The sequence below is a fragment of the Rhizobium leguminosarum genome (assembly GCF_019798305.1).
Classification (GTDB): Bacteria; Pseudomonadota; Alphaproteobacteria; order Rhizobiales; family Rhizobiaceae; genus Rhizobium; species Rhizobium leguminosarum_U.
In genome coordinates, this window is sequence record NZ_JAAXDD010000017.1 from 1 (window position 1) to 55,542 (window position 55,542).

55 protein-coding genes and 1 tRNA gene (1 of these 56 only partly in view) are annotated in these 55,542 nt (G+C 60.7%); 29 read left to right on the forward strand and 27 right to left on the reverse strand.

Going from position 1 to position 55,542, the window contains the following annotated elements:
* Window positions 1–363 precede the first annotated feature (363 nt).
* From HFO99_RS26820 to HFO99_RS26830, 3 genes are all read right to left on the reverse strand, one after another.
* Window positions 364–1,893, reverse strand: coding sequence for an aldehyde dehydrogenase (NADP(+)) (locus HFO99_RS26820; RefSeq protein WP_222364674.1), 1,530 nt, complete (start codon window positions 1,891–1,893; stop codon window positions 364–366).
* Window positions 1,894–2,717: 824 nt separating this feature from the next.
* Window positions 2,718–3,275, reverse strand: coding sequence for an LLM class flavin-dependent oxidoreductase (locus HFO99_RS26825; RefSeq protein ID WP_222364675.1), 558 nt, complete (start codon window positions 3,273–3,275; stop codon window positions 2,718–2,720).
* A 262-nt stretch (window positions 3,276–3,537) separates the two neighbouring features.
* Entirely contained in the window at window positions 3,538–4,287 is a 750-nt protein-coding gene (locus HFO99_RS26830; protein WP_222252951.1) for a cytochrome c biogenesis CcdA family protein, read from the reverse strand.
* Between the two features lie 230 nt (window positions 4,288–4,517).
* On the opposite strand from HFO99_RS26830, the gene HFO99_RS26835 reads away from it, so the two are divergent.
* A tRNA-Lys gene (locus HFO99_RS26835) sits at window positions 4,518–4,593 on the forward strand.
* 30 nt (window positions 4,594–4,623) lie between these two features.
* Here the strand turns inward: HFO99_RS26835 and HFO99_RS26840 are convergent.
* Window positions 4,624–4,824 carry a hypothetical protein gene (locus HFO99_RS26840; RefSeq protein ID WP_222253015.1) on the reverse strand — a complete coding sequence of 67 codons (201 nt, stop codon included), beginning with the start codon at window positions 4,822–4,824 and terminating at the stop codon, window positions 4,624–4,626.
* 91 nt (window positions 4,825–4,915) lie between these two features.
* Window positions 4,916–5,146, reverse strand: a complete 231-nt coding sequence (locus HFO99_RS33835; RefSeq protein ID WP_315857377.1) for a hypothetical protein — start codon at window positions 5,144–5,146, stop codon at window positions 4,916–4,918.
* Between the two features lie 269 nt (window positions 5,147–5,415).
* Here HFO99_RS33835 and HFO99_RS26845 point away from each other — a divergent pair, with 269 nt between their 5' ends.
* Window positions 5,416–5,643 carry a hypothetical protein gene (locus HFO99_RS26845; protein WP_222252950.1) on the forward strand — a complete coding sequence of 76 codons (228 nt, stop codon included), beginning with the start codon at window positions 5,416–5,418 and terminating at the stop codon, window positions 5,641–5,643.
* Between the two features lie 415 nt (window positions 5,644–6,058).
* On the opposite strand, the gene HFO99_RS26850 is transcribed toward HFO99_RS26845, so the two are convergent.
* Window positions 6,059–6,277: a hypothetical protein gene (locus HFO99_RS26850; RefSeq protein ID WP_017960338.1), complete on the reverse strand. Its 219-nt coding sequence runs from the start codon at window positions 6,275–6,277 to the stop codon at window positions 6,059–6,061.
* A 24-nt stretch (window positions 6,278–6,301) separates the two neighbouring features.
* Window positions 6,302–8,233 (reverse strand): hypothetical protein, encoded by a 1,932-nt coding sequence (locus HFO99_RS26855; RefSeq protein WP_222364833.1) that lies wholly within the window; start codon window positions 8,231–8,233, stop codon window positions 6,302–6,304.
* Window positions 8,234–8,878: 645 nt separating this feature from the next.
* Between HFO99_RS26855 and HFO99_RS26860 the strand changes: the two genes are divergently transcribed.
* Complete coding sequence (locus HFO99_RS26860; protein WP_026154138.1) at window positions 8,879–9,082, forward strand: CsbD family protein; 204 nt, start codon at window positions 8,879–8,881, stop codon at window positions 9,080–9,082.
* 74 nt (window positions 9,083–9,156) lie between these two features.
* Here HFO99_RS26860 and HFO99_RS26865 read toward each other — a convergent pair whose 3' ends face one another.
* On the reverse strand, window positions 9,157–9,384 hold the full coding sequence (locus HFO99_RS26865; protein WP_222252949.1) for a hypothetical protein: 228 nt from the start codon (window positions 9,382–9,384) through the stop codon (window positions 9,157–9,159).
* A 148-nt stretch (window positions 9,385–9,532) separates the two neighbouring features.
* On the opposite strand from HFO99_RS26865, the gene HFO99_RS26870 reads away from it, so the two are divergent.
* Together HFO99_RS26870 and HFO99_RS26875 are read left to right on the forward strand one after the other, a co-directional pair.
* Window positions 9,533–9,703 (forward strand): hypothetical protein, encoded by a 171-nt coding sequence (locus HFO99_RS26870; protein WP_222252948.1) that lies wholly within the window; start codon window positions 9,533–9,535, stop codon window positions 9,701–9,703.
* A 338-nt stretch (window positions 9,704–10,041) separates the two neighbouring features.
* Window positions 10,042–11,535 carry an FAD-dependent monooxygenase gene (locus tag HFO99_RS26875; RefSeq protein WP_222335300.1) on the forward strand — a complete coding sequence of 498 codons (1,494 nt, stop codon included), beginning with the start codon at window positions 10,042–10,044 and terminating at the stop codon, window positions 11,533–11,535.
* An 18-nt stretch (window positions 11,536–11,553) separates the two neighbouring features.
* Here HFO99_RS26875 and HFO99_RS26880 read toward each other — a convergent pair whose 3' ends face one another.
* Window positions 11,554–12,291, reverse strand: coding sequence for a hypothetical protein (locus tag HFO99_RS26880; protein ID WP_222364677.1), 738 nt, complete (start codon window positions 12,289–12,291; stop codon window positions 11,554–11,556).
* Between the two features lie 272 nt (window positions 12,292–12,563).
* Here HFO99_RS26880 and HFO99_RS26885 point away from each other — a divergent pair, with 272 nt between their 5' ends.
* Window positions 12,564–13,043 carry a hypothetical protein gene (locus HFO99_RS26885; protein ID WP_222335432.1) on the forward strand — a complete coding sequence of 160 codons (480 nt, stop codon included), beginning with the start codon at window positions 12,564–12,566 and terminating at the stop codon, window positions 13,041–13,043.
* Window positions 13,044–13,887: 844 nt separating this feature from the next.
* The gene (locus tag HFO99_RS26890; protein ID WP_222335298.1) at window positions 13,888–14,178 is read left to right on the forward strand and encodes a DUF982 domain-containing protein; all 291 of its coding nucleotides are present in this window, start codon (window positions 13,888–13,890) and stop codon (window positions 14,176–14,178) included.
* Window positions 14,179–14,361: 183 nt separating this feature from the next.
* Here HFO99_RS26890 and HFO99_RS26895 read toward each other — a convergent pair whose 3' ends face one another.
* Window positions 14,362–15,189, reverse strand: a complete 828-nt coding sequence (locus HFO99_RS26895) for a nickel-binding protein (protein ID WP_222364679.1) — start codon at window positions 15,187–15,189, stop codon at window positions 14,362–14,364.
* A 441-nt stretch (window positions 15,190–15,630) separates the two neighbouring features.
* On the opposite strand from HFO99_RS26895, the gene HFO99_RS26900 reads away from it, so the two are divergent.
* The 3 genes from HFO99_RS26900 to HFO99_RS26910 all read left to right on the forward strand — a co-directional run bounded on the left by HFO99_RS26900 (window position 15,631) and on the right by HFO99_RS26910 (window position 16,467).
* Window positions 15,631–15,888, forward strand: coding sequence for a DUF982 domain-containing protein (locus HFO99_RS26900; protein ID WP_011651896.1), 258 nt, complete (start codon window positions 15,631–15,633; stop codon window positions 15,886–15,888).
* Between the two features lie 127 nt (window positions 15,889–16,015).
* Complete coding sequence (locus tag HFO99_RS26905) at window positions 16,016–16,186, forward strand: hypothetical protein (RefSeq protein WP_162039352.1); 171 nt, start codon at window positions 16,016–16,018, stop codon at window positions 16,184–16,186.
* Window positions 16,186–16,467, forward strand: coding sequence for a hypothetical protein (locus HFO99_RS26910; RefSeq protein ID WP_222364681.1), 282 nt, complete (start codon window positions 16,186–16,188; stop codon window positions 16,465–16,467). The genes HFO99_RS26905 and HFO99_RS26910 overlap by 1 nt, the downstream gene beginning before the upstream one ends.
* A gap of 310 nt (window positions 16,468–16,777) precedes the next feature.
* Here the strand turns inward: HFO99_RS26910 and HFO99_RS26915 are convergent, their stop codons facing one another.
* Window positions 16,778–18,274 (reverse strand): FAD-dependent oxidoreductase, encoded by a 1,497-nt coding sequence (locus HFO99_RS26915; protein WP_222335293.1) that lies wholly within the window; start codon window positions 18,272–18,274, stop codon window positions 16,778–16,780.
* Window positions 18,275–18,318: 44 nt separating this feature from the next.
* On the opposite strand from HFO99_RS26915, the gene HFO99_RS26920 reads away from it, so the two are divergent.
* Both HFO99_RS26920 and HFO99_RS26925 read left to right on the forward strand, forming a co-directional pair.
* Window positions 18,319–18,843, forward strand: a complete 525-nt coding sequence (locus tag HFO99_RS26920; protein WP_222364683.1) for a MarR family winged helix-turn-helix transcriptional regulator — start codon at window positions 18,319–18,321, stop codon at window positions 18,841–18,843.
* 111 nt (window positions 18,844–18,954) lie between these two features.
* Window positions 18,955–19,431, forward strand: a complete 477-nt coding sequence (locus tag HFO99_RS26925; protein ID WP_222364685.1) for a DUF2938 domain-containing protein — start codon at window positions 18,955–18,957, stop codon at window positions 19,429–19,431.
* Window positions 19,432–19,615: 184 nt separating this feature from the next.
* On the opposite strand, the gene HFO99_RS26930 is transcribed toward HFO99_RS26925, so the two are convergent.
* From HFO99_RS26930 to HFO99_RS26940, 3 genes are read right to left on the reverse strand one after another with little or no spacing between them, the layout of a single operon-like run.
* Window positions 19,616–20,257, reverse strand: coding sequence for a ThuA domain-containing protein (locus tag HFO99_RS26930; RefSeq protein ID WP_222364687.1), 642 nt, complete (start codon window positions 20,255–20,257; stop codon window positions 19,616–19,618).
* Between the two features lie 18 nt (window positions 20,258–20,275).
* Window positions 20,276–21,376 carry a Gfo/Idh/MocA family protein gene (locus HFO99_RS26935; RefSeq protein WP_222364693.1) on the reverse strand — a complete coding sequence of 367 codons (1,101 nt, stop codon included), beginning with the start codon at window positions 21,374–21,376 and terminating at the stop codon, window positions 20,276–20,278.
* 45 nt (window positions 21,377–21,421) lie between these two features.
* Window positions 21,422–22,621: an ROK family transcriptional regulator gene (locus HFO99_RS26940; RefSeq protein ID WP_017994023.1), complete on the reverse strand. Its 1,200-nt coding sequence runs from the start codon at window positions 22,619–22,621 to the stop codon at window positions 21,422–21,424.
* A gap of 202 nt (window positions 22,622–22,823) precedes the next feature.
* On the opposite strand from HFO99_RS26940, the gene HFO99_RS26945 reads away from it, so the two are divergent.
* The 4 genes from HFO99_RS26945 (at window position 22,824) to HFO99_RS26960 (ending at window position 27,088) form a co-directional block, all read left to right on the forward strand.
* A complete protein-coding gene (locus tag HFO99_RS26945; protein ID WP_222364695.1) occupies window positions 22,824–24,128 on the forward strand; it encodes an ABC transporter substrate-binding protein in 1,305 nt (434 codons plus the stop codon).
* 84 nt (window positions 24,129–24,212) lie between these two features.
* Window positions 24,213–25,151, forward strand: a complete 939-nt coding sequence (locus HFO99_RS26950; protein WP_018069623.1) for a carbohydrate ABC transporter permease — start codon at window positions 24,213–24,215, stop codon at window positions 25,149–25,151.
* Window positions 25,144–25,992 carry a carbohydrate ABC transporter permease gene (locus tag HFO99_RS26955; RefSeq protein WP_003539503.1) on the forward strand — a complete coding sequence of 283 codons (849 nt, stop codon included), beginning with the start codon at window positions 25,144–25,146 and terminating at the stop codon, window positions 25,990–25,992. Before HFO99_RS26950 ends, HFO99_RS26955 begins: the two co-directional genes overlap by 8 nt.
* A 22-nt stretch (window positions 25,993–26,014) precedes the next feature.
* A complete protein-coding gene (locus HFO99_RS26960) occupies window positions 26,015–27,088 on the forward strand; it encodes an ABC transporter ATP-binding protein (protein ID WP_222364696.1) in 1,074 nt (357 codons plus the stop codon).
* 178 nt (window positions 27,089–27,266) lie between these two features.
* Here the strand turns inward: HFO99_RS26960 and kdgD are convergent, their stop codons facing one another.
* From kdgD to HFO99_RS26975, 3 genes are all read right to left on the reverse strand, one after another.
* A complete protein-coding gene (kdgD, locus tag HFO99_RS26965) occupies window positions 27,267–28,193 on the reverse strand; it encodes a 5-dehydro-4-deoxyglucarate dehydratase (protein ID WP_222364698.1) in 927 nt (308 codons plus the stop codon).
* A 32-nt stretch (window positions 28,194–28,225) separates the two neighbouring features.
* A complete protein-coding gene (locus HFO99_RS26970) occupies window positions 28,226–29,200 on the reverse strand; it encodes a mannonate dehydratase (RefSeq protein WP_222252935.1) in 975 nt (324 codons plus the stop codon).
* A gap of 65 nt (window positions 29,201–29,265) precedes the next feature.
* Window positions 29,266–29,976 (reverse strand): FadR/GntR family transcriptional regulator, encoded by a 711-nt coding sequence (locus tag HFO99_RS26975; protein WP_018069616.1) that lies wholly within the window; start codon window positions 29,974–29,976, stop codon window positions 29,266–29,268.
* Between the two features lie 134 nt (window positions 29,977–30,110).
* On the opposite strand from HFO99_RS26975, the gene HFO99_RS26980 reads away from it, so the two are divergent.
* The 5 genes from HFO99_RS26980 to HFO99_RS27000 are packed head-to-tail and all read left to right on the forward strand — an operon-like array spanning window position 30,111 to window position 35,226.
* A complete protein-coding gene (locus HFO99_RS26980; RefSeq protein WP_222364700.1) occupies window positions 30,111–31,706 on the forward strand; it encodes an ABC transporter substrate-binding protein in 1,596 nt (531 codons plus the stop codon).
* A gap of 20 nt (window positions 31,707–31,726) precedes the next feature.
* Window positions 31,727–32,755, forward strand: coding sequence for an ABC transporter permease (locus HFO99_RS26985; protein WP_222364702.1), 1,029 nt, complete (start codon window positions 31,727–31,729; stop codon window positions 32,753–32,755).
* A complete protein-coding gene (locus tag HFO99_RS26990) occupies window positions 32,752–33,654 on the forward strand; it encodes an ABC transporter permease (protein ID WP_222364703.1) in 903 nt (300 codons plus the stop codon). The genes HFO99_RS26985 and HFO99_RS26990 overlap by 4 nt, the downstream gene beginning before the upstream one ends.
* Window positions 33,641–34,486, forward strand: a complete 846-nt coding sequence (locus HFO99_RS26995) for an ABC transporter ATP-binding protein (RefSeq protein ID WP_033182597.1) — start codon at window positions 33,641–33,643, stop codon at window positions 34,484–34,486. The genes HFO99_RS26990 and HFO99_RS26995 overlap by 14 nt, the downstream gene beginning before the upstream one ends.
* Window positions 34,483–35,226: an ABC transporter ATP-binding protein gene (locus HFO99_RS27000; protein ID WP_222364704.1), complete on the forward strand. Its 744-nt coding sequence runs from the start codon at window positions 34,483–34,485 to the stop codon at window positions 35,224–35,226. Before HFO99_RS26995 ends, HFO99_RS27000 begins: the two co-directional genes overlap by 4 nt.
* Here the strand turns inward: HFO99_RS27000 and HFO99_RS27005 are convergent.
* Window positions 35,213–36,298, reverse strand: coding sequence for a LacI family DNA-binding transcriptional regulator (locus tag HFO99_RS27005; RefSeq protein WP_222364705.1), 1,086 nt, complete (start codon window positions 36,296–36,298; stop codon window positions 35,213–35,215). The genes HFO99_RS27000 and HFO99_RS27005 overlap by 14 nt on opposite strands.
* Window positions 36,299–36,546: 248 nt before the next feature.
* Between HFO99_RS27005 and HFO99_RS27010 the strand changes: the two genes are divergently transcribed.
* The 5 genes from HFO99_RS27010 to HFO99_RS27030 all read left to right on the forward strand — a co-directional run bounded on the left by HFO99_RS27010 (window position 36,547) and on the right by HFO99_RS27030 (window position 43,599).
* Complete coding sequence (locus tag HFO99_RS27010) at window positions 36,547–39,069, forward strand: hypothetical protein (RefSeq protein WP_222364706.1); 2,523 nt, start codon at window positions 36,547–36,549, stop codon at window positions 39,067–39,069.
* Between the two features lie 64 nt (window positions 39,070–39,133).
* Window positions 39,134–40,393, forward strand: a complete 1,260-nt coding sequence (locus HFO99_RS27015; RefSeq protein WP_222364707.1) for an ABC transporter substrate-binding protein — start codon at window positions 39,134–39,136, stop codon at window positions 40,391–40,393.
* Between the two features lie 11 nt (window positions 40,394–40,404).
* Window positions 40,405–41,442 carry a carbohydrate ABC transporter permease gene (locus tag HFO99_RS27020; protein ID WP_221989833.1) on the forward strand — a complete coding sequence of 346 codons (1,038 nt, stop codon included), beginning with the start codon at window positions 40,405–40,407 and terminating at the stop codon, window positions 41,440–41,442.
* Window positions 41,439–42,488, forward strand: coding sequence for a carbohydrate ABC transporter permease (locus tag HFO99_RS27025; protein ID WP_222364708.1), 1,050 nt, complete (start codon window positions 41,439–41,441; stop codon window positions 42,486–42,488). Before HFO99_RS27020 ends, HFO99_RS27025 begins: the two co-directional genes overlap by 4 nt.
* A gap of 31 nt (window positions 42,489–42,519) precedes the next feature.
* Entirely contained in the window at window positions 42,520–43,599 is a 1,080-nt protein-coding gene (locus HFO99_RS27030; RefSeq protein ID WP_222364711.1) for an ABC transporter ATP-binding protein, read from the forward strand.
* A gap of 36 nt (window positions 43,600–43,635) precedes the next feature.
* Here the strand turns inward: HFO99_RS27030 and paoC are convergent, their stop codons facing one another.
* From paoC to HFO99_RS27050, 4 genes are all read right to left on the reverse strand, one after another.
* Complete coding sequence (gene paoC / locus HFO99_RS27035) at window positions 43,636–45,846, reverse strand: aldehyde oxidoreductase molybdenum-binding subunit PaoC (protein WP_222364714.1); 2,211 nt, start codon at window positions 45,844–45,846, stop codon at window positions 43,636–43,638.
* A 254-nt stretch (window positions 45,847–46,100) separates the two neighbouring features.
* Window positions 46,101–47,093 carry an amidohydrolase family protein gene (locus tag HFO99_RS27040; protein WP_222364716.1) on the reverse strand — a complete coding sequence of 331 codons (993 nt, stop codon included), beginning with the start codon at window positions 47,091–47,093 and terminating at the stop codon, window positions 46,101–46,103.
* A 15-nt stretch (window positions 47,094–47,108) separates the two neighbouring features.
* Window positions 47,109–47,798 (reverse strand): type 1 glutamine amidotransferase domain-containing protein, encoded by a 690-nt coding sequence (locus HFO99_RS27045; protein ID WP_222252924.1) that lies wholly within the window; start codon window positions 47,796–47,798, stop codon window positions 47,109–47,111.
* Window positions 47,799–47,946: 148 nt separating this feature from the next.
* Window positions 47,947–48,246, reverse strand: a complete 300-nt coding sequence (locus HFO99_RS27050) for a superoxide dismutase (protein ID WP_105005946.1) — start codon at window positions 48,244–48,246, stop codon at window positions 47,947–47,949.
* A 322-nt stretch (window positions 48,247–48,568) separates the two neighbouring features.
* Here HFO99_RS27050 and HFO99_RS27055 point away from each other — a divergent pair, with 322 nt between their 5' ends.
* Entirely contained in the window at window positions 48,569–49,474 is a 906-nt protein-coding gene (locus HFO99_RS27055; protein ID WP_222252923.1) for a LysR family transcriptional regulator, read from the forward strand.
* 82 nt (window positions 49,475–49,556) lie between these two features.
* Here HFO99_RS27055 and HFO99_RS27060 read toward each other — a convergent pair whose 3' ends face one another.
* The 5 genes from HFO99_RS27060 to HFO99_RS27080 form a co-directional block, all read right to left on the reverse strand.
* A complete protein-coding gene (locus HFO99_RS27060; RefSeq protein WP_222364717.1) occupies window positions 49,557–50,450 on the reverse strand; it encodes a LysR family transcriptional regulator in 894 nt (297 codons plus the stop codon).
* Between the two features lie 143 nt (window positions 50,451–50,593).
* A complete protein-coding gene (locus HFO99_RS27065) occupies window positions 50,594–51,373 on the reverse strand; it encodes a carboxymuconolactone decarboxylase family protein (RefSeq protein WP_222364719.1) in 780 nt (259 codons plus the stop codon).
* A gap of 53 nt (window positions 51,374–51,426) precedes the next feature.
* Entirely contained in the window at window positions 51,427–51,894 is a 468-nt protein-coding gene (locus HFO99_RS27070; protein ID WP_409994947.1) for a cupin domain-containing protein, read from the reverse strand.
* Between the two features lie 102 nt (window positions 51,895–51,996).
* Complete coding sequence (locus HFO99_RS27075; RefSeq protein ID WP_222364721.1) at window positions 51,997–52,980, reverse strand: aldo/keto reductase; 984 nt, start codon at window positions 52,978–52,980, stop codon at window positions 51,997–51,999.
* A gap of 65 nt (window positions 52,981–53,045) precedes the next feature.
* On the reverse strand, window positions 53,046–53,426 hold the full coding sequence (locus HFO99_RS27080; protein ID WP_222364723.1) for a DUF2255 family protein: 381 nt from the start codon (window positions 53,424–53,426) through the stop codon (window positions 53,046–53,048).
* A gap of 502 nt (window positions 53,427–53,928) precedes the next feature.
* On the opposite strand from HFO99_RS27080, the gene HFO99_RS27085 reads away from it, so the two are divergent.
* Together HFO99_RS27085 and HFO99_RS27090 are read left to right on the forward strand one after the other, a co-directional pair.
* Window positions 53,929–54,645 (forward strand): SDR family oxidoreductase, encoded by a 717-nt coding sequence (locus HFO99_RS27085; RefSeq protein ID WP_261323341.1) that lies wholly within the window; start codon window positions 53,929–53,931, stop codon window positions 54,643–54,645.
* A 339-nt stretch (window positions 54,646–54,984) separates the two neighbouring features.
* Window positions 54,985–55,542, forward strand: the 5' portion of a protein-coding gene (locus HFO99_RS27090) for an NAD(P)-dependent alcohol dehydrogenase (protein ID WP_222364835.1). The gene runs 375 nt beyond the window's last position; 558 of the gene's 933 nt are visible here — the first part of the coding sequence; the start codon lies at window positions 54,985–54,987; the stop codon falls past the right edge of the window.

A 55,542-nucleotide genomic window follows, 5' to 3' on the forward strand; every position in this document is an offset into this window, starting at 1 on the left:
CCCGAAGATCATCCGAAAAAGGTTTCGCCATCCAGACCAGCCTCCTGCACCGGCCAGAATGGTGAATCTGATTTGCACCACAAAGGGAATCCCTGTTCCGATTCCGACTAAAACAATCCCGCTCTAGAACCGAAGTAGCTCTCGCCGGATTTAGTCGAAGTCGCCGATCCGGCCCGTCTGGAAGACAGTGATCGCACCTTCTTCACTACGGCGGGCTTTTTTGACGCTTCACAACGAGACGCCAGCCAACCATCGCGGGTGGTGGTGCAAAAGCTACGATGGCCGCCAGAGCGGGTAGTCTGATCTGCGTCGTGGATGCGTCAATCGCCTCCACGACGTTCTGTTGCTCGAGGCTAGACACGCTTAGAAGTGTTTGAGCGGCTCGGGAAGCAGATCTATCGGAAAGTCCTGATAGGAAACCGGGCGCAGGAAGCGATAGATCGCCAAGGTTCCGACTGAGGTCGATCGTCCGTCCGATGTGGCTGGATAGGGTCCGCCATGGACCATCGCCGGGGAGACCTCGACCCCCGTTCCGAAGCCGTTGACGAGAAGTCGGCCGGCCAGAAGCTCCAACTGCGAGATCATCGGCGAGGCGGCCTCGATGTCACCGGCATCCACGTGCAGGGCGATGGTCAACTGACCTTCCAGGGATCCCATGACCCTTCGCAACTCCTCTTCGTCACGGCAGCGGACGATCAGTCCCGACGCGCCGAAGATCTCTTCCTGAAGTTCCGGGTTCGCGAGGAACGCAGCCGCGGTCGTCTCGAAGAGCGCCGCCGCGGCCTGATGGGCCGTTCCGTCTTTTCCCGCGGCCACTTGCGAGACGGAAGACGATGACGACAGCCTTGCGACGCCATTGCGATATGCATCACAGATGCCACCAGTCAGCATTGTTTGAGCCTGCGATTCCGAAAGCGCTGCGGCGGCACTCCCGATGAAGGCATCGAGGCCCGCACCCTCGACGGCGATGATCAGGCCAGGATTAGTGCAGAACTGACCAGCACCGAGGATCAGAGAGGATGCGAACGATTTTCCGATCTCCGCTCCTCTGCTGCGAAGTGCGTCGGGATAGAGGATGACAGGGTTGATGCTGCTCATTTCGGCGTAGACAGGTATCGGCTGCTTCCGCTCCGACGCGATCTTCATCAGCGCGGTGCCGCCGCGGCGCGAGCCCGTGAAGCCGACGGCGCGTATGCGGTGGTCGGCGACCAGGGTCTGACCGACCTCGAATCCCGCGTCGAACAAAAGCCCAAACGTCCCCCGCGGAAGGCCGCATGCTGCGACCGCGTCCGCGACGGCTCTGCCGACCAGCTCGGACGTGCCGGGATGGGCGGAATGCGCCTTGACGATAACCGGGCAGCCGGCGGCGAGGGCGGAGGCGGTGTCACCACCAGCGACAGAGAAGGCGAGGGGAAAGTTCGATGCCCCGAACACCGCGACAGGGCCGAGGGCAACGTTTCGCAGCCGAAGGTCCGGCTTTGCAACCGGCCTGCGCTGCGTATCGGCCGGATCGAAGCGAAGCTCCTGAAACCTGCCGTCGCGAACCTCCTTGGCGAACAGGCGAAGCTGTCCGACGGTCCTGGCGCGCTCTCCCTCGATGCGGCCGCGTGGCAGGCCAGTCTCGTCAATCGCTCGCAGGACGAGATCGTCGCCGAGTGCGAGGATGCCTTCGGCGATTGCTTCCAGGAACCGAGCCCGATCATCGAGCGACGTCTCCTTGTAAATCGGGAACGCGTCCCAAGCCAAACTCGTGGCCTCTTCCACCTGCTCCTTCGTCGCGCCCGCGAAGCTCGGTTCCATCGGGCTGCCGTTGGCGGGATTGATGGCGGAGAATGCCGCGGCCGCGCCGCGCACGTTTGCGCCGCCGATAATCAGGTCGCCGGAGAGTGTCATCGTGGATCCTTTCAAAATGAGAAGCCATGGCCGCCCCCGCCATGCTGAATGGAGGCTTTGCGTAACCGTCGGATGGCTGTCGAACTCACATAGGCATCCACGGCGGGTATGCCAACCCTTCGCTCATCAAAAGTATTACTTTTCAAGCCATGCTAAATTCGGCGCGCGTTGCGACCGCCGGATACTGATGGTCCCAGACCAGTCCAGCTCCGATTCCCTGCCGATCCCCGGTGATGACCACGGTTTTGAGCACGCTCATGCCTGCCTCCGTTTAGGCGACGGCGGTAGCCTTTCGTTCGCATTGCGGCGCGATGCGCTGACCGGTTGTGTGCCGGAGGCAGGCGGACACGGTTTGCGTCGTCCTCCGCTCTGCCGGGACAATCGCGCCGAAAACCGTGCCACGATATTGTCCGAAGGTATCTCCGATATTTTCGGATCGGGTGCCGCCTTGGGCACACCAAGTACAATAGATGTGGAGGACGGCCGGAGGTATCACCCGAGCAGCACCACGAATGATTGGAGTTCGTGTGACCCGCTGGCCGGATCGCCGCATCCTCGATCTGTTCGGGATCGAGCTTCCTGGCCGGAGGCACGCATTCCGGACGTCCACGCTGAGGCGCTGGCCGCCTCGAGAGAAGATCTGACCCGGCACCCTGGTATAATAACGTGTAGCACATCACACGCAGTGGTTGGTGCGCAGGAACTGGTCCTGAGGACAGCTTCACCATCACAGGTTGGTCGAGCATCGGAAGGTGCTGGCCGATTACCGGAGTCTGATCTTTGGGGAGGAGCGGCGCCGATCAATGTTGGCGCCCTCAATGGCTTCAGCCGAGACGGTGTCCGCGAATAATCGGTGTGACATCGGTGCCAAGGAGTTCGATCGAACGGCGCATTGCTTCGGTTTCCAGGGCGGCGGTGCTCATCTGGAAGGTGAGGCGAGAAACTCCACCCAATGTCCTGTTAACATGCTTAATCTTTGCCGCAACTGTCTGCGGGCTGCCAACCAGAAACGCCCCGTCCGGGCCGCACATGAAGTCGAATTGCGCCTGCGTTGGCGGTGGCCAGCCCCGTTCCCGTCCAGCGTCCGTGAACATCTGGAGCCAGCCAGGAAAGAAAGCTTCCCTGGCTGCTTTGTCAGTCTCTCCGACAAAGCCGAGAGCGTGCACGCCGACCCTCTGTTCCTCGCTCGGGTGGCCCGCGGCGAGCCATGCGCGTCGATAGAGTTCGACCAGCGGCACGCCCATGCCAAAGACGTCGAGGCCGACTTGATCGGCCAGCTCGACCTCTGCAAGTACGCTCTCCATGCGATCGACGGCTGACTGCAGTCGTCCCGTAGCGGGGTCGTTCAGCAGCATCGCAAAACTATCGATACCGATTTCCAACGAAGAATCCTTTCGAGGCACTGTTGCCACCCAACCGCGGTGGTCGCTGAGTTTCGGCGCTTCCAGCTTCTGAATGACTCGCCTTGGCGCCGCGATGGAGCGGACAGGACGCCGCCGTTTATCTGGCAGAAAGCGCCTCCCGCTTCATCACACGATGACAGGCGTCCCACTACCCGTCATTTTCTGATGGATACTATCCAAATATCCGATAGGTGAGTTCGTTCGTACCTATTGTCATGCGCCCCGCAGTTGGGCGCGGAATCTAGCCGATCTGCATCAGGATCGGAAAGGTCTGCTGGAACCAGATCGCCACATTGCTGACCCATCCGAACAGGAAGGCTAGGCCGGTCAGCACGAGGAAGAGACCCATCACCTTTTCCACCGTGCCGAGATGGCGGCGGAAGCGCGAGAGGAAGCGCATGAAGGCGCCGGAAAAGCCGGCGGCGATCCAGAAGGGGATGGCAAGGCCGAGCGAATAGATGGCGAGCAGCCCGGCGCCGGAGCCGACCGTCTCGCGCGAGGCGGCAACGCCGAGGATGGCCCCGAGCACGGGACCGATGCAGGGCGTCCAGCCAAAGGCGAAGGCAAGCCCCATGACATAAGCGCCCGTCAGTGTTCCGGGCTTGCCGCCATCCTGGAAGCGCGCTTCGCGGGTCAGCAGTCCGATTCGGAAGAGGCCGAGGAAATTCAGCCCCATGACGATGATGATCAGTCCGCCGATCTTCGACAGGAGGTCGAGATGCTGGCGAAGCGCCATGCCGATGCTGGAAGCACCGGCGCCGAGCGCCACAAAGACGGTGGCAAAGCCCAGCGTGAAGAAGAGGGCAGAGAAGAAGACGCCGCGCCTGACACCGGACGCGACCGCAACCGCACCGCCGCCGCGGAACTGCTCGACTGAGATGCCGGCCATATAGCAGAGATAGGGCGGGACGAGGGGAAGCACGCAGGGCGACAGAAACGAAAGCGCCCCGGCTATCAACGCGCTCCACAGGGAAATATCGGCAATCGACACGCATTCTCTCCGGCTGCAATCTGCGTGATGTTCCTAGCTTTGCAGGCCAGGGATTGCCAATCACCTTTTTGCGCACGCAAGACATCTGTTTTACACGCAAGACATTTGTCTCGGCGCTCGCAAGAAATGTGCCGAACCTTTGCAAAAGGCAAAATTTTCAGTTGACCGACATGGGTCGCCTGCCTATGTTCCGCCCACTTCCAGCCGGGGTGGTCACACCCGCGGAGAGGGAGAGCGTAGCTCAGCTGGTAGAGCAACTGACTTTTAATCAGTAGGTCTCGGGTTCGAACCCCGACGCTCTCACCATTTATACTGTTCAAGATAGCTGCCGCGCTCTTAGATCAGCAGACGCACTAACGCGCCCTCATCCTTCACCCCATGCTGGTACGAGTGGATCACCCGCCGGGCCAGATCTTCGCGCTCGGTGTCTGTTGTGATTTGTCGTACCGAACTGATGTGGTCAAAGACTCTCTGGCAGAGGGCAACTTCTTCGTCGCTCAACACGGTTTGTGCGTCGGCTATCTGGGATCGAATCATGATCGCCCTCATTTCCTTCGGACCGATGGGAGGATGGAACATCTCCTTTTTCAGCGCGTGAAGGGAGACACAAGGTCGTGAGGTCCCATCCCTATGCTCCGGATAGGTTTTTGTTCCCATCTGACAACCAGCGTTCGTTTGGTCCGCTCCACACATATGCGGACGCCGGCTTTCTCCGCGCATTCCAGATCACTTCGTACCCGATCTTCTCAAGCGATAGTAACGCTCCAAGCCTTTCTTCATCTGACAGGCTCCGCAGAGAAACGTTAAGTGCGTCCAGGCCGCCTAAATTGTAGAGGTTAACGAATATATTGAGCGACATTGTCCATCTCCCATTGGAGCAGTATAACACGGAAAGAAGTATTTGCTTCAGTCCAAGCTAAATATTTTCAACGTCTATTATCGTTTCAAAAATTGTTTTCGAGTGTCTTGGTGGGAGTGTGGGTTTAATTTGACGCCGGCAGTGCCTTGCATCTTTGCCACAGGAATTGAGCTTCGTTCTGTACTATACCGCACATTGAAATCTCCGGAAGTTGGCATAAAATCAGTGCGTTGTGGTTACGTGTCACGTCAGCATCTGGGAGGATTGCGATGTTTCAAGGTATGCACGGCTCCAAGTCGGCACTGGGTCCAGAAGACCTCACAATGATTAAAGACGTCTATGACGAATGGTGCGCCGCACGCTGCTGCCCCAAGGATAGCCCAAGTGCGATCAAAGCAGCTCAAGAGTTGATCTCCATGTTCGAACATGGAGTGCGATCAAAAGATGATCTCCGCATTATGGTCGGCACCATAGGTGCCCATTTGCTCAAACACTGAAGTGGAAGAGGCTGAATGGCATCTCAGGGGAAGACCAGTGAAGGATCGATGATCAGCCACACCAGTCGTCCCGCTGCTTCGGAAGGCTCTCGGAAGAGATTGAAGCCGCTGGCGATCAGCTGCTGGCGAGCATGGCCTGGGATGTCCTTTACGTGCGTCGGTGCAGGATAACGCGACGCTTGATCAAGTCGGCCCAGACACAGGAACCAATTTCCACTTGGTAATGCCTGAACAAAAACCCGGTGAAAGCCGGGTTTTTGCTGTCGAAGAAACTAAGGCGCTTCCACCCACCTCGGGTGCTCCTGGTACGGCCAAGCGCTGTCGGATGCCATGAATATCGACCACTTGAAGCCTTGGCGGCGTAGTTCCAGCGTGCTGCCGCCTTCCAGCCTCATGCCGCTAAGGTTATAGGCGTTCAGCCATCATAATGGCCCGAAAGTGCTGCCTCCGCGGATTTGACAACCACGGCTATATTCACGCCCTTCGTCAAGGTTGTCCCGGTCGCGCGAAGATCGGTCACCACTTTCAGGCCGCCTGATTTGGGCTCCGGAAGCGGCACGACGGTGCCGTTGTCCAGATCAGCGATCCAGAGTTCGTCTCGGCCGTCAACACTAATAACAACAACTGTAGCCATGTTATTCCCTCCAACGATTGATGTTTAAAATCCAGCTTTCTTCAGGCCTTCACGATAAAGATCTTTATGCCACTGCTCTTTACTTGGAACTGCCGACAACCACTTGTCCACATCGAAGCCCGGGTTGCCTTCGCGAAACCTCCTGACGAAGACCCGCGCCTTGTCCTGACGGCCCAGCATCGCCCAGCTTGCGGCAGATAGCCGGTCCGCGAGACTCGGATCGGCCATCTGCCCAATGTAATCCAGGGACTCTTCAAAAGCTCCGAGGGCGTAGTTCGCTCCCGCGGCGGTCCAAAAATAGGTATCGGGAGCAAGCGGGTTCAACTCGATTGCCCGCTCGATCTTTCGCAGGGCCATCGCGGGGAGCGAACAATGAACCAAGGTGTCTGCATAGTCGGCAATCACGTCGGCGTAGTGTGGAGCAAGACTCTCGGCCACTTCCATTGCCTCGGCGCTTTCATCAAATGCCCCTTGTAACAGTTTGGCGACCCCGAACTCGCGATACCCATCGGCGAAGTCCGGACGCGTCTCGGTGGCCTGCTTTGCCAAAGTCTCCGCCGATTGCAAAAGATCGGCATCACCCCTGGCCGTCAACAACCATTCCTTCGAGTAGGTCCGCGCCATCGAACTCAGCGCCGGCGCGAAATCGGGGCTGACGCTGAGTGCGGCTTTCATTTCCTTGCGCGCACGCCGCAGATTCGGAAGCGTCAGCCGCGTCAAGTGTCGCCTGCCGACAAGATATCGATGGTATGCGATCGGGTTCAGATCTTCGCGCAACGTCTCATGGCGCTCGATTTCACTGGAAACGGAGAGCGCGATCCGTCGGGCGACAGTTCTCCGATCTTTGACGAGATCCATCTGATCAAGGCTGAATCTTTCCGCCCAAACAATTTGATTTTGGTCGAAAAAGATCAGTTGGGCGAACAGGGTGACGTCATCGTCCGTATTGCTGATCCGGGTATCGAGAATATAATTGACGCGATGCCGTTCAAAGAAGGCCTTCTGCGTCTCCACGTGGTGGCCGATTTGAACCGCCGAATAGGGGGCTATGACCTCCAGGCTGTTGAAGGCGCAAAATCCGATTGTGATATCTTCCACCAAAGATGCGGCTAAAAAACCGGCTTGGGGTCGCGCGGACTGGTTCTTGGGCGGAAGCAGCACCAGGCGGGGAATTGCAATCCGGATATCTTGGGGCTCAAGGGGAAGAGCGGCCTCGAGTTTCGGCTTTGCAGGCGCTGATGTCGGACGGAGGGATTTTGCGTCATCGTCATCGGATCTGGCGCGCGCGGCGATTCCTCGCAAAATCGAATTCCGCCGCTGTTCAAAATGGTTCCGAAGGGACGCAACCTCCTCTTCCGCCTGGAATATCTGTATGAGCATCTGCAGCGTATCGGGATCCTTCGGCTCCGTCCGAAAGAGGATAACTGCAGCCTTCCTCAGGAGTTCGGATTCCTTCTGCGACTGCGGCAGTCGGGACGCCATTCTCAATGTATTTCCGAGAAGCTCGATATGGCAAATTTCTCGCTCGGCGAGCCACCGTTGAAACTGACGGCTATGGCTGTGAACCGGCCCCAGAAAAGGCTGGTTCATGAGCTTCACGAGATGCTTAAGCCGGGAGAACGGTTCAACCTCTTCCTCTGTCCCGGATAGCAGAATGTCGGAAGACAGAGACTCCCGGTCGATGGTGACCATGTTGCCCTGGGATGAAAAGATATTTATCCCGAGTTCAATTTGACGGGCCTTCATTCTCGAAATCAACTTACGCAAAGTCGCAAGCGTATCGTCCCTGTCGGCGTCGCCCCACAGAAAGCTCACCAATGTTGTTCGATCCGCCGAACCTTGGTCGGTCGTGAGCAAATAGGCGAGAAGCAGCAGGCCTTTCTCGGGAAACGCGACCCCATTTCCACCCTCGTCAATGAGCTGCAACCTACCGAAGGTCTTCAGAACAAGCGCCATTTTGCCCTTTATCACACGTCTCTGCGTCTGCATGAAAGTGCCGTGTGCGTATTGCACCAGCAGAAGTCGCAAATTGTATCCTCGCGGCGGCACTTTGTCCCAATGTGCTATGAAATTCAACAGTACGTGGGAAACGTTATGCTATGTTTTCTAGGTTAACGGCAGAAATGAATTTCGCAATCGACTTATCCAAATTATCTTTAGAAGAGAATTCCATATAAGATGATGATTATAGATGCCGACACTGCCACCGCTATGGCCGGAAAACGTGAATCTGAGGGCTCCTGCGCTGAGCCCCTGGATTGCCTAATTCTGGCGGGCCAAAGCGCATAGCCTGAGCCGAGGGACTTTCTTGCCTGCTAGGTCCAATTTGCTCAAACACCGAAATGCAACAGGCTAAGAGGCGTCGCAGGGCGGCGGCAAGTGAAGGATCGATAATCAGTCAGTCAGTCGTCCCGCTGCTTCGGGAGGCTCTCGGAATAGATTGAGGCCGATGGCGATCAACTGTTGGCAAGCATGGCCTTGGATGTTGTTTAGGTGCGTAGATGCAGGATAACGCCACGGCTAATGAAATCAGCTAAGACGCAGGAACCAACTTCGGCTGCGATCCGTTTTCTCTTCATCAACAGACAGGAGAAATCGATCATGGATTGGAATCGTGTCGAAGGAAACTGGAAGCAGGCGAAGGGCAAGATCAAGGAGCAGTGGGGCAAACTCACTGACGATGATCTCGACCAGATCGCCGGCAAGCGCGAGCAACTGGAAGGCAAGATCCAGGAGCGGTATGGCCTCCAAAAGGATCGTGTCAGACGCGACATCGATGACTGGACCAGTCGCCAGACTTGGTAGTGCCTGAACAAAAACCCGGTGAAAGCCGGGTTTTTGCTGCCGAAGGAGCTAAGGCGCCCAAGGACTGTCGGGGCTCATGAATATCCACCAAAAACCAAGAGAAGTGCGCCGATCGCGATTATGGCCAGCGCTGGCCAGTTTTGCGATACGCCGAGGAATCTGAGGCCCTGGCGTCGTGGTTCCAGCGTGGTGCCGCCTTGCGGCATTTGATGCGGATTACTCGGTTTTCGACCAAGCGCCGACGTAAAGAGAAAAAGAAGTCCGCCGATGATGAGCGCGGCTCCGATCAGGATTGCCCACATGATGGCCTCCGCTAGCGATGAGGGATATCGGTTAAACCAGATCCGGACCTGATCGTTCCGTGAGTGGCCATTCACGTGAACAACCGCCACCTCGGAACCAACAGCGCCCGGATTGAATTTGACCGTTGAGTAATCTTGGAGATCCCCAATGGACGAGACACCGAAGACGGCAATCCGCAGCATGATGTTGTACGTAGCCGCGCTCCTCCTTTTGGGTGTGCTGGCGGGGGCCGTGTACACAATGTATGGCCATCCCGCCGATCCGTCTGAGCGACCAGCGGCCGATACGATTCCGCAAAAAGCTCCGGCTCCGCAGTGAGATACGTCGTTCCGCAATTGATTGATCCCCTTCGAGAGGAATGACCCCGGGTGGGCGCCTGCCAGATCCGGCGCCCACCCGGTCAGGTCGTATTGAAAAGCCTGGGCTCCCCAGCAAGAAACCCGCAAGTGGCAGCGAACAGGGCTTTGGAGAGCAAGCTGGACATCCTGTCGCAAGTCCTTCCAACCAGTATGGAGCTTACATTTATAGGGAGAACAACCTGCGACAGAGAGGATCGGCATCTGCGCAGGACCGATCGGGTCGGAAAGAAGCATGGGGACAGCTCTGTCTTGGACCTGAGAGATCGCATTGGAACAGCTGGAACAGGGAGTTTGCGGATGAGGGAACATGCAGTCGTGGTATCAGGGGCAGGGCCGACGGGCTTGATGCTGGCAGGCGAGCTGGCCTTGGCAGGCGTCGACGTCGCGATTGTCGAGCGCCGACCCAACCAGGAGCTTGCCGGTACGCGTGCCGGCGGTCTGAGTGCGCGCACGCTCGAGGTTCTCGATCAGCGTGGCATCGTCGACCGGTTCCTCGCGGAAGGGCAGATAGCCCAGGTCACGGGTTTCGCGGTCACGCGTCTGGACATCAGCGATTTTCCGACCCGGCACAATTACGGGCTGGCGCTGCGTCAGAAGCATATCGAGCGCATTCTTGCTGGCTGGGTCGGGGAGCTGGCGGTGCCGATCTATCGCGGTCTCGAGGTAACCGGTTTCGCCCAGGACGACAGCGGCGTCACTATCGAATTCTCCGATGGCGCGTTGCTCAGGGCGCGCTATCTCGTCGGCTGCGATGGCGGCCGCAGTGTGGTTCGCAAGGCTGCCGGCATTGCGTTTGAAGGATGGGATCCGACGACCAGCAACATTCTGGCCGAAGTGGAGATGGAAGAGGAACCGCCATTGGGCATCCACCGAACCGCCCTTGGTATCTATGCCTTCGGCAGGGAAGAGTATGAAATCCATGACGGCAAGATCGTCTTTGCGAAGGAAGGTCCGATCGGCGTGATGGTGCCGGAGAAGAATGTCGGCGCCACGACCGAGCCGACGGTCGGGGATCTCAGGGACGCGCTCATCGCCGCCTTCGGAACAGATTACGGACTCCATCGCGTCAACTGGATTTCCAGGTTCACCGACATGTCGAGGCAAGCAACGGCCTACCGCAAGGGCAGGGTACTCCTGGCCGGCGATGCCGCCCATGTGCATTCTCCGGTCGGCGGGCAAGGCCTGAATACCGGTGTGCAGGATGCCGTCAATCTCGGCTGGAAGCTGGCCCAGGTGGTGAAGGGTAAGTCGCCTGAAGCCTTGCTCGACAGCTATCACGCCGAGCGGCATCCGGTTGCGGCCCGCGTGTTGCGCTCGACGATGGCGCAGGTCGCATTGCAGCGGACCGACGATCGCACCGAAGCCTTGCGAGACATCATAACGGAGCTGCTTGGCATGGAGGAGCCGCGCAAACGGATCGCGGCCGAGATGTCCGGACTTGGTATCCATTATGACCTCGGCGAGGGGCATCCGCTGCTCGGCCGCCGCATGCCTGACCTTGACCTCACCACACCTGATGGTCCTGTGCGTCTCTTTACGCTGCTCCAAGATGCGCGGCCCGTGTTCTTGAACCTCGACGCGCCCGGCAGCTTCGACATCGCGCCGTGGTCCGGCCGCATCACGCTGGTCGACACCGGATATGACGGCGCATGGGAGCTGCCTGCGCTGGGTGTGGTCTCCGCGCCCACCGCAGTGTTGATCCGGCCCGATGGATATGTGGCGTGGGTGGGTAACGGGACGCAGGATGGCCTGCGAGAGGCTGTGAATAGCTGGTTCGGACCACCCGGCTAAAGGCCGAGAAGCTCCGACCTAAGCGGCAAGCGAGATCGAACCGCAATCCGATATCGTCTCCGGATCCGGCATTGGTTTGCCGCGGCGTTCCCACGTCCGGCGGCTGATGCCGAAAGCCTCCCAGGGGCGCGCTGCACTCAAAGAATGGGCGAGATAGTCGGCTCTGGAAGGCGCGCCGGCGGCACGGCGTTGCTCCTCTTTTCGCGCTCGGTCCCGCTGCCGCCGCTTTTCCTTTTGAAGTTTTGCTCTTTTCCGCTTCGGCACGTCGAACGCACCGATGGTGCGGATATCGAGGGCGCTCCGTTCCGCGTAGCTTAAGTGCAGAGCGCGACCGAGAGCGTCGGCGGACAACGGGGAAAAGCGCACCTTTGTCCGATCGTAGATGACTTCCTCTATGTCGGCTTTCCCAGCCCATGGCAGCCATCGCGCCGCCCAGCCGAGCACCACGTCGACGAATTCTTCCTTGAATTCGACAAGCGCGAGGCCGGCGATCACCTCGACGTAAATAAATGCGTCATCGGCCTCGGGCACGATGTCTCCGTGACGGTGCCGGATCAATTTTTCGATCTCGCACATCCGGCCGCGGAAATGGTTCCAACGGCTGGCCCGCATGCGGCGCTGGACGGCCTTGTAACCCAGCAGACAGTCGCCGATCTTGATGACCGCAACATCCCGCGCCAAGCCGTCCGGCTGGTCCGCTTTGGCAGCCCGCTTCTTCGATTGCGTCGCTTCATCTGCGCTAACAAGGCGATCCATCGATTTTCCTTCACGATCTGCCTTGGGAGGCCGAAACTAATTATAAAGGAAGGCCGAGGGGGTGATCATCTACTTTTGGCGCTGCTTAAACGTCATTCTGTGGATTTTGGAAATGGCGGTTCGTCGCGGGTGGCGCTGGCCGTGTCGATCAATTTGCCAAGGGTGTCGGGTGTGTCGCGGCGACCGGCATTGCTTTGCCGACAGCCTGTTCCACGCTTATGATGCGGGGCGTCCGCGGGCTGCTCATCGGACTATACGGAACGGAGAAAGAGATGCGTAATTGGCTGGGCCTGCTTGCGGTAGGTGCTCTTGTCTTGCAACCGCTCACCGTCTCACAGGCGCAAGCAGCGAATGCGCTGGAACGGGCCATCGCAGACGCACAACCTTGCAGGTCGCTCAAGGCGAAGGTATCGAGTTTTGGGATTACCGTGCAGGTCGGCGTCGACAAGCTCGATTCCGTGAAGATCGAAAACCTCCAGGTATCGGTAAATGGCGACGCCGCGCAGGCCAGTGCCCGAGGCACGTTGGCCTGCAAGACATCGGACGAAGCTCTCGTCAAAGGCGGGTTCTCGGCGACCGCGGAAGTCCATCTGCAGGTCGACCTTGCGACATGCAAGACCACCGAAAGTTCGATCGAGATCGTGCAGACTGGGGGTCGCTTCGGCGATGTTGTCAAAGGACTGCAGGCCGAGATTTCCGACGCGCTGCGCCGAAGTCTCGAGAAGAACATCGCGAAGATCTGCGAGAGGTAATCGACGACTTTGACGCCGCTCAAGCCTTCCGCGGTTTGAGGCGCTCCCACTCCCTGTCGATCATCGGCGCGGAGGAGTTCGTCGTCCATCCGATCGCCGGGCAGGGAAGGCGCGGTTCAGTCGCCACATTCCATCAGCACGTCTGCATTTAGCGGAATCCGAAGAAACTCAAAATCGCGAGCACGATAACGACAGCGCCGACGAGCCAGATCAAATTGTTCATGGGGAACCGTTCTCCTGTTTAGGATTGAGCCAACTATCACATAACGGTGAAGCTGGTCAGGAGTTCCCGACCAGCCCCATTGCTGTCGCGTGCCGCCCCTGGTGCAAAACCAATTTCCGGCTCTAAAACCTTTCAATAGCTGCACGAGCGAGCATTGCCGGGTCTGAACCCATCCGCGCAAGCCGGGTTTACCGATGTATTCCGCTGATATTGATAATCCTGATGATCCTGCCTTGCAGGCGACGTACAGGAGGACGTGATCGCGGATACGCCGATCAGCACTCCCGCTACCAATGTAAAAAATCGGTTCATCTGAACGTCTCCTCGCAAGGTTGTCATGGTGGCAATCTACCATGCCAACACGAGCTTATGCGAAACTTCTGGCCGACGCTGAGCTGAGCCGAAACATTCGTATGATTGATCAACCAATCTCAATTCGTGATGTGTCGAACCTCAGCCGATGATCAAATTCGCTTCAGTCTACTCTGGTCGGGCTATTCTGCCGTTATGGAAGTAGTTGCATGACCGTTAATAGTCAGGAGAGTTTGATTTTGACTTGAATAAATCGCAGTTCTTCAGTAGAATTACGCCATAAAAAAGTAATATAAATGGGAGGATACTATGTCGTCAACTCGGTTTGATCCGATTCTGCTTCATCGCCAACATTTCATTGATGAGGTCACGTGCCTCGATGAAATCTTCGATGTTCTGGAGGAGTGGCCGGAGGACAAACGGGGTTTGGCATATGAAACGCTGTTGAAGGCGTGCAGAGATACGGCCAACGGTCGTTTCCCGCTGAGCGCTGCGCGCGAGAATTTCCGGCGCTTTCTGAAGATGTCGGGCGTGCTTGCCAAGGTCGAGGGTGGTCCCAGGTTCGACGGACTGATGAATCATCAAATTGGTAGTGCTTGATCAGATACGGCTGTTGGGGGGGGCCGCCTGCATGGTAGGCGAGGGCGGGCCGTGACATCAGTTGCGGCGCGTTCTGGTTTCGATATCTGCTGATCGGATGACCGCCTATTTCTTGGCCACAAAGCGCCGCGGCGAGCCCTGCCAAGAGGCAGCCGGCTATTCGCGTGTCGGATCCAGCAGATCTTAGTTTACGCCGGCATTGGCCCAGTCGCATCGGAAGACCAGCATAGGCTTCGAAAATCCCTTGAACCGTCGGCGCGCTGCGTGAGCGAAGAGATCGGCGGCGCCGTATTCCCGAAAAATATTCTCCGAGACGAGGATCTGGTCGCTGCCGGCTGCCGCACAGAGACGCGCGGCAAGTTGCACGGTCGAGCCGAAGAGGTCGTTGCTGTCCTCGACCGGTTCGCCGCAGTCCAGTCCGATGCGGATATGGATCGGCTCGGTGTTGCCGCCGTTGTAACGCCAGAATTCCCGTTGGATCGCCATGGCGCATTCGACGGCTGCGGTTGTCGCGGCGAAGGCCGCCATGATGCCGTCGCCGGTGTGTTTCACTTCGCGGCCCGAATTCTGGCTGAGGCATCGGCGCACGATGGCATCATGGGCTCTGACCATTTCGGTCGCAATCCGGTCGCCGAGGCGCGATGTCATCGCTGTCGATCCGACGATGTCGGTAAAGAGGATTGCCCTGTGGCCGGGATCGACGTTGCTGGAAGACTGGCCAGGCGTCGGCTCAGGATCATGAATTCGGCCGAGAAAAGCCTCGACGGCTGACAAGGCGACCTCGACGACCTCGCCGGCGACAAAGCCATGGGCCTCGCGATGCACACATTGCGCGGTTTCCGCGTCCGGCGCATCCACCAGGCAAAAGGCGGTCCCACGCCGCTGATCGAACCAGTAGGTCAGGAACTTGACGCCGTACTTGTCCTGGATATCGAGATCCATGCGATGCGCCCGGGCAACGTCGGCGGCTGTCGTTCCTTCAAGAAAGTGCCGATCCATGAAAATAGGCATCGCGCGCTCCTCCCAGATCCGCCGCGTGCAGGATAGATGACATTGTACGACCCGGATGAAACTCCGTCCACCTCTGGGACAATCCATGAATGATTATAGAGGTTTTTGCTTCCAGCTACGCATATGAGTTGCTGTAATCCTTGTAGAGTATAAAAGGAAAGACTGAGTTTTAATCAGCAGGCCCGGGAGGGGAAGCCCGATATTTACCATAATCGGTCGCTTAATGACTGATCGCAGGCCCCCAGTTCAAGCTCCACGTTCGCAAACGCGCCGGCTGTAGGGCATCTGGAGGGGACGAAGAGGAACGTCTACACTGCGAGCATCGCTGACCAAGATCAAATCCCGTGAAGCCACGCTTCGGCTGGTGACGCGGCCTACCAACGGCACGCAACTTGCATCGTACCCATGAGCTCCACTGAAATTGGGAAAAGCTGTAGCAAAGTGAGACAGACGGCACATTTTCGACCGGTTGGCTTGGCCTCAATGGGGCTCGGCCATTATGCCGTTATTAACTCTGTGTGGGACGCCGCGCGCACACTCCTGCGCGACTGGCCGGTAGACGACGGTGAAGAGTACTTCGAGGCCGTCAAGTCGTGTCTGGATGCGATTATCGGCGATCTCCCACCGGAACATGTACGGGCGGCCTTCATCAGGGCGGCACAGGAGGCGGGCATTGCAGTCATAGAAGCGGCCGACTGAGTATCTGGCTCGCCTCGACCCCAGCCTCCGGCTGGCCACACCCATCCTCAAAGCCATATCGTCCCAACGCTTGACTTTTCCTGCCGAAGTTCTAACGTAGAACAAAACAGGAACATTGGAGATGATCATGACGCATACGGAACAGGTGATCGCCAACGCCCTCGCGCTCGTCGAAGCGTCCCGCGCAGCCCGCGAGCGCGATCAACAGCGGCGTGCCGCCTGGCAGAGAAAGGTCGAACTCAGCCGGCCGCTGCCGCCCTTGCCGCGCCCGGTTCAATTGCCGTTGGCGCTGAACTGATGCAGCCGGCAAAAACCTTGAAACCCCATCGGGCACGCCCCGAACAAGCCAGGCCTGATCAAGCTGGGCTCGATCAAGCCTGGCCCGATCAAGCCTGGCCCGATCAAGCCTGGGAAGTCGAAGCGGTGCTTGCCTGGCATGACGACAATGCCAAGGCGGCGATACGCTCGCTGCTCGATGACTGCAAACATCTCCGCCAGCAATTGGCGCTGGCGGAAAGGGTGATGAGCCGCGGCATGGCCCGCGGATGGGCGCCGCGATACGAGCGGGATGCCCTCTGAAATATCCGATGCCGCTTGGTCTATGATGCGGCATCCTCCAACGCTCCTCATCCTGAGGCGCGTAGCCTATTGGGCGGAGCCTCGAAGGACCTGCCGCAACGCTGCTCTCTGCCATCTCACACCTTGCGCCGAACACCCGCCTCGTCCTTCGAGGCTTCGGCCTATGGCCTACGCGCCTCAGGATGAGGCTCTCTTGGGTCTTGTGCGGCGGCTAGCAAACGAAAGCGCGCTACTCGGCGTGGCGATTGCCTACGGCACTCACACCTGTTTTCAGGCGCGCGAGGGACACCGTGGCGCTTTTAGTTGCCACTTACGCAGCAAGGCCGACTTTTGCGAGATACGCTTCCAGCGCTGAGACTTCGCCGGACGCAATGATAGCGCCGACATAGCCGTCCGGACGCACGAGCACCCAATCTCCCGATGCCAGACCGTAGGCATCATGGAAATGCCCGCCTTCGTCGATGAGATCTCCGCGCTCGCCGATCCTGTGGATATGCAGGCCCGGGCGCGGCGGCACGGCGGCTTGCTCGGCCTCGTAGCCGAGCAGCGTCCAGTGCGGCCCCCTGAACAGTTCGAACAGGCGCGTCGGCTGGCCGGCGACACCTTTGAGCGGCGCGTCGGGCGCACGAGCGCCCGCAAGCAGACCGGCGCTCCGCTCCGGCTTTTCCAGCGCGAAGGAGGAATTGGGATAGCCGATATCGAGTTGATGCACATCGCGGCCGCGCCGCATATCGCCTCGCTTCATGGCGTCGAGAAGATTGGTCGCCAGACCGAGCACGGCGGCGGCGACCGGGCGGCGCTCCTCCTCATAGCTGTCGAGCAGCGCATCGGGGGCGCCGGCAGTAACCGCAGCCAGTTTCCATCCGAGATTATAGGCGTCCTGCACGCTGGTATTCAGACCCTGTCCGCCGGTCGGCGGATGCGTATGGGCGGCATCGCCGACCAGGAACACGCGGCCGAGCCGGTAGCGATCGGCAAGCCGGGCGTTCATGTGGAAGGCTGACGCCCAGGAGACCGATTGGACCTCGATGTCGTCGCGGCCGGTGCGCTCCTTCACCAGAGCGGTCAAGCCTGCCGCGGAAAGGTCAACCTCGCCTTCGAGCGGGATGGGTCCCTGGATCTGGAACAGATCCGTCCCCGCGAGCGGGCAAATGGCGATCTGCCGCTGCATGTCGCCATCGCCGAAGCGATGCCAAGCGTCGCGATCCAATCCCGTCAGAATGACATCGGCGACCATGGCGCGCACGCCGAGCGTCTTGCCGGGAAAGCCGATATCCAGCGCATGGCGCACGAAGCTGCGGCCGCCATCGGCGCCGACGAGCCAGCGCACGCGGATGGTCTCTTCACCGGATGTGCCCTTAAGCCGCGCAGTCACGCCCGCCTCATCCTGTTCAAAGCCGATGAGTTCGCTGGCGAATTCGGGGCGATGCCCAAGCTCGAGCAGGCGCTCTCGCATTACCCCTTCGGTCAGGAACTGCGGCACCATCAGCGGAAGATGATAGGGCTCGGCCGGCGTCGGCTCCCCACCCATCACGGCGTCGGATTCGCTAACGCTGCCGTCATCGCGATATTCCCGCTGCCTAGGATAGGCGCCGCCTTGGGCGACGATCCTGTCGAGAATGCCGAGATCTTCGAACACCTCCTGGCTTCGCGGCTGAATACCCTTGCCGCGCGAACCGTGGAATGGGTCGTTCAATTTTTCGATCAGGCGGAAGGACACGCCCCGCCGCGCCAGCTCGATCGCGAGCGTCAGGCCGGCAGCCCCGGCGCCTGATATCAGCACGTCGACTGTGGAATTCTCTGTCATTGATGTCTCCATACGTGTATTATGCACATAATAGGAGAATCGGCATGGCGTCAACAAAGAATGTGCAAACTACACATATCAGCGAAAAACTGCGCGAACTGCATGGGGCTTTGATCGAGATCGTCAGCGTCATGAACCGCCCGCAGCGCGACGAGCAGATGGTCCGCGAGGCGGGGATTTCGCTCGATCGTGCGCTGTTTCCGCTGTTGGTCACGATCGAACGGCTCGGCCCCATCGGGGTGGTCGAACTCGCCGACCGCGCCGGGCGCGACTACACTACCGTCAGCCGCCAGGTCGCCAAGCTCGAAAGTCTCGATCTGGTGGAGCGCCGCGGCAATGCCGCCGACCGCCGCGTGCGCGAGGCGGTCATCAGCCCGAAGGGCAAGGCAATGACCGATCGCATCGATGTCGCCCGCGAGCGGATGGGCCGCGCCATCTTCGAGAGCTGGGACGAACACGACTTCAATGAACTCGTGCGGCTGATGCGGAAGTTTGCGGAGGATATCAGTGGCGATATCGGCAATGGCGCGGGAGAAACGCAGGGCGAGGGCGGACCGCAGCCGGATTAGCATCGGAATCCTTACCCTATGTGGCCTTTGAATTCACCGGAGCCATTGCGCCGGCGTCTCCGCGATGCTCTTGTAGCGTCCTGCAATCGCAACGTTTTCCGGTGATTCCCAATGTTCGATATTCTGTGGCGCGGCCTAGTGATCGGCGCCGGCGCAACCATCCTCATGGACCTCTGGGCGATCCTGCTCACCCAGTTCGGCCAGTCGGCGCCCAACTGGGCACCTGTGGGACGCTGGTTCTGGCACCTCGGCCGCGGCAAGGTCTTTCACGAGAGCATTGCCGACGCCGAGCCCTATGCCCATGAGCTGGCGCTCGGCTGGATCAGCCACTACGCCGTCGGCATCCTCTATGGGGTGATCTTCGCCATCATCATGGGCTCGGCCTGGCTGGCGGCCCCGACATTTCTTCCCGCCTGGATCTTCGGCATCGTCACCGTCGGGGCAGGGTGGTTCCTGCTGCAGCCCGGCCTCGGCATAGGCTGGGCCGCCGCCAAACATCCGACCCCGAACAAGGTCCGCTGCTTCAATCTGCTGGCTCATACGGTGTTTGCGCTGGGGCTTTATGGGACGGCGTTGATCATTGGCTGAGACCAGCCAAACCCCTCCCCAACCCCTCCCCACAAGGGGGAGGGGCTTAAACTGCCGCACCCGCTTTCCAGATCTGCGACGTTTCAAGAAGAACGAGGTGGGCGCTCCGGGTTAGTCCCTCCCCCTTGTGGGGAGGGGTTGGAGAGGGGCCTTTCTTGGATACCCACGAACCGAACAGCCTCGGCTACCGCGCAGCCCAGTTGGCGCCGCGGCGGAAGATGGTCTTCATCTGGCGAACGTCGAATTCCTTGGCCTGATGGCCGAGCGAGGAATAGAAGACCCGGCCCTTGCCGTATTTCCGCTTCCAGACGACGGGCATGACAACGCCGTCGATCCAGTAGGCGTGTTCGCCGGTGAATTTCGTCGTCGCCAGGACCTCGTTCGACGGATCGACATGCATGTAATATTGCTCTGAGGTGTAGGGGAAATCGGCAATACCCTCCATCAACGGATCGTCGGGACGGGTGATATTGACGGTATAGTCGATGATGTTGCCGGGGTGAGCGACCCACTGGCCGCCGATGATGAACTGGTAGTCGACGGATTCGCGGAAGGCATCGCCCGCGCCGCCGTGATAGCCGGCGATACCGACGCCGCTTTCGATCGCGGTCGCGAGGTTCTTGACCTCCTCCTTCTCGATCTTCGACATCGTCATGATCGGCACGACGAGGCTGAGATCATGAACGGAAGGGTCTGCAAGCGCCTCGGTGCCGTGTTCGAGATAGACCTTGAAGCCGTCCTCCTCGAGCATGGTCTTGATGATTTCGGCGCACTCCTGCGGCTCATGCCCGCTCCAGCCGCCCCAGACGATCAGTGCTTCACGCATAGTCTTTCCTCCTGAAACTTATTTCGCCAACCGTCCGTCGACGACGGAATCGGACAGCGGGGCAGGGCGCTCCGTCGCCGTGGTGATCGTGACCGTTCGGCCGGTCGCGGCGGCGGTGTGGAATGCTTCCATGACTTCGAGCACATGCAGCGCCAGGTCGCCATTAGCGCGGTGCGGCCGGTTGGAGCGGATCGCATGCGCCATGTCGGCGACGCCGAGCGAGCGGTAGTTGCCGTCGGCATAGGGCGCGGTGACCGGTTGCTCCTCGAACGGACCGCCCTTCTTCAGATATTCCACCGGGCCGGCGAACTTGTTGGGATCGGGAACAATAAGCGTGCCTTCGGTTCCGTAGACCTCCAGCGGCACATGCTTGTGGCCGGCGACATCGAAGCTCATGGCGATCTGGACGACCGCGCCGTTGGCAAAGGCCATCATGCCGGTGACATGGGTCGGCACATCCACGGGAATACGCTCGCCATTGCGCGGTTCGCTGGTGATCAGCCGTTCCGCGCGCGGTGTCGTCGCAAAGCCCGCAACTTGTGAAACCGATCCGAGAAGATTGACGAGATCGGTGATGTAATAGGGGCCCATATCCAGCATCGGCCCGCCGCCGACTTCATAAAAGAAGGCCGGGTTCGGATGCCAGCGCTCATGACCTGGGCACATGAAGGTCGCCGAGCCGCCGACCGGCTGGCCGATGACGCCTTGATCGATCAGGGCGCGCGCCGTCTGATGGCCGCCGCCGAGGAAGGTGTCGGGGGCAGCACCAATGCGCAGATTCCTCGCCTTGGCGGCCTCCGCCAATTTTTTCCCTTCCGCGAAATTAATCCCGAGCGGCTTTTCCGAATAGGTATGCTTGCCGGCATCGAGCGCCTGCAACGCCACGGCGACATGGGCCTTCGGGATCGTCAGATTGACGATGATCTCGACCTTGGGGTCGGCGAAAAGCGCCTCGATCGTCTTTGCCGGAACATCGAATTCCGCAGCCTTTGCTTCCGCAAGCTCCCGGTTGAGGTCGGCGACGCCGCGGATGTCGAGAATGGGAAAGGATGCCATCGCAGTGAGATAGGCGCCCGAAATATTGCCGCATCCGATGATGCCGATACCGACCTTGTCCATGAATTCCTCCATTGGTCTTGCCATTGATTTTGATTGTGCCGCCCGTCAGAGCGCCGGCCCTGTCGTGCTCCAGGGCGATTCGTAGAGTTCGTAGAGCGCCACCGCAGCGGCACCCTGCGCCCAGAAATCATCGGTCGAATCGTCGAAGACGAGTTCGCTCACCCCGCGCAGCGACGGCGGAATGGCGAGCGCATAAGCATCGCGCAGGCTGTTGAGAAAGGGTTCGCCGAGCGCCAGGCTCGACCCCACAAGAATGACCCGCGGCGGCGCAAACAGCGTGACGATATTGGCAATGGTCAAACCGACCGCTTCGCCGGCGCGGATGGCGGCACTGATCAGCCGGTCGTCATCGGCCTTGATCAGCGCCTGGGCATGGTTCATGCCGCGGCCGAGACGGATCGCCTCGGCAAACCGCCCGTCAGCCTGTTGTTCTCCGAGGATCGCGCTTTCGCCGGCCTGGCTGAAAAGCCGGACGACGCCATTTGGTCCCATGCCGAGCACCAGGTCGCCGAGATTGTGGCTGAGGCCGCCGGCACCGCGAAACAGGCTGTTGCCGTGCAGGACCCCGAGACCCAGTGTCTGCTCCAGAGAAATCAGCACCATATCTTCGAGATCGCGCGCCTTTCCAAACCAGTGATGGCCAAGCGTAATGGCGTGGGCGTCGCTTTCGACAATGGTCGGCGTTGCCAGCCGCGTCGACATTTCGGCGGCGAAATTGACATTGGTGTCGCGAAAGATCGGACTGCTTCTGATATAGCCGGTACGGTGCTCGATGACGCCGGGAAAGCCGAGGCAGACGCTGTCGACATCCTCCAGTGAAAGCCCGGCATCGACGACGCAGCGCCGGACACCATCCTCGACGAGATCGGCGATGACGCCGATCGGCTGCCGGTCGATGCGGATCGGCAAGGCAAGCTTCGACAGCACGTCACCGCGGAAATTGGTGACGACGAAAACCATCCTGTTGGCGGCGATCTTGGCGCCGACCACGCGGGCCGCATCGGGATTGAGCTCCAGCATCACCCGCGGCCGTCCGCGCACAGCCTCATTGCGGATATCGCCCTCGTGACGCGGCAGGATCAGCCCGTCGTCGAGCAGCGAGGCGGTGATCGCCGAAACGGTCGTGGTGGAGAGTTCGGTACGCTCGCTGATCTCTATCCGCGAGATCGGACCATGGCGCCTGATGGTATCGAGCACGTTCAAGCGATTGATCGCGCGCATTAATTCGGGATCTGCGGTCTTCATGGGAACTAGCCAGGCGAGCGTTTCGTTGGGGCGGAACCCAAATAGTTTTAACGGGTTACGAAATAAATAGCCGGGAATTCTGTGGTCCTGTCAAGCGCATTTGATAAAAAATAGAGGCATTGGGTTGACAATATGCCAAAGCTCCGTTGAATTAATCCGCATAGGGGAAAAATTGTGAGGATAGCCCCCCGGGAGGAAAATCATGACTTTTAGGTTCAAGAGCGCCGCTTCTAGCGGCAGGCGTATCGCATCCATGGCCGCGGCCGCCGGCATGTTGCTGGCCGGAGCAGGTGCCGCTTCGGCGACGACGGTCGTCAAGTGGCTGCATCTCGAGCTCGACCCGAAATATGTCGCGGCCTGGGAAGACATCGTCAAGAAATACGAAGCCCAGCATCCCGACGTCGATATCCAGATGCAGTTTCTCGAAAACGAGGCCTTCAAGGCCAAGCTTCCGACATTGCTGCAGTCGGACGACGTGCCGGATTTCTTTTTCAGCTGGGGCGGTGGCGTCTTGAAGCAGCAGTCCGAGACCGGCGCGCTCCAGGATGTGACGCCGGCGCTGGATGCCGATGGCGGCAAGTTGCGCGGCGCCTATAGCCCGGCTTCGGTCAGCGGCCTGACATTCGAAGGCAAGACCTGGGCTGTTCCCTATAAGGTCGGTCTGGTCAGCTTTTTCTACAACAAGGAGCTGTTTGCCAAGGCCGGCGTGAAGGCCGAAGACATCAAGAACTGGGCTGATTTTCTGGGCACCGTGAAGAAGATCAAGGCGGCCGGCATCGTGCCGATCGCTGGCGGCGGCGGTGAAAAATGGCCGATCCACTTCTACTGGAGCTATCTCGTCATGCGCGAAGGCGGCCAGAAGGTCTTCGAAGCGGCAAAGACCGGCCAGGGCGAAGGTTTCCTCGATCCCGCAATCATCAAGGCTGGTGACGACCTCGGCGAACTTGGAAAGATCGAACCGTTCCAGCCCGGCTATCTCGGCTCGACCTGGCCGCAGGCGCTCGGCGTTTTCGGTGACGGCAAGGCCGCAATCATCCTCGGCTTTGAAAATACCGAGGCCAACCAGCGCAAGAATGCCGGTGACGGCAAGGGTCTCGCACCCGAAAATATCGGCCGTTTCGCCTTCCCGGCGGTTGATGGCGGCGCCGGCAAACCGACCGATACGCTCGGCGGCCTGAACGGCTGGGCCGTTACCAAGAAGGCATCCAAGGAAGCGCTCGATTTCCTCGCCTTCCTCACCAATGCGGACAATGAGCGGGCGATGGCCAAATCAGGCATGCTTCTGCCCGTTGCCGTCGGCGCCGGCGACGGCGTCACCAACCCGCTGCTTGCCGAATCGGCAAAACAGCTGGCCGGTTCGACCTGGCATCAGAACTATTTCGACCAGGATCTGGGTGCCGCGGTCGGCCGTGTCGTCAACGACGTGTCGGTGGAAATCGTCTCCGGGCAGATGAATTCCAAGGACGGCGCCCAGATGATCCAGGACGCTTTCGAACTGGAACAATAACCAGCGCCTGCAGACCCTTCCTGGCGCTTCCGCTAAAATCCGGAGCGCCAGCATTGCTGCCGACGAGATGCGAAAGCAGGACCCATGGCCAATATTTCAGTCCCATCGATAACCACGGCCGCCAGGCCGGCAAAAAGAGCCGCAAACAGCAAGAGCTCGGTCGCCCATGACCGGCTGGCGGTGCTGTTGATCTTCCTGCCGCCGGCGCTGCTGCTTTTCACGCTCTTCGTCATCATGCCGATGGGCGAGGCGGCCTGGTACAGCCTCTACAAGTGGAACGGCTACGGCACGCCGACCGAGTTCATCGCGCTGCGCAATTTCCAGGTTCTGTTTCGAAATGCGGCCTTCACGCAGGCGCTGATCAATAACGGCCTGATCATCGTCATCTCGATCTGCATCCAGGTGCCGCTTGCCATCTGGCTGGCGACCATGCTGGCGCACCGCATTCCGGGTGTCGTCGGCTACCGCCTCATCTTTTTCCTGCCCTATGTGCTGGCCGACGTTGCCGCGGGCCTTATCTGGCGCTTCGTCTATGATGGCGACTATGGCCTGTTTGCCGCCGTTTCCAACTTCTTCGGCTTCGCCAACCCTTACGTGCTCGCCGACAAGGACGTGGCGATCTATGCCGTGCTTGGGGTCATCGTCTGGAAATATTTCGGCTTCCACATGATGCTGTTCATCGCCGGCCTGCAATCCGTCGACAAGAGCGTGCTGGAGGCAGCCGAAATCGACGGCGCCACCGGTTGGCAGAAGTTCCGTTACGTCACGCTGCCGCTGCTCGGCTCGACCTTGCGTCTTTCCATCTTCTTTGCCGTCGTCGGCTCGCTGCAGCTCTTCGACATGATCATGCCGCTGACCGGCGGCGGGCCGTCCAACTCCACCCAGACGATGGTCACCTTCCTCTACACCTACGGTGTCATGCGCATGCAGGTCGGTCTTGGCAGTGCCGTCGGCGTGGTGCTCTTCATCATCTGCGTGACGCTCGCCTTCGGTTACAAAAGGATATTCATGCGCCATGACTGATATGAGTTCTTCCATCCGCATGAGCACGTCAACACGCGTCTATCTCTACGTGTCGCTGAGCCTGATTGCCGCAATCGTGCTCGTGCCGCTGCTGACCACCGCACTCGGTGGCTTCAAGACGCTGGGCGACCTGCGCACCAATCCCTTCGGCCTGCCGACGGAGTGGCAATGGGCGAACTATACCGATATTCTTTTCGGTGAACGCTACTGGCTGCAGATCGGCAATTCGCTGGTGATCGCGTCGCTCACCGTCCTCCTGACGCTGATCGTCTCGTCCATGGCGGCTTTCGCCTTTGCCCATGTCCGGTTTTTCGGATCGTCGTTCCTGCTCAATTATTTCCTGCTCGGCCTGATGTTTCCGGCGGCAACTGCGATCCTGCCGCTCTTCATCCGCATCCGCGATCTCGGCCTGCTCGATACCTATTGGGGTGTGGTACTGCCGCAGGTGGCTTTCGGTCTCGGCATGAGCATCCTGCTGTTTCGAAACTATTTCCGCAACCTTCCGGAAGAATTGTTTCAGGCGGCTTTCGTCGATGGCTGCGGCTATCTCCGCTTCTTCTGGCATATCTCGCTGCCGCTTTCCCGGCCGATCGTCGCCACCGTCAGTATCATTTCCTTCGTCGGCAGCTGGAACAGCTACATCCTGCCGCTGATCATGCTGAATTCGGAATCGAAATATCCCTGGCCGCTCGGCATCATGGTCTATCGCGGCGAGTACGGCACGGAATGGCAGCTGGTGCTGGCCTTCATCACGCTGACCATCCTTCCCACCATCATCGTCTTTTTCGTCGCCCAAAGACACATCATCGCCGGTCTGACCGCCGGCGCCGTGAAGTCCTGAGCCGAACCGTTGGAGTGCAATCATGGCATCCGTTGAACTCACCGATATCAGCAAGACCTATGGCGCCGTCGACGTCATCCACGGCATTTCTCTTCATATTGAGGATGGCGAATTCGTCGCCCTCGTCGGCCCGTCCGGTTGCGGAAAATCGACGCTGCTCAGAATGATCGCCGGCCTCGAGGAGATCACCGATGGCGAGATCGCCATCGGCGGCAAGGTCGTCAACGCCATGACGCCGCGCGAACGCAACATCGCCATGGTCTTCCAATCCTACGCGCTCTATCCGCACATGACCGTTGCTGAAAACATGGGCTTCAATCTGAAGCTCGCTGGCGTTGCGAAACCGCAGATCGAGGCCCGGGTGGCCGAAGCCGCCCGCATGCTGGATCTCGCCGAGCTCCTCGACCGCAAGCCGGCCCAGCTTTCCGGCGGCCAGCGCCAGCGCGTCGCCATGGGCCGCGCCGTCGTGCGCAATCCCGCCGTCTTCCTGTTCGACGAGCCGCTGTCCAACCTCGATGCCAAGCTGCGCGTTCAGATGCGCTCGGAAATCAAGACGCTGCACCAGAAGGTCAGGACGACCTCGATCTATGTCACCCACGACCAGATCGAAGCGATGACGCTTGCCGACCGCATCGTTGTGCTCAATCAGGGCAGGGTGGAGCAACAGGGAACACCGCTCGAACTCTACAGGAAACCCGCCAATCTCTTCGTCGCCGCCTTCATCGGATCGCCGGCGATGAACATGCTCGAAGGCACGGTGGACGGCGAAAATGGTGGGCCTGCTGCTCGTCTCAGCGACGGCACGGCAATCCGCATCGCGCCCGACCGCAAGGTCAAGGTCGGCCAGGCCATCACCATCGGCCTGCGCCCCGAACATCTCATTCCAGGCGTCGCCGCCGGCACGCCGCTCGCCGGCCGGACGATGCTGGTGGAACCGACAGGCGCTCAGACCCATGTCGTCTTCGACCTCGCCGGCCAGCAGGTGACCGCCATCGTCGACGGCGAATACCCCGTCCGCTACGGCGCCGTCTTCGAGGCAAGCATCACCAGCGATCAGGTGCACGTGTTTGATCGCGGCACCGGAGTGGCGCTGTAGGCGGGGCGGTTTGCCCCCGATTTGCGGCGGCGAACGGGAACCGGAGAGGGTGCGGCATATCCTCTTCTCCCCTCGGGGAGAAGAGGGAGTCGAGAGGTCTCGGCATGCTCCTGGCCCCATGCGGAGGTCCGGGTCGTCTGCAGACGGCAGGCACCCTGCCGTCTTCCATTTCGACCTATTATTCCGCCGCGATCCGTGTGATGCCGTTGGCCTGGACGATCTTTTCCAGCAGCGCGAGCTCTTCCTGGGTAAGATCCGTCAGAGGCGGGCGCACGGGGCCTGGGTTCTGCCCGAGGACGCGAAGGCCGGCCTTGATGATCGAGACGGCGTATCCCTTCTTGCGGTTGCGCAAGGCGACGAAGGGGAAGAAGAAGCCCTTCAGGATCTCATCGACGGTTGCTTGATCGCCGGTGCGCAAGGCGCCGTAAAAGCGCTGGGCAAGCGCTGGTACGAAGTTGAAAACGGCCGATGAATAGGTCGTCACGCCTGCCGCGAAATAGGCCTGGGCATAAACCTCGTGGGTCGGCATGCCGCCGACATAGACGAGACGATCGCCAAGCAGGGTGGTAATCTCGATCACCTTGTCGACATCGCCGACGCCGTCCTTGAAGCCGATCAGGTTCGGGCATTCCTCCGCCAAACGCGCGATGCTGTCGGCGGTCAGGACGGCGTTGTCGCGGTTATAGACGATGACGCCGATGCCGACCGATTGGCAGACCGCCTTGACGTGGGCGATGAGACCCGCCTGTTCGGCAAACATTAGATAGGGCGGCAGCAGCAGCAGCCCGTCCGCGCCGGCCTTCTCGGCCGCGACTGCGATCTCGATGGCGAGCGACGTGCCGTAGCCGGTTCCCGAAATGATCGGCGTCTTGCCGGCCGACGCCTTGGCGGCCCGGATCACCTGCGGAATCTCGGCCGGATTAAGCGAGAAGAATTCACCGGTGCCGCCGGCGGCAAACAGTGCAGCAGCGTCATAACCTGCAAGCCACTCGACATGGCGGCAGTACTTCGCTTCGTCGAGCTTGAGTTGATCGTCGAAATGCGTAACCGGAAACGACAGGAGACCGCTACCGACGGCCTTCTTCAATTCAATCGGGTTCATCATGAAGTCCTATTTCTTAGGTGTTGAAAACCGGGTCACTCGCTGTCGAGCACTTGCAGAAGTGCGGCGATATAGCCGTAGCAGAAGGCAAATGCGGTGGCGGTTGGATCCTTGCCGCTGACGGTCGGCACATGGTCGGGCATCAGCATGTATTTGAAGCCCACCTCCTTGTAGATCCTGGCCGAGCGGACCATGTCCATGTCGCCTTCTTCAGGGAAGGTCTCCATGAAGGACAGCTTGCCGCCGCGAATATTGCGGAAGTGAACATTGAAGATCTTGCCGCGCTGGCCGAACCAGCGGATGACATCGTCGATTTCCTTGCCGGGATTTTCCAGCATCTCGCCGATCGAACCCTGGCAGAAATTGAGGCCGTGATAGGGGTTTTCCCGCATCAGCACGAACTTCTTCAGGCCCTCCACCGTACCCAGCACACGCGTGACGCCGCGATAACCCGGCGGCGTATAGGGATCGTGCGGATGGCAGGCGAGCCGGACGCGGTTGCTTGCAGCGACAGGAACGACGCGTTCCAGGAAATAATCGATCCGTTCCCAGTTTTCGTCCTCGGAAAGCACGCCGGCAAGGCCGGGCTCAGCCTGCTGATCCGTCTTGCCCCAGCGGAAGCTCGCATTCAGCGATCCGCCGCGTCCAGGTTCATCCGGCGTACGGGGAATGCCGATCAGGTTGAGATTGTACTTAACCGCAGGAATGCCTGCGGTGGCGGTATTCTCGATCAGCTTGCAGACGGCGTCGATCTGTCTGTCGCGATCGGGGCCGGCAAGCAGGATATCGGGATAGGAAGCCTTCTCGATCGGCTGCGAGGGCAGCGGCAACTGGATCATGTCGAGGATCAGGCCGAAGCTTTCGACCTTGTCGCGATGGCGCTCGAGATCGGAGAGCGTCCAGCTGCTCGGCTTCCCCGGCGGGTCGGCATTGATATGCTTCACGCCCAATTGCGCGAAGATACGATAATCGTCGTCGTCCCGCGCGGCGACCTGTGTTCCCAGATACATTTGAGTCTCTTTCAAAATTATCCAATGTCATATGACATAATATGAATTTCCAAGAGTGTCGAGCCCTATTGCTGCTCTGCGAGCATGCGATAACGGCGTTGGCTGGCCAGCATATGCGCCCGCATTGCCTGTCTCGCCCGCTCCGGATCCTGGTCGGCGATCGCTGACAGGATCTCAACATGTTCGGCATAGACCTTCTGAAGATAGTCGCGGTCATTGGCCTCGGGAAGCGTCGGAAATTGGCCGCGGGGGATGGCTTTTGGGCCGAACTGGCGCAAGACGGCAACGTAGAATCTGTTGTTCGTGGCGGCGGCGATTGCCATGTGAAATGCATAATCCGCCTCGACCGTCTGCTGTCCTGTCTCGATCAGGTTTGCCATTCTGCGGTTGGCTTCGCGGATCGCCGCTTCCTGCTCGGCGGTGCGGCGATAGGCGGCGATCGCCGCCGCTTCACCCTCGGCGGCCATGCGAAACTCCAGCAATTCAAGGGTTTCCGGAATGCTCTTGATTTCCACTGGTGTTAAGGAAAGCATCGAATGCGCCTTCGGATCCGCGACGAAGACGCCTTTGCCCTGGATCGGCTTGACGAAGCCAGCCGACCTCAGATCGGCTATCGCCTCGCGCACCACGGTGCGGCTGACGCCGAATGTCGCTTCAAGCTGCGGCTCGGTCGGCAGCTGGTCGCCGACGCGCAGCTTCCCCGTTTCGATTTGCGCCCGCAGCTGATCGATAACCTGTTGCGCCAGTCTTTGCCGGCCCCGGCTGAGTGTCGTCATTTCGGCTCCCCCAATCCCTTCGCATCAAGTCTCTGTCGCCCGGGACTTGTCAATCTTATCGGACTTCGTTAAATCATAATACGACATACGGACGACATAATATGTTTCCTATAGTAATCCAGGGAGGAGTGACAATGAAGCATTTTTCTAAGAGCTTGTTCGTCGGTGCCGTCATCGGCGCCCTGACGATATCGGCAGCGCAGCTGCAGGCCGCCACGCCGCAGGACCAGTTGGTGATTGGCACTTCGCTGGCCCAGGTTTTGTCGCTCGATCCGCAGCAAGCGACCGAAGGCAAGGCGGTCGAGATCATGTCGAATCTGTACGATCGGCTGGTCGCCAGTACGGCTGATGGTAAGATCCTTCCGCAGCTGGCGGAAAGCTGGAAGATCGACGACAAGGGCATCACCTTTACGCTGCGCAAGGCCAACTTCGCCTCCGGCAACCCGGTCACCTCGAAGGACGTCGTCTATTCATTGGCGCGGCTCCTGAAGATGGACCAGGCCGCGGCCGCCAACCTCAAGCGCGTCGGCTACGACAAGGACAATGTCGAAAAGCTCGTCAAGGCCGTCGACGATCAGACGGTGCGGATCGATCTCTCCGACCAGGTGACGGCAGAGCTTCTGCTCTATCGGCTGACGACGACGACGACCAGCGTGGTCGACAGCGTCGAAGTCGAGAGCCACGCCGTCGATAACGACTACGGAAATGCGTGGATGCGAACGCATTCTGCCGGCTCCGGTCCGTTCACCCTCAATCGCTGGTCTCCGAACGAACTGGTGATCCTTGATGCCAACAAGGACTATATGGCCGGCACGCCGAAGATGCGTCGCGTCATCGTCCGGCATGTGCCTGAAAGCCAGGTCGAACGGCTGATGCTCGAACGCGGCGATATCGATATTGCCAGCGCCCTGACCGCATCGGATCTCGCGACATTCCAGAGCAAGAAGGGCTTTGCCATCCAGCGCATTCCGACGGGCGGCTTCTACGTGCTGTCGATGAATGCCGGCAACAAATACCTCGCTAATCCGAAGGTCCGCGAAGCCATCGCCTACGGCATCGACTACAAAGGCATCGAAAAGACCATCATGGGCCCTTACGGCCGGGCCAGAAACGTACCCGTTCCGGAGAATTTCGAATCTGCCATCCCGAACCCCGATTGGCATCTCGACGTCGAGAAGTCGAAGCAACTGCTGAGCGAGGCTGGCTTCAAGGACGGCTTTTCGCTGACGCTGAAGACCATCGCGCAAACGCCGCGCATCGATCTGGCCACCGCCATCCAGGCATCGCTTGCTCAGGTCGGCATCAAGATCGACATCCAGCAGGGCAACGGCTCGGAAATCATCGCCGCCCATCGCGCCCGGGACTTCGATCTGCTGATCCCGCAGACCAGCGCCTATATGCCGAACGTGCTCGGTTCGATGGAGCAGTTTTCCTCCAATCCCGACAACTCGAAGGAAGCCAACAATGCCGGCAATTTCGTCTGGCGTTCGGGCTGGGACATTCCGGAGCTGACGGCCCTGACGGCAAAAGCATCGATGGAGCCGGACGCCAAGAAGCGGGGCGAACTCTATGTTGAGATGCAGAAGATGTTCGTCGAACAGAAGCCGGCAGTGCTTCCGCTCTTCGAGCGCTTTGAGCCGATCGTCCTCAACACCAAGGTCGAGGGATATGTCGGCCACCCGTCTCAGCTGACGCGTCTCGAAAACGTGACCAAGGTCGAAACCCAGTAATACTCCCAGGACAGCCGATCATGAAGGAACTCTCCGTAGCCGAATTTGGCCGACGCCTGGCGCATTTGCTGGTCAGCCTGTTCATCCTCTTATGTGTGACCTTCGTGATCGGCCGTATTCTGCCCACCGATCCGGTCGGCGCAATCGTCGGCGAGCTCGCCGATCCCGCTGCCTATGCGGCGATGCGGGCGCGTCTGGGGCTCGATCTGCCGATCTACCAGCAGTTTTTCCTCTATCTGAATGGCTTGGCGCATGGTGATTTCGGCACTGCCGTCCTTACCGGCAATCCCGTCTCTTCCGACCTCGCTCAAGCCTTTCCGGCGACGTTTGAACTCGCGACGCTGGCGGTGATCATTTCGACCTTCGTCGGTGTCCCGCTCGGGCTGGTCGCAGCACTCTTTCGCGACAGCTTCATCGACAAGACGGCTCGGGTGGTGGCACTCGTCGGTCATTCGATCCCGGTTTTCTGGTTCGGCATCGTCGGGCTCGTCATCTTTTATGCCGGCCTCAACTGGGTCGGCGGGCCGGGCAGGATCGATGTGTTTTACGAAGGCCTCGTCACGCCGCAAACCGGGCTGTTGTTGGTCGACAGCCTGCTGCAGGGCGAGACGGAAATCTTCTGGAATGCGCTCGGCCATATCATTCTGCCGGCCGTGATCCTCGCCTATGCGGCGATGGCCTACATCACCCGTATGACACGCAGCTTCACCCTGGAGCAGTTGAGCCAGGATTATGTCATTGCGGCCCGAGCCAAGGGTGTGAGCCCGCTCGGCACGATCTGGCGCCACGTCCTGCCGAACATTGCGGTGCAGCTGATCACCATCCTGGCCATTTCCTATGGCGGATTGCTCGAAGGCGCTGTCGTGACCGAGATCGTTTTCTCCTGGCCAGGCATTGGCCAGTACATGACGAACGCCCTGATGATCGGCGACATGAACGCCATCGTCGCCGGCACCATTATTGTGGGATTCATCTTCATGTTGTTGAACTTCCTGGCCGACGTCGCTTACGCCGTCTTTGATCCGCGCATGCGGGAGGCGGCCCGATGAGCGATGTCATCCGCAGCGAAATCCAGATCCGCCCTCCAAGTGTGTCGACCCGTATCGCGGCTTCGTTTGCACGCGCCGGCCGCAAATTGGCCCACGAGCCGCTTGGTCTTGCCGGTTTCGTCATCCTTGGTCTGCTTTGTTTGATCGCGATCTTCGCGCCGCTCCTGGCGCCCTACGATCCGGTCATACAGTCGCTTGGCGATGCCTTGCAGCCGCCGAGCCTCGCGCACCTGGCAGGCACGGACGAATTCGGCCGGGACATCTTGAGCCGCCTCATCTTCGGCACGCGCATCACCATCCAGACCGTGCTGTCGATCTCCTTGATCGTCGGCCCGATCGGCCTGTTGATCGGCGTCGTCGCCGGTTTCTTCGGAGGGCGCACCGATGCGCTGCTGATGCGCGCGACAGACATCGTTCTCTCTTTCCCGTCGCTGATCCTGGCTTTGGCTTTTGCTGCGGCACTCGGCGCGGGCTTGACCACAGCAATCATCGCGATCTCGTTGACCGCATGGCCGCCGATTGCGAGACTCGCGCGCGCCGAGGCCCTTGTCGTCAGAAACGCCGACTATGTGGTCGCCGCCCGCCTTTATGGCGCCTCGCCGATGCGCATTCTTCTCCTCTATATCGCACCGATGTGCGTTCCCTCCGTCATCGTTCGCCTGACGCTCAACATGGCGGGTATCATTCTGACGGCGGCTTCGCTTGGCTTCCTCGGCCTTGGCGCTCAGCCGCCGGCGCCGGAATGGGGCGCGATGATCTCCAGCGGCCGCAAGTTCATGCTCGACTATTGGTGGGTTGCCGTGATGCCGGGTATCGCCATCCTCCTCACCAGCCTTGCCTTCAACATCGCCGGAGATGCTCTGCGCGACCTTTTGGATCCCCGCCATGCAAGATCGTGATCTGCAGCCCGTTCTTTCCGTCGAAGGATTGACCGTCCGTTTCGGCCGAGGCGCCGTACCCGCCGTCTCCAATGTCAGTTTCGACGTCGGGCGCGAACGCGTCGGGATTGTCGGCGAATCCGGTTCCGGCAAATCGACGACAGGTCGCGCCATCATGCGCCTTTTGCCGCCGGCCGCGGTGGTCTCGGCCGAACGCATGGATCTTAGCGGCGATCCGTTGCTTTCAAAGAGTGAGCGTCAGATGGGCGCGCTGCGCGGCAAGGACATCGCGCTGATCATGCAGGATCCGCGCTATTCGCTGAATCCGGTGCTTTCGATCGGTAAGCAGATCGCCGAAGCCGCCCGCCTTCACCTCGGTCTTCATAAGAAACAGGCGCATGAGGCTGCCCGCGCCATGCTGGAGCGCGTGCGCATCAGCGATCCGGAGCGGGTCATGGCACTTTATCCGCACCAGATATCGGGCGGCATGGGCCAGCGCGTGATGATCGCCATGATGCTGCTGGCGCGGCCGAAGCTTGTCATCGCCGACGAGCCGACCTCGGCGCTTGATGTCAGCGTCCGCAAGGACGTGCTGCTGCTGCTTGATGAACTGGTGCGCGAGAATAATTCCGGACTGCTGTTGATCAGCCACGACATTCGCATGGTGGCAGCTTTTTGCGAGCGCATCATCGTCATGTATGCCGGCCGGATCGTGGAAACGCTGACCCGTCTCGAGGAGGCGCGCCATCCCTATACCCGCGGGCTGATCGCTGCGCTGCCCGACCCCAGGAATCCGGTTCGCCGGCTTGCAGTCCTCGACAGGACGAAACTCGATCTGGAGACGGCGCAATGATCAATGTGCGTGACCTCGATGTCGTCTTTGCCTCTGGCAAGACTAGCAACCACGTCGTCAGGGGCATCAGTTTTCAGGTCAACCAGGGGGAGACCCTTGGCATTGTCGGTGAATCCGGATGCGGCAAATCGACGGTGCTGCGTTGCCTCGCCGGCATGGAGTCCGGCTGGACCGGTCACATCGAGCTTGGCGGCAAACCGATCGGCAAGAAGCGCTCCCGCGAGGAGCTGAAATTTGCCCAGATGGTGTTTCAGGACCCTTACGGATCCCTGCATCCGCGCCATCGTATCGGCACCGCCCTGGCGGAACCGCTGCGCGCGATGGGCCATTCCGATATCTGGTCGAAGGTCGAAAGGGCTTTGATCCAGGTCGGTTTGCCGGCGAGCTTCGCAAACCGTTTTCCGCACGAACTTTCCGGCGGCCAGCGGCAGAGGGTGGCAATCGCCCGGGCCCTGATCCTGTCGCCGCCCATCCTGTTGCTCGACGAGCCGACATCGGCGCTCGACGTCTCTGTCCAGGCCGAAATCCTCAACCTGCTGGCCGATCAGCGGGAGGAAAAGGGACTGACCTATCTTCTCGTCAGCCACGATCTCGCGGTCATCGCCCATATGTGCGACCGGGTGCTGATCATGAAGAATGGTTGTTTCGTGGATGAACTCACCAAAGCGGATCTGCAGGCCGGCACCACGCATGATGCCTATGCGCGAGAACTGTTCGAAGCGAGTTTTATCGAGGCTTGATGTCCTCGATCGCGGTATGGTTCAGCGGCGCCGTTGCGGCCGGGATGCGGACGGCCGCCACGCTGCCCCTTTCGACGAGATGGCAGGCAAGCTCGACGCGCCGCCGTGGGGCCGCAAGGCCGAGCATCATGTCGCGCAGCAGATCGAGCGCGGTGGCGCCGAGTTCGCGCATCGGAATATGCACCGTCGATAGCGGCGGATTGAGAAAGGCCGACTGCGGCAGGTCGTCTATGCCCATGACGGAGATGTCCTGCGGCACGCCATAACCCATCGCCTGCAATCCGCGCACCGCGCCATTGGCAAGACTGTCGCCCGCCGTCAGGATGGCGGTGAAGGAAAGGCCTTTCTCGCGGACAAGACGGGTGACCGCTTCGGCGCCAAGTTCCGGCAGCCAGTCGTCGACCTCAAGCACCAGATCGGTATCGGCGGTCAGCCCATGATGCTGCAGGGCATCGCGCCAGCCCTCGAGGCGCCGTTCGATCGTTCGTCGTCCCGGCCTCAGCATGAACAGGATGCGTTGATGCCCGGTTTTGATCAGCCGCTCGGCGGCGATGAAGGCGGCCGAGCGGTTGCAGGGCGTCACACTCGAAAGCCGCATATAGGGATCGTCGCTGTTGACGAGCACCACGGGCTTTCTGAGATCGGCGGCCGCGGCCAGCATATCCTCCTCATCGACGGTCAGGATCAGCATGCCGCCGAAGCTCGGATCGTCACGCATCTCGGCGACGACGCGGGCTTCATCCCCCTTGTCGGCGACGGGGCGCATCGCGAGTTCGATGCCGAGGGCGGCGGCGCGCGCATTCAATCCTTCGAGCACATAGAGCGTGAACTGGTTGCGGACATAGTCGATCATCGCCGCGCCGGAGGCAACGAGCATGACCTTCTTCCCGGCAACGCTTGCCGGCAGGGCGTAGCTGACCGCACTTGCCGTATCCAGCACCAGCTTGCGGATCTCCGGCCTGACGCCCTTTTCGCCGGCCAGCGCACGCGACACCGTACTGATCGAGACGCCGCATCGGGCGGCAATGTCGTCGAGGCGCGTGCGCCTGCCTTTTTTCTCTTCCGCCGCCATGTCATCTCCTCGCTGGCAGCTACTATGCAAAAATCTTTCAGATTGCGCAAATGGATTGCCTGTGCACAATCATTGCCTGAGGAGTCCGCGGCAAGCGGCAGAGCAGGGAGGCTTTGAACATGCGGCTTGAGGGCCAATCCATGTGTCGGCGTTTTGTCCGGCGTACCAAGGATCGAGCATGATGCCGAAAAGTGTGAGCGGTTTTCGGACGACATCATGCTCTAGCTGTTCTAGGGCGGTCTGAAGCAATGACCGCCGAGCAGCAATCCCATCTCCGCCGTGCAACGGCCAAGGCTAGCCCGATCGTCTACTGGCAGCTCGCCGACCTGTGGCAGCAGCGCTACGACGTCGCCGACCGTCCGATGGAAGGCAGCATGGATCCGTTTTTCTTCGTCACCAAGACGAAGAACTTCATTCCGCATGAATATCCCTGCCGCACCGAATTCAAAAAATCCTTCTCCGGCCGGCGGCCGCAGCCGACAGCCGAATTCGATGCCGTCCGCTGGTGGCTTCCCTTTGCCTCACCGCGTGTCGATCTCTCCGGCTTCTGGTTTCGCCCGACACGCATCGGCTGCTGGGCGCGTACCTTCCTCGATGCTCAATCGGCGGGGCGTGCCACGCTTCGCCTGTCGACCTGCGGTGGCGCGATCCTCTTCGTCAATGGCCGCGAGCAGGGCTTCATGGCGCCTTATCAGCGCAATCTCGAAGCCCAGCAGCTCTTCGAGGTCGAACTGGCGGCCGGCCTCAACGAGATCCGCGTCTATTTCGACGATCTCGCCGAGCGCGACGCCCGCTTCTATTTCCAGCTGGACTATGTCGAAGGGCCGGAAGTTGAAACTGCCCTGCCTGTTCCCATCGCCGCCGGTGATGCGGATGCGCTGGAGGCGATCCTTGAAGGCATGCGCTTCGACCGCACCGCTTATCTGGGCGAAGACGTGACCATCCTCTTCACCGCGCCGCTGCCGGTGGCACTGAGCTGCCATGTCGAGATCGAAGGCGACTTCATGTCGATCGAGCGCTTCGATTATGATTTCGAGCTGGAAGCGGGAGCAACGAAACTGGCGCTCGGAACCTCGGCGGATATGCCCGCCGATTTCCGCCATTTCCGCATCACCTTCAAAACAGGCGCGCTTTCGCTCGGTCGCACGCTCGGAGTCGAGATCTGTCATCCCGAGCGACAGGGGGAGGCACCCGCCGCCCTGGAGGACCGCGTCGCCGAGGCGCTGGCCGAGGTCGCCGCCCATTCCGAGCCCGACACGGTCTGCGCTTTCGCGCGTCTTGCGCTGGGGCAGGGCGGCAAGGAAACCGAGGCGATGATCTCGGCGATGCTGCCGGTCATCGAGGATTGTCGCGACTGCGCCGATTTCGTGCTGGTGCCGCTGCTCTTTGCCTATACGCGCTGGAGCGATCTACTGTCACCCGCGCTGCGCGACAGGATCGAGCACGCCGTCCTCAATTACCGCTACTGGATGGATGAGCCCGGCAACGACGTTCAGTGGTATTTCTCGGAAAATCACGCGCTTCTCTTCCATACCGCCGCCTATCTCGGTGGCAGGCTTTTCCCCGATGCCGTCTTCGTTCGCTCCGGCCGGACTGGCGCCGAGCAGATGCAGGTCGGCGAGGAGCGTGTCCGCGCCTGGCTCGATCATTTCGAGCGCTGGGAAATGGCCGAATGGAATTCCGTTCCCTATTTCCCGATCGATCTCAAGGGGCTGACGGCGCTGGCCGCCTGCGCGCCGGACGAGACGATCCGCAACCGGGCGAGTGCCAGCATCGTCCGCTTGATGGAGATCGTCGCCCGCTCGGCCCATCACGGCATGCTGACCGGCAGCCAGGGCCGCTCCTACGAACATACACTGCGCCCCGGCCGCTCGGTCGAACTCTCCGCCATTGCCCGGCTGCTCTGGGCCCGCGGCTGGTACGGCCGGCGCGTCCACGCTTTGCCCCAGCTTGCCGTCTGCATTCGCGATCACGGCCTGCGTTTTCCAGAAACGCTGGCTGCGATCGCCGCGCACCAGTCCGACGACGCGCAGGAATGGACCTTTTCCCAGGGCGAGAACCGCTTTGCCGCCCTCTATCATTATAAGACCCGTGACACCGCGCTCGGCACCATCGCCCATTATCGTCCCGGCGCCTGGGGCTATCAGGAAACAGTGCTGCATCTGCGTCTGGGTCATCGGCCGGAAGCGCAGATCTGGATCAATCATCCAGGCGAAACCATCCAGTTCGGTTATGGCCGGCCGAGCTTCTGGGGCGGCTGCGGAACGCTGCCGCGTGTGCATCAGTATCGCGATCTGGCGATCCTCGATTTCGAGATCCACGAGGGACAGCCGGATTTCACCCATGCCTGGTTCCCGCTCGAGGCTTTCGACGACACGGTGGTCGACGGCAATCTGGCGCTCGCCCGCTCCGGCAATGGGATTGCGATGCTGATCGGCAACGGCGCACTGGAGCCGGTAAAGCAAGGCCCGACGACGGATGTCGAGCTGCGTCTGGCCGGCCGCAACGGCCGCTGGATCGTCCGTCTCTCCGATCTCGGGCGCGAGGGTAGCCTTGACGAAATGCAGGCGCGTTTCGCCACGCTTTCGGCGCGGCGAGACGACAAGGGCGCATTGATCGTCGCCGATCCGGATTATGGCCGGGTCGTCTTCGAAGAGGACGGCACCGTGCGTGCCGAAGGCCGTATTCTTCGCCCGCCGGACTGGTCGGTGCGGGGAGACGCGGTACATCTGGAGATACCGGGCAGGCAGCCTCGGCGCGCGGCCTCGTAGACGACGTGTCCGGCAGGTGGAGGACCGGCCGGACGCAGGAATTGATCGATCAGAGGAGGAAAAGATGACTAGAATGAAATCGGTCGGCGCGGCTTTTGCCGCAGTTCTGTTGAGCTCCGTTGCCGCCCATGCCGGCGACGTACGCATCATGTGGTATTCGGACGGCGGCGAAGGCGAGGTCATCAAGGACCTGCTCTCGCGCTTCTCCAAGGCCAATCCCGACGTCAACGTCATCCTCGACGAGGTCTCCTACGACGTCGTCAAGGAACAGCTGCCGGTGCAGCTCGAAGCCGGGCAGGGGCCGGATATCGCCCGCCTCACCAATCTGAAGGCGCCGGCGCAGCACTGGCTCGATCTTCGCCCCTACCTCACCGACGCGAAATATTGGGAGGATAATTTCGGCGCCCAGGCCGACTGGATGCGTCCGGACGGCTCGACTGCCATCACCGGCTTCATGACCCAGCTGACGCTGACCGGCGGCTTCGTCAACAAGACGCTGTTCGAACAAGCCGGCGTCGAGATCCCTGGCCCGAAAGCCACCTGGGACGACTGGGCGGCGGCGGCCAAGAAGGTTGCCGACAGCCAGAAGGTATTCGCCATGGCGATCGACCGCTCCGGCCACCGCGTCTCCGGCCCGAACATCTCCTACGGCGCCAATTACATCGCCGCCGACGGCAAGCCGGCGCCGATCGATCAGGGCGCCAAGGACTTCCTCAGCCGCTTCGTCAAGTGGAACGAGGACGGCACCATCAACAAGGACGTCTGGGTGAGTGCTGCCGGCACCACCTACCGCTCCGCCGCCGAGGACTTCATCAATGGCGGCCTTGCCTATCTCTATTCGGGCAGCTGGCAGGTTTCGGGCTTTGCCCAGAAGATTGGCGACAGTTTCGACTGGGTGATGGCGGGCAGCCCCTGCGGCACGGCCGCATGCTCCGGCATGCAGGGTGGCGCCGGTCTCGTCGCCGTCAAATACACCAAGAACCCGAAGGACGTCGCTAAGGTGATGGATTACCTGGCAGGTGCCGACGTGCAGAAGGAATTTGCCGAACGCAGCCTGTTCATTCCGGCGCATAAGGGCGTCGCCGCCGGCCAAATGGACTTCAAGACCGATAATCCGCATGTGCAGGCGGCGCTGAAGGCCTTCGTCGAAGCGGCCGGCCAGACGGCGGCACCCGCCATGAAGCTGCCCGGCTGGAAGTGGTCGGATGCCTATTACAGCGCCATCGTCGCCCGCATCAGCCAGGTGATCGCCGGCGAGATGAAGCTTGACGACGCCTATGCCCGCATCGACGAGGACATCAAGGCCAAGGTTGCCGGCAACTGACGGAAGAACAGATGACGGCGAAGACGGCTTCTTCTGAACCACCGGTCAAAAACGGTCTGCGGCAGGCGCTCTTGACGCCTGTCCGGCTTGCCATGGGGCTCGTCGACATTCCCATGCGTGGCTGGCAGAAGCTGACGGGGCTGAACGGCATGGCGGGCGTCTTCCTGGCGCCCAACATGCTGATCTTCACCGTCTTCGTGCTGCTGCCGCTGGTCATCAACTTCATCTATTCGACGACGAGCGGCAGCGCCATCTTCCTGCAGAACCGGACCTATGTCGGCGCCGACCAGTACCGCATCCTCTTCGATTGCCGCTCTTATCTCGATCCCTCGACCTGTGCCGCCGACACGTTTTGGGCGGCGGTGCGCAACACCGCCGTCTTCGTCGTCTTCCAGGTCACGGTGATGCTGATCGCGGCGCTCGCAACGGCGCTAATTCTCAACCGCGAGCTTTCCAATCGCGGCTTCTGGCGCGCCGTCTTCTTCTTCCCGGTGCTGCTGTCGCCCGTCGTCGTCGGCCTGATCTGGAAATGGATCCTGCAGCGCGAAGGCCTGTTGAATTATGCGCTGAGCCCCTTCGGCTTCGAACCCTTCTCCTGGCTCAGCGATCGTTTCTGGGCCTTCTTCTTTGCCGTCTTCGTCTCGGTCTGGGCGCATATGGGCTTTTATGCGCTGATCCTGCTCGCCGGCCTGCAGGCGATCCCGCGCGATCTCTACGAGGCGGCGGCGATGGACAGCGCCCGCCCGACCCGCATCTTCCGGCGCATTACCCTGCCGCTTCTGATGCCGAACCTCATCGTCGTGCTGGTCTTGGCGCTGATCCGCGCCGTGCAGATTTTCGACGAGGTCTTCGTGCTCACCGGCGGCGGACCGGGCACCAGCACCATGTACATCACCCAATATATCTACGAGACCGGCTTTGCGAGTTCGCTGCGCAATCCGGGACTGGCTTCGGCCGCCTCGATCCTGATGGGCATCGTGCTCGTCATCCTGACGCTCGTCCAGCTCGGCGTCAGTAGCCGCAACGAGAAGAAGGGAGCACGCCAATGAGCGCAGCCTCTGCCTTCCTGCTCCGCCGCCGCGGCCGCGGCTGGCACTGGACCGATGTGGTCACCTGGATCTGGCTGATCTCGGGCGTCTTCCTGATGTTCGGCCCCGCCGTCTGGCTGGTCTTCTCTTCCTTCAAGACGCCGGCGGCCCTTGCCGAATTCCCGCCGTCCTTCCTGCCCTACGTCACCGAGCAGGCAGTGGTGCCGGGCTACGACAAGCCGTTGCCGCTCTATAATGTCGCGATGCCGGATGGCAGCACCCGCGTGCTTGCCGAAGTCCGCCGCATCGGCATCATCGGCCAGATGGTCGATCCGAAACAGCCGGGTGAAATCGTCAAGGCGAATATCAAGGACCGCACACCGGTGCGTCAGGTCGAATTCGCCGGCGGCAACTACACCGAACCGTTCCAGCGCTTCGATTTCTTCCTGTTCCTGCGCAACTCCGTCTTCGTCACCGTCGTGGCGACGGCTATTACGCTGCTCGTCAATTCCATGGCCGCCTTCGCGCTGTCGAAATACCAGTTCCCCGGCCGCACCGCCGTCATGCTGATGATCCTGGCAACGCTGATGGTGCCGCTCTCGGTCATCGTCGTGCCGCTCTATTCCGTCATCGGCACGCTGAACCTCTTCGACAGCCTCTGGGGTGTCATCCTGCCGACGGTCGCCACCCCGACGGGGGTCTTCCTGCTCAGGCAATACATGCTGACGATCCCCGACGAATTGCTCGATGCCGCGCGTATGGATAAGGCCAGCGAATGGCAGATCTACTGGCGTATCATCCTGCCGCTGTCGGCGCCGGCTCTCGCCGTGCTGGCAATCTTCTCGGTCGTCTGGCGCTGGAACGACTTCCTCTGGCCGCTGATCGTACTCTCGCGCAAGGAACTCTATACGCTGCAAGTCGGCCTCAACGTCTATGCCGGCGAGCTCAATGTGCAATGGCATTATATCCTCGCCATGACCGTCGTCTCGATGATCCCGGTCGTGCTGATCTTCGTCTTCCTGCAGCGCTTCATCACCACGGGCATTGCCGGCTCGGGGCTCAAATAGGCCAACCTTAAAATAAGAAACAGGAGAGCGCATGAGCGGGCTTGAGCTCAGGAACATCGTCAAGAATTTCGGCGCCGTCGAGGTCATTCGCGATGTCTCGCTTGAGGTCAACGACGGCGAGTTCGTCGCTTTCGTCGGCCCTTCCGGCTGCGGAAAATCGACGCTGCTGCGCCTGATCGCCGGCCTCGACAAGCCGACTGGCGGCAGCATCGCCATCGACGGCAAGGATGTTACCGTTATCAGCGCCGCCGATCGCGGCCTGGCCATGGTCTTCCAGTCCTATGCGCTCTATCCGCATATGAGCGTCAGGGAAAACCTCGCCTTCGGTCTCGAGAACACCAAGGTGGCGAAGGCCGAGATCGAAGCGCGCATCGCGGACGCCGCACGCATGCTGGAGATAGAGCCGTTCCTGCAGCGGCGTCCGGGTCAGCTTTCCGGCGGTCAGCGCCAACGCGTGGCGATCGGCCGCGCCATCGTCCGCCGGCCGGATGCATTCCTGCTCGACGAGCCCTTGTCCAATCTCGACGCCGAACTCAGGGTCAGCATGCGTGCCGAACTGGCGGCCCTTCACGCCCGCCTGAAGGCGACGATGATCTACGTCACCCATGATCAAGTCGAGGCGATGACGCTTGCCGACCGCATCGTCGTGCTGAGAGGCGGCAGAATCGAGCAAGTGGGAACACCGCTGGAACTCTACAACAAGCCGGCCAACCGCTTCGTCGCCGGCTTCATCGGCGCGCCGCACATGAATTTCCTCGAAGGTGCGATTGTCGGTCACGAGGGCGGTTTCGCTGAAGTCGAAACCGTCGGCGGCCATCGCCTTTCCGTCATTGCCAAGGAGGCACGCCCAGCGGGCGAGAGGGTCAGCATCGGCATTCGCCCCCAACACATCACCCTTGCCGATGCGGGTTCAGCGAGCAGACTGGATACCCGCGTCACTCTTGTCGAGGAACTGGGCTCGGAGACCGTCGTCCACGCCGACGCAGGCGGGAAGAAACTGATTGCGGTCTTTGCCGGCCAGCAGCGGATGAAATCGGGCGACGGCCTGCCGCTGCATCTCGACCCCGACGTGCTGCACCTCTTCGGCGAGGACGGTCGGCGTCTATCCTGATGTCCTTTGAGACATCTTGTCATTGCGCCGGGACTATCACTCGCGATAAGGCAACCGATCGAGCAATTTCTCCAGTGTGATCGGATATTGCCGCACCCGCACGCCGGTTGCGTTGTAGACCGCATTTGCGACGGCCGGCGCGACACCCGTCAGTCCCAGTTCCCCGACGCCTTTCGCTTTCACCGGCGATATCGCTGGATCTACTTCGTCGAGGAACATGGCCTCGAGATGAGGGATGTCGGCGTGGACCGGAACCTCGTAGCCGGCGAGATCGTGATTGACGAAGAAGCCGGATCTCTTATCGACCACCATCTCTTCCATCAGGGCCGCCCCGATACCCATCGTCATCCCGCCGATCACCTGGCTGCGCGCGGTCTTGGGGTTGAGGATGCGGCCAGCGGCGCATACTGCGAGCATGCGGCGAACGCGGATTTCGCCGGTACAGACGTCGACGCCGACCTCAGAAAAATGCGCCCCGAAGGTCTGGATCGCGAAGCGCTTCGCCAGATCGCCGAATTCCATGACGTCTTCGGCGACGAGATCGCCATCGGCGGCAGCGCTGGCGAGCAGCGCCCTTCGATTTCCGGACCGAACCTCACCGCCAATGAACTCAGCCTCTGCGGCGTTGAAGCCCAGACGCTGGGCGACCACCGCTCGCAGCTTCGTGCAGGCAGCATAGACGCCTGCGGTGACCGAAGGCGCACCCTGCTGTCCTCCAGATCCCGGCGTCTCCGGAAAGCTCGAATCCCCGAGCTTTGCCACTACGCGGTCGATTGGCAGACCCATCATCTCGGCCGCCGTCTGCTGCACGATCGTGTAGCTGCCGGTGCCAAGGTCCGTCATGTCGGTCTCGACTGTCAGCATGCCCTGGCGATCGAGACGAACCCGCGCTCCGGCCTTTGAAATCGGTGCCCCGCGGATCGCACCCGCCATGCCCATGCCGATCAACCAGTCACCATCGCGGACTTGACCTGTCTCAGTTTTGCGCATGCTCCATCCGAAGCGTTCGGCGCCCGTGCGCAGGCATTCAACGAAGGGACGCGAGGAAAAAGGCCGATCGGCATTTTCCGGGTCGACCTGGGTATCGTTCAAGATGCGGAACTCGACCGGATCCATGCCGAGCTTCTCTGCCATCTCGTCCATGGCGATCTCGAGCACCATCAAACCGGGCGCCTCTCCCGGCGCGCGCATGGCATTGCCCTCGGCCAGGTCGAGCGTCGCCAGCCGGACAGCTGTCATCCGGTTCGCTCCCGCGTAGAGCGACCGTGTCGAAAGGGTGGTCGGCTCGGTGCGGCCGCCGGCGAGATTGCCCGACCAGCTCTCATGCCCGACCGCCGTCAGCTTACCGTCGCGCGAGGCGCCGAGCCGGATCCGTTGGATGGTCTTCGGCCGATGGATCGTATTGTTGAACATTATCGGACGTTGAAGCGCGATCTTCACCGGTCGCCGCACCACTCGCGCGGCAACGGCCGCCAGCACCAGATCTGATTGCACCGTGCCCTTGCCGCCGAAGCCGCCGCCGATGAAGGGTGAGATCAGCCGAACCTTTTCGCGCGGAATGCCGAGAATGAGTCCGAGATCCCGGGTTCCCCAATTCATCTGCTGAATTGAGGTCCAGCACGTCACCCGATCGCCATCCCAGGTCGCGATCGTCGCATGCGGCTCCATCATTGCATGCGCCTGGTCGGGAACAGTATAGGTCTCGTCAACCTTCACCTCCGCGGCTGCGAAAGCCTGGTCGAAGTCTCCGACCTGCGTCTCGGTCGGTCCACCAAACTCCATCTGCGGTGCAACCGGCGCGCTGTCCAGTTGCTCGGCGAGATCGAATCGGCCCGGGCTGCGCGCATAGTCCACGCGGATCAGCGAGGAAGCCGCGCGTGCCTGTTCGAAGGTTTCGGCCACCACGACTGCAACAGGCTGATGGTAGTGATCGACGTCAGGGGCAGCCATCATGCGCTGGACATAAAATTTGCCGACACCGAGCGGACCGGCATTGCGGTGAGTAATGACGGCCAGCACGCCGGGTGCGGCCTCGGCGCGTCGGGTGTCGATTGAAGAGATCCGGCCCTTGGCAATTGCCGCGCCAAGGATATAGCCGTAGGCAGCGTTTGCTGCGACGCCGTGATATTCGTAGGCGTAAGTCGCCGTCCCAGTCGTCTTGAGCTCTGCCTCGAAGCGGTTGTGAGGCTGGCCGACGACGGTCATCCGGTCGATCGGGTTCGGTCCTGCAGGTGTGTCGAATTTCATGGATCAGCCCTCAATTGCGCTATCACGTTGCTGAGCGTCCGCTCCGCCAACAACAGCTTGAACGGTTTTTTGACTCGCGGCTCCGCGCCCTCAGCAGTCCGTCAGCCGGAATAGTCGATGCTGGGACTCGTGCTCAGGGCGAACCAGTGGATCGCTCACGTGAGTAAAATGGGTCACGCATCGGAAAGGATTACCGGCGGCAAATTGCAAGACTTTATGAGTCTGCCTCACGAAACGGGAGCTTCCTGCCGAGATCAGGCGAGCAAGCGGCCTGCGGTGAGGCGCTCCCAATTCGCATGCGCGAACTTCGCCTTGTCGGCGGCATTAAGGGCATTAAGCTCCAGACCTTCGACAAATCGCCGCGCATCGCCTCCGGGGCGATATTGGTATGGGTAGTCTGTCGAGAACAGGATGCGGTCCACGCCGACCGCATCGATCGCCTGCCGCAAATAGGCGGGGCTGAACATGCCGCTGGCCGTCAGATAGAGGTTATTGCGGACATAGTCGAGGAATGGCCGCTGGAGTTTGGACACCCGATCCAGCATGACGAGCCGCTCGAGATAAAACAGCACCAGCTCACCCCAGTGCCCGAGGATGACCTGGAGGTTCGGGTGACGGTCAAAGACGCCGCCCAGGATCAGACGCACGAACTGGATGCCTGCCTCGAAATGCCATCCGAGGGCAAACGTGGACAGGGCGAGATCGACGGGGGCGCCAAAGCCCGCATAATAGGTGTCGCGAATGCTCGTCTGCGGGATCTGCGGGTGAATCAGAAGTGGGACATTGAGCTCCATTGCGCTGGCGAATGTCGGCTCGAAGATCATATGATCGAGATTCTTGTCGCCGACCCGGCCGAACAGAACGGCACCTTTGCAGCCGAGTTCCTCGACGGCTCGCCGCAGCTCTCGCGCCGCCTCGTCCGGTTGCGCAAAGGAGAGAGCCGCCATCGCCTGGAAGCGGGATGGGTGAGCCGAAACAGCGCCGGCCAGAATGTCATTGGCGCGACGAGCAAGATCGACGCCATGATGGCCGAGATTGTTGAGACCCGGGGTCGTCAACGAGAGAACCTGCACATCGACGCCGGTCTCGTCCATCAGAGCCAGCCGCTGCTCTCCAAGATCCGCCAGCCGTTCGCCGAGCAAACCCGGATTGAGCCCAAGCGTTCCGTCGTCGGCGCCGGGTATCGTGTTCCACCCATGCTTCACCTCATCGGGCAGGACATGCTCTTCGATTGCGATGATCTTCATTGGTGAATTCCTTCGTCAGGACTTCTGCGTGAGCTGATCGACAATCGCCTGGCCGACGCCGTGTGCGGACGCCGGGTTCTGGCCTGTGATCAGACGGCCATCGACCACCACCTTCTCCGTCCAGTTCGGCGCCGGCTGATGCAGCGCGCCTCGCTCCTTGAGGGTCGTTGCCAGCAGATAAGGCACGACATCGGTGTATTTGACCTCCGCCTCTTCCTCGTCCGTGAAGGCGGCGAGCTTCTTGCCCGCGACCAAATGGCTGCCGTCCGAGAGCGTTGCGTTCACGAATGCAGCGGGGCCATGGCAGACCGCCGAGACGATGCCGCCGGTTTCGTAGATATCGCGGATCACGCGTTGCACAGCCGGGCTGTCGGCAAAATCCCACATCGTGCCGTGGCCGCCGGCGAAGAAGACTGCGGAGTAGCGGGAGGGATCGAGTTCGTCGAGGATGAGCGAGTGGGCGAGCGCATCGCGGAACTCCCGGTCCTTCCAGAAGCGGGCGTTGACCGGATCGGCGAGGTCGAAGAAGTCGATCGGCGGATGGCCGCCCCGGATCGAGGCGATCTCGACCGGGATGCCGGCCGCGCGGAAAACCTCGAGCGGATGGGTGAGTTCGACCATCGCAAAGCCAGTCGGCTCGCCGGTGTCGCCTCTGATCGGATGGCTGGTGACCACGCAAAGGATGGGCTTGATGTTATTTGCCATTGTCTTGGCTCCTCAGGAATTGAGCGAGGCCATGTCGACGACGACGCGGAGTTCATATCGCTCTTCAACATACGCTCGCAGGCTCTGCTGCGCCCGCCGAATTCGCGAGCGGGCGCAAACTGTTCCGTTGTATCGCGGACAAGGAATCTCAGGCGTTGCCGGGCGCAAACAGCGCTTCCCAGTTGAGGAAGGGGCCAAGCGGGATGACCTCCCAGTCGAGAAGCCCGGCCTTGGCCAGCGGGAATTCGCTCAGGGCCTGTTTGGCGGCTTCGACCGATTCGCATTCGGCGATGATGGCGACACCCGGACGATCCTGGCGGAAATAGATGTCGCGGATGATGCCACCCTTGTACATCTGCCAGGCGTGCCGGGCTTCATCCGACATATGCGGCTGGTATTTTTCCAGGCTGGCATCGGGCTGGGGAATATCGAGGCAAAGCAGTTTCATGGCAGGATTCCTTGGTTGAGAAAGATGGATCAGGCGGGCGCACGGTCTCGGCCACGCGGACGGCCGAGGTGGCCCGCCGTCCTGAGATCGCTTCCGGCAGGCGCGACATCCGGCGCCTGGTCAGTCTTCGATTGGGTTATGACACCAAACCAGCTTCCGAGCCGGTTGAGGTCGTCTGTGCTGCCGTGGTTGCCATGAAAATATCGTTTGCTTGGCCGGCCTTATATCGTAGAATGCAGTTGACGATTAGAAATCGTTTTTCTCTTCTTTGGTTCCTGAGGTTCTCCAATCGACGGGGCCACTCTCCGCGAGGATCCGCTTGGTGCGAGACAGGTTTGATGGGGTGCAAGTCTTTGTCGAGGCAGTCGAGACGGGCGGCTTTGCTAAAGCCGCCGAGCGATTGTCGTTGACGCGCTCCGCAGTCGGTAAGGCCATCGCGCGTCTCGAGGAGCGCTTGGGCGTCCGGTTGTTTCACAGGACCACGCGGACGCAGAGCCTGACCGAAGATGGTCAGCAATATTACGAGCGGTGTGTGCGTGCGATCGAGGAACTGCGCGCAGGCGAATCTCTCCTGGAATCCGGGCGGCGTGAGGTCGTCGGCAAGTTGCGCGTGTCGCTGCCCGTCTTGTTTGGCCGCTACTGCGCCGCGCCCATCTTGCGTGCCTATGCGCGCCAGCACGAGAGGCTCGAACTCGAACTCAGCTTTAGTGACCGCCAGATCGATTTGATCGCCGACGGCTTCGATTTGGCGGTGCGCAATGGCGTTCTAGGCAACGGAACCGCGCTCCACGCCCGGCGACTGGTCAGCCCACGCAAGGCGCTCTGCGCCTCTCCAGCCTATCTTGCCGCACGAGGGGAGCCACATTCTCTGGCGGATTTGCCAGAACATGACACGCTCGTATACTGGCGCAACGATTATGGCCTGACCTGGCAGCTTCCCGATGCGACCGGTGCTCTCATCGACCTGTCGGTCACTTCAAGACTGCGCTTTGACGATCTCGAAGTGATCGCCGATGCCGCCGTCGATGGGATGGGCCTCGCTTGGCTTCCCTACTGGCTGATCCATGACCGTGTGCAGGCAGGCGAACTGGTCGAACTCTGGACCGATCGACCGAGGGCGGCGATGGAATGCTACGCCGTGTGGCCATCCACCCAATATCTGCCGTTGCGGTCGCGACTGGCGATCGATGCGCTCGCCACCGAATTGCCGAAGCGTTTCGTCGTCTGAAGCGGATCCCTTTGCGCTTCATTTCCCGCAGGAGCCGCGCAACGGTGCAAAAAGCGGCTCGCCACTCTGTCGTCGCAGCCGCTCACGTTGAATAACGCAACGCGTTCACGAGAAGGGAAAAGGCGGGGGAAGACTGGCGCCGGCTTGGGTAATAGAGATGGAAACCCTCCCAATAGGGCGAAAAATCTTCCAGAAACCGGTGGAGGCGACCGGTTCTAAGATGGAGCTTGGCGATATCTTCCGGGACATAGGCGAAGCCGAAACCGTCGAGAGCCGCCTCAAGAACGTTGTAGATCGTGTTGAAGACCAGCTGTCCGTCCACCCGAACCTTAATCTCGCGACCGTTCTCTTCGAACTCCCAGGCATAGAGACCGCCATAGGTGGGCAGGCGCAGATTGATGCACCTGTGCTGCATGAGGTCCTTCGGATGTGTTGGAATATCGCGTGAGGCAAAATAGGATTCTGCGGCGACGACCGCGAAACGAACATCCGGCCCGATCCTCACCGAGATCATGTCCTTGGCGATCTGTTCGCCGAAGCGCACGCCCGCGTCGTAGCCCTCGCTGACGATGTCCTGCAGACCGTAGTTCACGTCCAGTTCGAGCCTGATGTCGGGATATTGTTGGAGAAAGGCCCGAAGCTTCGGCCATATGTAGCACTGGATCTGATAGTCGCCGGCAGTCAGCCGGACGGTGCCCGCCGGCTGGTCCCGAAGAATGTTGAGCCCATCGAGCGCAGATCCGATCTCGTCGAAAAGCGGACCGATGCTCTGCAGCATCCGTTCGCCTGCCTCGGTCGGCGAGACGCTGCGCGTCGTCCTCGTCAGCAGCCGCACGCCCAGCCGCTGCTCGAGCTGACGGAGCGTATGGCTCAGCGCCGACTGCGAGACGCCGAACTTGGCTGCGGCTTTGGTGAAACTGCGCTCCCTCGCAACCACCAGGAACACCATCAGGTCGTTGATATTCTGGCGCTCCACTGATGATTCCTCCTCATAGACCGACGCTCATCATAAACGCCTGCCTATGAAATGGTAGCAATGAAGCCTGGGAGCTTTGGAGCAGCAAGAACGCCGGATCAGCTTTGCGTGGAACCGACAGGCTTTTGCTGCGGGTTGGAGCCTCATTTCGTCCGGCTGCGCAGCACCTCTCCGACAAAGGCGTTCGGCCAGCCGGCGTAGAAGGCCGTATGAGCAACGACCTCGCCGGCTTCGTCGGCGGTCAGGCCGTTATCCATGGCGAGGTTGAGGTGATAGGTGATCTGGGCGCTCTGGCCCGATGCGATCAGCGAACTGACCGTCACAAGGCTGCGGTCTCGCGGTGCAAGGCCCGGCCGCTGCCAGAGATCGAGGAACAGCGGGTCGGTCGTAAACTGCACCAGCCCCGGAGAGATCGGACCGACATTCTTCTCGACGCCGGTGGCACGCTGGCGCTCGACCTCTTCGTTGAGCGGGAGCAGTTGCGGAGAGACTGCTGGCAGCTGATCGGCCGTGATGCCCCGATCTTTGAAGACGTCCTTGGTCGCGGCGACTGCCGACATCGCGTTCGACCAGCCCGCGTAGAAAGCCAGATGCGTGATGATCTCGGAGACTTCGGTCGGGGTCACCCCGTTATCGAGAGCGACGTCGACGTAGTGCTTCAGATCGATTGCCTGGTTTCGGGCGATCAGCACGGCCAGCGTGACGATGCTGCGATCGCGGCGTGACAGTTGCGGCCGCTGCCACAGATTTCCGATCACGTCTTCCTGGGCATAGCGGCCAAGCGCGGGCGACACGGACTGAATGTCGCTGACCGGCAATGACGATGCGCTTCCTGGCATAGCTCCGCCTCCCGTTCCTTCCTGAGCGAAAACAGGCTCACCCATCGTGAGCGAGATCGCCGTGGCAGCTATAATTCTCTTCATCGATATCTCCTGGCGACTGAATGCTTGCCGACCCGGCGTCGACGCTTGGCCAATCAGTTAAGGTACTGCTCGTCGATAACATGCTCCATCCAGCCGCCGGGAACTGCTGGGTCATCCGGGAAGGTGATGGAGATGTGACGCATACTGGTCGTGGCCGTGGCGCCGTGCCAGTGTTTGACACCTGCCGCCGTCCACACGACGTCACCAGCCCTGATTTCGCGCTTGGCGCCACCATCTTCTTGGATCCAGCCAACCCCGTCCGTGACGATCAGAACTTGCCCGGTGGAATGGACATGCCAGGCCGACCGGGCGCCCGGCGAGAAAGTCACGTGACCACCAATGGAGCGCTTGTTCTGATCGACGGCAAACAGCGGCTCGACCAAGACATGGCCGGTGAAATTCTGGGCAGGTCCAATGGCGTGGGCGCGGGAGCCGTTCGGCGAGACGGCGACGCCTTCGGCGGATGCGGGTTCCACACCCATGAGGGCGAGAGGCAATGCCGTTGCAAGTATCTTCTTCATCGTTTCCATCTCCATTTATGATTTCGGCTGACCGTCCGCAAATCGTGCTCCCGCAAATTAAAGCGGAGCCTTGATTGCGTCTCGTTCACAGCAACGGCGGGACTAGAGCCCGGATCGGCGCATCATGGCTTCGGGATAACGAGCGCCATGAATAACGATATTGGCCTGCTCGATCTCGTCGAGATCGGCCTTGTCCAAGGGGACGTTCAGCGCCCCGATATTCTCCTCGAACCGTTCGAGCTTGCGCGTGCCGAACAACGGAACAATCCAGGGCTTCTGCGCCAGCAGCCAGGCTAGCGCGACCTGCGCCGGCGTCGCACCATGCTTCTTGCCGATCTTGCCGATCAGCTCGACCAGCTTCAGGTTGGCAAGACGCGCTTCCTCGGAGAAGCGGGGGATTCCGGCTCGGATATCGGAACTGTCGAATGTGGTGTTGAGGTCGATCTTGCCGGTCAGAAATCCCTTGCCGAGAGGGCTGAAAGGCACGAGCCCGATGCCGAGTTCCTCGATCGTCGGGATGATTTCGGCCTCCGGCTCGCGGGTCCACAAGGAATATTCGCTCTGCAACGCGGCCACCGGCTGCACCGCATGTGCCCGGCGTATCGATTGGGCACCGGCCTCGGACAGCCCGAACCACCGCACCTTGCCCTCGGCGATCAGCTCCCTGACCGTGCCGGCTACATCTTCCATCGGCACGTCTGGATCGACACGGTGCTGATAGTAGAGGTCGATGTGGTCGGTGCGCAGGCGCTTTAGGCTGCCCTCGATGGCGCGGCGGATCTGCGCCGGCTTGCTATTGACGCCACCACGGTGCTTGCCCGTCTCCTGGTCGATGTCCCAGCCAAATTTCGTGGCGATCTTGACCTTGTCGCGAACCGGGGCAAGCGCTTCGCCCACCATCTCCTCGTTCGTCCAGGGGCCGTAGACTTCAGCGGTGTCGAAAAAATCCATGCCGCGTTCGACGGCGGTGCGAAGCAGGTCGATCATTTCGGCCCGGTCGGGAAGCTCGCGGGCCTTGCCATAGCCCATGGCGCCCAGCGACAAGGCGGAGACCTCCAGGCCCTGGCCTAATCTGCGCGTGATCATCTTGCATCTCCTTCCTCGAGTTGGTTTGGATGGCTACTGACGACGCCACGCGGATCCGACCGGCGTCAGGCAGTTTCCTCACGCGGCGTGATCCTGACGGTTGCCGCGCGTGCTCGGGCGCTGACCATTGGCGCGAGATACTGGCTCTTGCCGTATTTGGCGCGATAGGCGTCATCGATGCGATCGTTGATCGGACCGTCAACTTGCTCGAATGCGACATCCCGCGTCATGCCGGCCGCGATGATCCGCCCGGCCTTCTGGCGAGCCGCGGCTTGATACCAACGGGAGTTCTGACCATGGTAGCCGCGCACGTAGAGCGCGCCATCGACGACGACCTCCCAGATCCAGGTCGGAGTGCCATAGGTGGAGCCATCTTCGCGAAACGGTGCGATTTTCACATCGTCGGCCTGATCAATCTTGCTGAGTTCGTCATCCGACCAGTTCATCGTCGCTCTCCGCTTTGGCTACAGTCGTGCTAGCGCTTCCCGATCTCATGCTTTGAATATAGAGCGCGTACCCAACCATGATTAGGCGCCGCAAATCGCATGAACTTATGAGCATGAATCATCAATGCAGGCCGGTCATAGGCGGAGGTTCGGCCTGTGACGCAGCCTTTTGCTCTTACGGCGCTCTGCTGGAAAAGGATGCTGAACGCACATCCGTCATGGCTCACGTCAACAAGCGACGTAACCCGGCGCAAGGGAACATGGCGACTGATTGCGGTATGATCGGCATTCTGCTATGAAAGCGCCCGTCGAAAGAGTGCTGACCGGATGGTAGCCCGGTCGCCGTCTCAAGGGACGGCAATTCTCCCTCCAAGGGTATCCGCGACACCTGAGACCGGCTTGCCGGTCGCAAAGGTGTGTCCGCTGATACCACGTCATCGTCGGCGCACCTTCTCAATTGTTGGAAGGATGGACGACCGTGAATCTTACAGGAAACACAATTTTGATCACTGGCGGCGCAACCGGCATCGGTTTCGCGCTCGCGCGGCGCCTTTACGAAAAGGGCAATCACGTCATCATTTGCGGCAGAAGCGAAGCCGCGCTGCGGAAGGCACAAGAGAAATTGCCTGCGCTGATCACCCGCATTTGCGACGTTGCCGACGGCGAGAGCCGCCATTCAATGGTCGAATGGCTGAAGGCGGACCATCCGGCCCTCAATATCATCGTCAACAACGCCGGCGTTCAGCATCGGCGTGATTTCAATAGTGATCCGGCGATCGACACTCTCGATCAGGAAGTGGCGATCAATCTGACGGCGCCGATCCATCTGATCGCCGAGCTGCTCGCCACCTTGAGGCAGCAAGAACATGCGTTCATCATCAACGTCAGCTCGGGCCTCGCTTTTTCGCCGATGGCCGATGTGCCGGTCTATTGCGCCACGAAGGCCGCGATCCATTCCTTTACGCTCAGCCTGCGCCATCAGTTGAAATCCACAGCAATTCGGGTGATCGAGGTCGCGCCACCGATCGTCGATACCGCTCTCGGCGGTGGTACGCGCAGCGAAGGCACAGCAAGCCGCATGATGGTCTCCTCGGAAGAGTTCGCTGTCGATGCGCTGGCGCAGCTTGAAGCGGATAAGGAGGAGATCCTGATCGGCATCTCCGCCGACACGCGCCGGATGGGCGAAGCCCTGTTCGAGCGCATGAACAGCCGCTCCTGATGGTGGATTGCCGTGACCGGTCGCGGCAATCCCTCCCGAAGATCCTGCTGGGCGGCTGGATCTGCAAGCGGACGATGTCACAAAAACGATGGTGCCAGAATCTGGCACCGTGGTGGTCTAACCTGCATCGACGTGACGGAATTCAGGAAAGCCATGGTCATCAGACTTCGCGGCGACGCCGGATTGCCTCCGCGGATGGCCATGCGATCTCCAAGCATTCCCGTCAAACGCGGGCAGGGGAGGCCCGCCTGGTCGTCGGGCCGCTGGCGCTGCCCGGGCTCGATGCGGCTTGCCACCGTCACAGTCGTGCCTTCAGCAAAACAGGAAGAATGGATCACTATGAAACGCATTCAATATCACCAGTACGGCGGCCCCGATCTCATGCGGCTCGAGGAGTTTGAACTGGCTTCGCCGGGTAAAGGACAGGTGGCGGTCGAGATCAAGTTCGCAGCGATCAATCCCATCGATTGGAAGCTGCGGGCGGGGCGGATGAAGATCGTTACGGGAAGGGCTTTTCCTCGCGCGATGGGGATGGATATTTCCGGGACGGTCATTTCGGTCGGTGAAGGGGTGACGCGTTTCAAGATCGGCGATGCCGTGTTCGGTCTTGCCCGGTTCAAGGAGAGCGGCGCCCTGGGAGAGGCTGTCGTGACCAAGGACAGTTTCTTAGCCAAGAAGCCCGACACCGTTTCGTTTGAGGAGGCAGCTTGTCTCGGAACACCTGGAGCCACCGCTTGGAACGGGCTGGTCGACAAAGCGAAGCTGACTGCCGGCGAGCACGTCTTCATCAATGGCTGTACCGGTGCGGTGGGCGAAGCGGCTGTGCAGATCGCACAGATTCTGGGCGCAAAGGTCTCGGGCAGTTGCAGCGCGGTGGCGACGGAACGGGCGCGGGCC

Bases quoted from the DNA above. Each gene is read 5' to 3' on its own strand.
- HFO99_RS26860 (WP_026154138.1), top strand. From the start codon at position 8,879: ATGGATTGGAATCGTGTCGAAGGAAACTGGAAGCAGGCGAAGGGCAAG.
- HFO99_RS26880 (WP_222364677.1), bottom strand. From the start codon at position 12,291: ATGGATCGCCTTGTTAGCGCAGATGAAGCGACGCAATCGAAGAAGCGG.
- HFO99_RS27040 (WP_222364716.1), bottom strand. From the start codon at position 47,093: ATGAAGATCATCGCAATCGAAGAGCATGTCCTGCCCGATGAGGTGAAG.
- HFO99_RS27000 (WP_222364704.1), top strand. From the start codon at position 34,483: ATGATCAATGTGCGTGACCTCGATGTCGTCTTTGCCTCTGGCAAGACT.
- HFO99_RS26915 (WP_222335293.1), bottom strand. From the start codon at position 18,274: ATGACAGAGAATTCCACAGTCGACGTGCTGATATCAGGCGCCGGGGCT.
- HFO99_RS27065 (WP_222364719.1), bottom strand. From the start codon at position 51,373: ATGAAGAGAATTATAGCTGCCACGGCGATCTCGCTCACGATGGGTGAG.
- HFO99_RS26970 (WP_222252935.1), bottom strand. From the start codon at position 29,200: ATGTATCTGGGAACACAGGTCGCCGCGCGGGACGACGACGATTATCGT.
- HFO99_RS26925 (WP_222364685.1), top strand. From the start codon at position 18,955: ATGTTCGATATTCTGTGGCGCGGCCTAGTGATCGGCGCCGGCGCAACC.
- HFO99_RS27080 (WP_222364723.1), bottom strand. From the start codon at position 53,426: ATGAACTGGTCGGATGACGAACTCAGCAAGATTGATCAGGCCGACGAT.
- HFO99_RS26930 (WP_222364687.1), bottom strand. From the start codon at position 20,257: ATGCGTGAAGCACTGATCGTCTGGGGCGGCTGGAGCGGGCATGAGCCG.
- HFO99_RS26890 (WP_222335298.1), top strand. From the start codon at position 13,888: ATGTCGTCAACTCGGTTTGATCCGATTCTGCTTCATCGCCAACATTTC.
- HFO99_RS27030 (WP_222364711.1), top strand. From the start codon at position 42,520: ATGAGCGGGCTTGAGCTCAGGAACATCGTCAAGAATTTCGGCGCCGTC.
- HFO99_RS26945 (WP_222364695.1), top strand. From the start codon at position 22,824: ATGACTTTTAGGTTCAAGAGCGCCGCTTCTAGCGGCAGGCGTATCGCA.
- HFO99_RS26985 (WP_222364702.1), top strand. From the start codon at position 31,727: ATGAAGGAACTCTCCGTAGCCGAATTTGGCCGACGCCTGGCGCATTTG.
- HFO99_RS26840 (WP_222253015.1), bottom strand. From the start codon at position 4,824: ATGATTCGATCCCAGATAGCCGACGCACAAACCGTGTTGAGCGACGAA.
- HFO99_RS27010 (WP_222364706.1), top strand. From the start codon at position 36,547: ATGACCGCCGAGCAGCAATCCCATCTCCGCCGTGCAACGGCCAAGGCT.
- paoC (WP_222364714.1), bottom strand. From the start codon at position 45,846: ATGAAATTCGACACACCTGCAGGACCGAACCCGATCGACCGGATGACC.
- kdgD (WP_222364698.1), bottom strand. From the start codon at position 28,193: ATGATGAACCCGATTGAATTGAAGAAGGCCGTCGGTAGCGGTCTCCTG.
- HFO99_RS27050 (WP_105005946.1), bottom strand. From the start codon at position 48,246: ATGAAACTGCTTTGCCTCGATATTCCCCAGCCCGATGCCAGCCTGGAA.
- HFO99_RS26990 (WP_222364703.1), top strand. From the start codon at position 32,752: ATGAGCGATGTCATCCGCAGCGAAATCCAGATCCGCCCTCCAAGTGTG.
- HFO99_RS26935 (WP_222364693.1), bottom strand. From the start codon at position 21,376: ATGGACAAGGTCGGTATCGGCATCATCGGATGCGGCAATATTTCGGGC.
- HFO99_RS26995 (WP_033182597.1), top strand. From the start codon at position 33,641: ATGCAAGATCGTGATCTGCAGCCCGTTCTTTCCGTCGAAGGATTGACC.
- HFO99_RS26875 (WP_222335300.1), top strand. From the start codon at position 10,042: ATGAGGGAACATGCAGTCGTGGTATCAGGGGCAGGGCCGACGGGCTTG.
- HFO99_RS26955 (WP_003539503.1), top strand. From the start codon at position 25,144: ATGACTGATATGAGTTCTTCCATCCGCATGAGCACGTCAACACGCGTC.
- HFO99_RS27005 (WP_222364705.1), bottom strand. From the start codon at position 36,298: ATGGCGGCGGAAGAGAAAAAAGGCAGGCGCACGCGCCTCGACGACATT.
- HFO99_RS26940 (WP_017994023.1), bottom strand. From the start codon at position 22,621: ATGAAGACCGCAGATCCCGAATTAATGCGCGCGATCAATCGCTTGAAC.
- HFO99_RS26910 (WP_222364681.1), top strand. From the start codon at position 16,186: ATGCAGCCGGCAAAAACCTTGAAACCCCATCGGGCACGCCCCGAACAA.
- HFO99_RS27075 (WP_222364721.1), bottom strand. From the start codon at position 52,980: ATGATCACGCGCAGATTAGGCCAGGGCCTGGAGGTCTCCGCCTTGTCG.
- HFO99_RS26975 (WP_018069616.1), bottom strand. From the start codon at position 29,976: ATGACGACACTCAGCCGGGGCCGGCAAAGACTGGCGCAACAGGTTATC.
- HFO99_RS27070 (WP_409994947.1), bottom strand. From the start codon at position 51,894: ATGAAGAAGATACTTGCAACGGCATTGCCTCTCGCCCTCATGGGTGTG.
- HFO99_RS26855 (WP_222364833.1), bottom strand. From the start codon at position 8,233: ATGGCGCTTGTTCTGAAGACCTTCGGTAGGTTGCAGCTCATTGACGAG.
- HFO99_RS27020 (WP_221989833.1), top strand. From the start codon at position 40,405: ATGACGGCGAAGACGGCTTCTTCTGAACCACCGGTCAAAAACGGTCTG.
- HFO99_RS26980 (WP_222364700.1), top strand. From the start codon at position 30,111: ATGAAGCATTTTTCTAAGAGCTTGTTCGTCGGTGCCGTCATCGGCGCC.
- HFO99_RS26950 (WP_018069623.1), top strand. From the start codon at position 24,213: ATGGCCAATATTTCAGTCCCATCGATAACCACGGCCGCCAGGCCGGCA.
- HFO99_RS26905 (WP_162039352.1), top strand. From the start codon at position 16,016: ATGACGCATACGGAACAGGTGATCGCCAACGCCCTCGCGCTCGTCGAA.
- HFO99_RS26845 (WP_222252950.1), top strand. From the start codon at position 5,416: ATGTTTCAAGGTATGCACGGCTCCAAGTCGGCACTGGGTCCAGAAGAC.
- HFO99_RS26960 (WP_222364696.1), top strand. From the start codon at position 26,015: ATGGCATCCGTTGAACTCACCGATATCAGCAAGACCTATGGCGCCGTC.
- HFO99_RS27025 (WP_222364708.1), top strand. From the start codon at position 41,439: ATGAGCGCAGCCTCTGCCTTCCTGCTCCGCCGCCGCGGCCGCGGCTGG.
- HFO99_RS26850 (WP_017960338.1), bottom strand. From the start codon at position 6,277: ATGGCTACAGTTGTTGTTATTAGTGTTGACGGCCGAGACGAACTCTGG.
- HFO99_RS26895 (WP_222364679.1), bottom strand. From the start codon at position 15,189: ATGCCTATTTTCATGGATCGGCACTTTCTTGAAGGAACGACAGCCGCC.
- HFO99_RS26820 (WP_222364674.1), bottom strand. From the start codon at position 1,893: ATGACACTCTCCGGCGACCTGATTATCGGCGGCGCAAACGTGCGCGGC.
- HFO99_RS26870 (WP_222252948.1), top strand. From the start codon at position 9,533: ATGGACGAGACACCGAAGACGGCAATCCGCAGCATGATGTTGTACGTA.
- HFO99_RS27045 (WP_222252924.1), bottom strand. From the start codon at position 47,798: ATGGCAAATAACATCAAGCCCATCCTTTGCGTGGTCACCAGCCATCCG.
- HFO99_RS26865 (WP_222252949.1), bottom strand. From the start codon at position 9,384: ATGTGGGCAATCCTGATCGGAGCCGCGCTCATCATCGGCGGACTTCTT.
- HFO99_RS26885 (WP_222335432.1), top strand. From the start codon at position 12,564: ATGCGTAATTGGCTGGGCCTGCTTGCGGTAGGTGCTCTTGTCTTGCAA.
- HFO99_RS33835 (WP_315857377.1), bottom strand. From the start codon at position 5,146: ATGTCGCTCAATATATTCGTTAACCTCTACAATTTAGGCGGCCTGGAC.
- HFO99_RS26920 (WP_222364683.1), top strand. From the start codon at position 18,319: ATGGCGTCAACAAAGAATGTGCAAACTACACATATCAGCGAAAAACTG.
- HFO99_RS27015 (WP_222364707.1), top strand. From the start codon at position 39,134: ATGACTAGAATGAAATCGGTCGGCGCGGCTTTTGCCGCAGTTCTGTTG.